This is a genomic window from Streptomyces sp. NPDC050448 (assembly GCF_040655295.1).
Lineage (GTDB): Bacteria > Actinomycetota > Actinomycetes > Streptomycetales > Streptomycetaceae > Streptomyces.
On record NZ_JBFAJR010000007.1, the window covers coordinates 1 to 56,880 of the forward strand.

The following is a 56,880-nucleotide window of genomic DNA, read 5'->3' on the forward strand; positions in this document are numbered from 1 at the left end:
ATCAGGGCCGGATAGCCCGGGTCGTCTGGTGCCGTGGATTGCAAGGCGGAGGAGGGAGCCAATGCGGAGTATTGGCGACCGACGACAACGCGGCATGGCGCGGTGCCAGGCGGCCCGGGCCCGGCCAGGATCCGCCGGACACCCCCTAGCGGCCGTGGCACGCGACCGGAGGCGTCTGGGGGCCTGGCTGCTGGCCGGGCTCGTACTGGCCGTCGTACTGGCCCTGTACCAGGCCGACCGGACCGGCGTGAGCGAGCCCTCGGCCGGGCCGTGCCCGGACAGCGCCCTCGAGTGCCCCGGCCCCGGAACCCGCCCCGCACCGGCGCCCGAGCCCTCCGCGGACCCGTCCGCCACGGGCAGCCCGAGTCCCTCCGCCAGCGCGGCCCCGTCCTCCGCCACCCCCTCGCCGGGGACCGGCGGGGCGCCCACCGCGGGCCCCTGCTCCTCGCCCGGCGCCTGCGGATTCCCCGACGCCCGCACCACGGGCCCGCGGATCGGGCTGGAGCGGCACGACACGGGGAACATGTCCGTCAAGACCGACGGCACGGTCATCAAGGGCTGGGACATCCGCGGCGCCCTGGACATCTACGCCAACGACGTCACCGTCATCGACAGCCGGATCACCTCCACGAACTGGTGGGGGATCAACCTCCGCCCCGGCTTCAGCGGCCTGCGGGTCCTGCACACCAGCATCACCGCCGTACCGGGCAAGGGCCCCGACAACGGCGGCGTCGACTACGCGGTCTCCAACATGGGCGGCAGCTCGATCGAGGTCGGCTGGTGCGACATCTCCGTGTTCGGCAACGCCCTCTCGATGGGCCAGGGCGAACTGCACGACAACTACGTTCACGACATCGTCGCCTTCCGCAACCAGGGCGGTGAGTGGCAGCACACCGACGCCGTCATCAGCGGCGGCGGCAACAAGGGCCGGCTGACCATCCGCCACAACACCCTGCTGAACCCCGTCTCCGTGGAGCAGGGCGCCAGCGCGGCCGTCGGGCTCTTCGCCGACACCGGCACCGTCTCCTCCGTGGTCGTGGACGGCAACTGGCTGGCCGGCGGGGCGTACGCCCTCTACGGCGGCGGCCCCGGGGCCACCGGCATCCAGGTCACGGACAACGTGTTCTCCAGCCAGTACCACGCCAACGGCGGTGCTTACGGGCTGGTCGCCGCCTGGAACACGGGCGGCACCGGGAACGTGTGGCGCGGCAACCGCACGACCGACGGCCGGCTTGTCGACCCCGGCCCCACCCCCTGAAGACCGAGCCCCCCGACGATCGAGAGGACATCATGCGCGGCATCGCCCGGGCCCCCTGGGAGCTGCTCAAGCGGGCCTTCGGATGGCTGGTGCTCTTCGAGGCCAGGAACAAGCTCCTGCTCGCCCCCACGGCCGTGCGGCTGCGCCGCTTCGAGGATGCCGAGACCCTCCGGCTTTCCGCGGTGCTCGGCAGCCCGCCGGCCGCCCTCGTGGCCACCGTGATCGCCACCCACCGGCGCCCCGAGGCGCTGCGCGCGGCGGTCCGCTCGGCTCTGGGGCAGACCGTGGCCGACCAGGTGGTCATCGTCGTCGACGACGGTGCGGGGCTCCCCGAACTGCCTCAGGATCCGCGGCTGTTCGCGGTGTCGCTGGCCCGCAACACGGCCACGGCCGGGGTCGTGCGCAATGTGGGGATACGGCTGTCCAGTTCGCGGTACGTTGCCTTCCTGGACGACGACAACCTGTGGGAGCCCGACCACCTGGAGCAGGCCCTCGCGGTGCTGGAGCCGCCCGGCGGGCCGGATGCCGTGTACACCGCCCTGCGCAGGGTGCTCCCCGACGGCTCGCAGCGGGACGTGCTGTCGGTGCCCTTCGACCGCCGCCGCGCCGCCCGCGAGGCTTTCCTCGACACCAACGCCTTCGTGGCGCGCCGTACCCGGTCCCTGTACTTCAGCCGGCTGCGGCGCACCCCCGAGGTGCTGCCCCGTGAGGACTGGGAGCTCGTACGCCGCTACGCGCGCCGCCACGAGGTCCGCCACGTGCCCCGTCCCACCGTCCGCTACCTGGTCAACCCGGAGAGCTTCTACACCGCCTGGGACGGGCAGGCCCCCTCCGGGTGACGGGTGACGGGTGACGGGTGACGGGTGACGGGTGACGGGTGACGGGTGACGGGTGACGGGTGACGGGTGCCCGGCCCCGGCCGCGACCGGTCAGGGTCCGGGCGCGGCGCGCAGCGCGGACGGGCTGGCCAGGGCCCGCGCCGCCGCCCGGTTCGCCGGCCGGCCGAGCGCCGCCCGCGAGGTCTCCCGGAGCAGGACGGCCCCGCGGAAGGCGGCGGTCGCCGCCGCCCCGTGCCGCCGGCGGTAGAGCCGTACGCGGTTGAGGGTCAGCAGTGTCCACAGGCGCGGTGACACCTGCGAGTCCCCGCCGAGGTGGACGGCCGAGGCCGCCGGCTCGAGCCGGGTGGCGAAGCCGTGGTCCCGGGCCCGCAGACAGTACTCGGTCTCCTCCGAGTACAGGAAGAACGACTCGTCCCAGGCCCCGCAGGCGTCCAGGCATGCACGGGAGAGGGCCATCAGCGCACCGGTCGCCCAGTCGGCGACGGTCGCCCGCCCGTACGCGGACGGATCGGTGACCAGCTCGCTCCACCGCGGGAACCGCCCGGCCCGGCGGTTGCCGATCACCGCCTCGCCCAGGGCGCGCGTCACACGCGACTCGCGGCGCAGCGAGTGCTGCAGCGTCCCCTCCTCCTCGTACAGCAGCGGGACGCTGATCCCGACGAGGCGGCCGCCGGCCAGGGGGGCGTCGAGCGCGTCGACGAGGAGCCCGGCGCAGCCCCGGCGCATCCGGATGTCCGGATTGCAGACCAGGGCGGCCCGGAAGCCGCCCTCCCACGCGGCGGCGGCCGCCAGGGCGGCGTTCACCCCGGCCGCGTACCCGGCGTTGCGGCCGGTCTGGACGACCGTCGCGTCCGGGGCCAGCGACCGGAGCAGGTCCACGGTGCCGTCGGCGGAGTCGTTGTCGGCGACGACCAGGCGCCAGTCGAGCCCGGCCATGCCCTCCGGCAGGGAGGCCAGGAACTCGGGCAGCACCCGGGCGCTGTTCCAGGTGACGACGAGGACGGCTACGGGACCGGCTGCGCGAGGTCGGGCCGGGGCCGGGTGGCTGCGGGAGGGCATGGGGACTCCACGGTTCGGGGCTTCGGCGCGCTGCGCCGGATGAAGCCGAGGTAGCTGCCTCCGGCGGCGATCGTCAGGAAGAACATCCCGGCGAACATCGGGAAGCTGAGGGCGTCGAAGGTGGCGCTGCTGACCAGGGCGACGAGGGCAGAGGCGAAGAACGCCTGGCCGAGCTCGCGGTCGGACTCGTCGGCGGCGAGGCGGCGGATGGCGCCGCCCTGGTGGATTCCGGTGAGGAACAGCGCCAGGAGGGCGAGCAGGCCCAGCAGGCCCATCTCCGCCAGGGTGAGCATGTACTGGTTGTCGGTGAAGAAGTAGAGGTCGGGGGTGAAGGTCCCCAGGCCCCGCCCGAACAGCGGGCGTTCCTCCAGGTAGGGGACGATCGCGCTGTACTTGACGGTACGGGCCTGGGTGCTGCTGTCGGAGTTCGACAGGAACGATCCGAACAGTGTGGTGATGGTGCCGATCAGCCCGGGTACGAGGACCTTGAAGCAGGCCACCGAGCCCAGCAGCAGGCCGATCGCGGTCCAGCGGCGCTGCGGCTTCCAGCGCGGCACCATCACCAGCACCACGATGAGCGCCCCGATGATGGAGGTCCGCGACACGGTCAGTGGCAGGGCGCCGCCCATCAGGGCCACCGGACCCCAGCGGCGCCAGCCGCTCAGGTGGCTGCGGACCGGGTCGAAGGCCTGGTGTACGGCGAAGGGCAGCAGCAGGGCGAGCATGCCGCCGAACTCCAGCGGTTGGGCCGTGGTCGAGCGGGGCCGGGTGAACGCGCCGCGGTCGAGCGTGGTGATCTGCGCGACGCTGGAGTGGAGGCCGGGGATGCTGATGTGTTCGGCGATGTTCGTCGCGGTGAAGAAGTCGTAGTAGCCGATGGCGGCCACCACCGACCCCATCACCACGGCCCGCCGCAGCAGGACGTCGAGGCGGGCCCGGTCCTGGATGCCGGCCGAGACCAGCACCACGATCGACACCCAGACGAGCAGCCCGATCAGGCCGCGGTCCGCCCCCAGCACCTCCTTGTGCGAGCTGCCCCGGGTGGCGTTCGCGAGGTAGGAGGCCAGCACCGAGACCGCCAGCAGCCACATCACGACCCGGGGCAGCCGGGTTCCCCCGGCCGGCCGGATCCGGCCGGTCAGCCAGGTCGCCAGGTACCAGAACAGGCCCAGGATCGCGAACACGTTGGCGGGGGTGCCCACACCGCCCATACCCGGCAGGGTCAGGTTCGAGGGGATGAAGAAGGCCAGCCCGAGATAGCCGCTGAGCAGTGCGACGGCGTCCGGCTGGCGGCCCCTCAGCCTCCTGCGGACACGCGCCCCGGATGCGCCGGCCGCGGCGGCGGCCTCGCGCCTGCGGCGCCGGGCCACCAGCAGGGTCTCCGCCACGAAGGAGAGCGTGAAGCCGGCGGTCACGCACGCGATGACGACGCCCAGCACCTGCTGGTAGCGGCTCTTGAGCTGGGGCACCGGGGTCTGCGGCAGGACCACCGGGGCCGTCTGCACGAAGTACGCGGGCTGCACCTTGGCCGCGGCCTGGAGCGCGTTGAGCTGCTCGCCGGCGAAGGTGGTGAGCGTACTGGTCTCCTTGAGCACCTTCGCCCGGTCGGTGCCCGTGACGGTCAGGGCGAGCATCGGGCCGGAGGTGTTCGCGGCGAAGCCGACCGTGTAGGGGTCGGTCACGCCGAGGCCGTGCAGGTCGCGCGCCGCATCGGCCCCCGACAGGGTCCTGATCAGCACGTCCGCGGTCACGACGAGTGAACCGCCCGCGTTCGAGATGGGGTTGCCGAAGGCGGGGGCCATTTCGGCCACCGCCGTGGAGTCGAGCAGCGCCACCGAGCTCTGCGACTGGTACGCCACGGGCACCGACCGGTACAGGTGCAGCCCGGCGAGGAGCCCGATCAGCGTCAGGGGCACCATCACGTACCAGCGGCGCCGCAGCACGGCGGCTATCTCACCGATGCTCACGAACGCCCCCTCGCGACTGCCGGAACCGATGGCGGGCCGACCCGCGTCCTGGAAAGATCGAACGCGACGGAAGGAATCCTGTGTCGCCTGGTGAGTTGTTCCGCACGCTTCGCCGCCGCTGGTACGTCCTGCTCCTGGTGGCGGCGCTGGCGGCGGCCGGGGCCGTGCAGGTGCTCCGCCCCGAACAGACCTATGTGAGCTCGGCGATCGTCGTGCTCAAGCCGCCGGTCACGGGCAGCCAGCCGAACCAGCTCGCCAATCTGCAGCCGCCGCTCGCCGCCGTGTCCTACGCGGCGGTCCAGCAGCTGGAATCGGCCGCCGGGGCCGCCGAGTTGCGCACCGCGGGGGTGGCGGGCGCGTACCGGCTGATCCCGCGCAACAGCGGCACCAGCGTCACGCCCCGCTATCTGATCCCCTCGCTCCAGGTGCAGGCGGAGCACGCGGACCCGGCCGCAGCGAACCTGGCCGTACTGAAGGTCGTCGAGGCCTACACGAAACACCTCGCGGACATGCAGGCCGAGCAGCGGATCCCGGAACCCGCGCGGATGAGCGTGACCCTCCTCGTACCGCCGACCGCGGTCGCGCAGACCGGGACCAAGAGCCGCGCTCTGGCCGGGACGGCGCTGCTGGCCGGGGTCTGCGCCGTGGCCGCCGCCCTGTGGACCGATCAGCTCGTGACACGCCGGAACCGGCGCCGGCGCGAGGGCGCCGGCACCGGTCCGGGGAACGCAGCCGAGAGCGGGGTGCCCGCGGCCGCGGCGGCCCGCTGAGGAAGCGGGCCGCCGGGCCGACGGTGCCCCGAGAACGGGGCGGTGGTGCTGATGGTGCTGTTGGTTCATCAAATCCCTCGGCGTTTCCAGGACTGCCACCAGAGCCACTCGCGCCCCCGGTCGGCGACGGCCGAGAGCACCAGCGGCTGGAGGTACGGCATCACGCGGGCCCCGATCCGCCGGCGCCTGCGCAGCGCCCGGTACTCGGCGAGCGAGGCGTACCCCGGCAGGCACTCGGCGGCGAACGCCTCCAGCTCCTCGACCGGAACCATCCCGGTGCGCCCCCGGTCGTACGCGCGGTAGGCGCGCCGCAGCGCGTACCGGGCGAGCCGGGTCCGCGCCAGGGCGGACAGCCGGCCGGCGTCCGGGAGCAGGCCGGCGCATTTCTCCAGCACCGAGTCGAAGGCGACGAGGCGCTGGCGCAGGTCGTCGAGCTGCCCGCCGAAGTCCGTGGTGGACATGTTGTTGCCGTGGACGCGGTAGAAGGCCTGGTCGGCCCCGCGGACGTAGCCCACGTCGGCGTGCGCCGCGAGCCGCATCCACATCTCGATGTCGCCGGCGTGCGGGAGCTGCGGGTCGTAGCCGCCGACCTTGCGCTGGAGGCTGGTGCGGACGACCACCTCGGGTGAGGTGATGCACCCGGTGCCCTCCCGGAAGCGCCGCTCCAGCCACCACTGTCCGGGGTAGACGACCGAGCCGGTGCTCCGGGTGCGGGCCGCGGGGAGCGGCCCGCCGTGCCGGAACCGCAGCGGCCTGCCGTAGGCGAAGCCGGCCTCGGGGTGGGCGTCGAGCAGGGCCGCGGCGCGCACCAGGGCCCCGGGAACCAGTCGGTCATCGGCCGAGAGCAGGGCGACGTAGTCCCCGTCGGCCCACTCCAGCAGGCCCTCGTTGTAGGTGGCGATGTGGCCCTGGTTGCGTTCGTGGACCCGGACCTCGATCCGGGGGTCGGCGGCCGCCAGGGCGCGCGCGACCTCCGCGGAGTCGTCGGGCGAGGCGTCGTCGATGATCAGTACCCGTACGTCGACGCCTTCCTGCTCGTCCAGGACGCTCTTGACGCAGTCGGCCAGGAAGTGGCCGTACTTGTAGCAGGGGATCACCACGCTGACGGTGCTCACTGGCCGGACACCTCCGTGGAGCCGTCCGCCGCGAGGCCGGCCGGCGCCGTGGTGGTGAACACCGGGCCGACCCAGTAGTTCACGGAGCCGAAGGTGTTCGACGGGAACACCGAGGCCGACCCGTACTGGTAGAGGCCGTTGGCGCCGCCGCTGCCGTCGGCCGGAGCGACCAGCGGGTAGGAGCGGTGCGCGGCCGTGAAGTAGCCGCCGTCCACGGAGTACTTGCCGTTCGGCGCGTGGTAGGAGGCCACGTAGCTGGCGCCCGCGGTGATGGGCACCGGGGTGGTGAAGTGGAGCTGCTGCCAGCCCGAAACGGTCTCGCTGCCGAAGGTGCCGGTGGCGAGGAGCGTGCCGGTGGCCGACCAGAGGCTGCCGGTGTGCGTGCCGGTGTTCCCGGGGCCCTTGTAGAAGGTGATGCCGGTGACGTAGCCGCTGACGGCGGACTGGAAGCGGGTGCCGAGTTCGACGGAGTTGGTGTCGTCGGTGACGCTCGGGGTGCTGGGTACGGCGGAGGACCCCCACAGGGTGCAGGGGCAGTTGACCGTGGGCGGGCTGGTGCTGGTGGTGAACGTCCAGGTGACGGGCGCCGCCATGGTGTTGCCCCACAGGTCGGCCGCCTGCACGGAGGCCGTGTACGTGGTGTTCAGCCCGAGTTCGGTGGACGGGGTGAAGGTGGCGCTGTTGGAGGCGCTGAGGACCTTGTTGCCGGGGACCGTGGCCCCGCCGGCGTCCTTGAGGGTGAAGGCGAGGGTGTCGGCGTCGATGCCCTCGTTGAAGGTGGCCCCCAGCTGCGTGGTGATCGCGGTGCCGACGGCCGCGGACTGCGGCGTGATCGAGGTGACGGTGGGCGGCGCCGTGCTCGCGGTCGAGGTGTCCAGGACCGCGTCGACCCAGTAGTTGCTGCCGGACGAGGTCGTGGAGGGGAACCCGCCCGTGGCGCTGTAGCGGTACACGCCGTTGCCCCCGTCGGTACCGCTGCGCAGCGCGGTCAGCGGGGCCAGCCCCGCATCGGCGGTGGCGAAGGTGTTGTCGAAGGAGTACCCGCCGCCCAGGGCGAAGTAGGAGGCGATGTAGGTGGTGTTGGCCTTGACCGGGACCGGTGAGGAGAAGTTCAGCTGCTGCCAGCCGGATGCCGTCTCGTTGGTGAAGGTGCCGGTGGCCAGGCGCTGGCCCGTGCTGCTCCACAGGCTGCCCGTGTGGGTGCCGGTGTTGGCCGGGGACTTGTAGAAGCGGACGCCCGTGATGGAGCCGGGTGCCGAGGATCGGATCTTCACGCCGAGCTCGACGGCGCTGCCGTCGCCGGCGTTCACAGTGCCCGGTACGGCCGCGGCCGGCCAGACGGTGCAGGGGCACTGCTGGGGCCCCACGGTCAGCGGCACGGTGGTGGTGGCGCCGATGTTGACGCTGTCGTCCACCGCGCGGACCTTGATCTGCGCGGCTCCGGGGGTGGTCGGGGTCCACTTGTAGCTCCAGGACCCGATGCCGGTGGTCGCCTTCCAGGTGGTCCCGCCGTCGGTGGAGACCTCGACGCGGGCCACCACGCCGCCGCCGCTGTCGGTCGCGGTGCCCGTGATGGTCACCGGCCGCAGTGCGGGCACCGTGGCGTTCGCCGCCGGGCCGGCCACCGTGATGGCCGGGCCCGTGGTGTCCGTGGAGGCGGTCGCCGCGATCAGGTCGCTCTGCAAGGACTTGGGCTGGACGCCCATGTCGGCGAAGACGTTCACCGTCGCCTGCTGCATCCGCTTGTCCTCGGTGACCACCGCGTTGTCGGGATTGCCCGTCGGCATGTTGGTCAGGCCCCAGGACCACTGCACGGTGCCCGCGCCGAAGACCAGGGCGTGCGAGGTCTGGTCCCGGAAGGCGACCAGGCTGTGCGTGGCGGTGCCGTTCCCGTACGTGTTGCCGTAGTCGAGGCGGAGCTTGCCGTCGTTGATGTCCACCGCGGTGGACGACAGCTGGATCTGCCCGGGAGGCCGCGCCGCGTCCTCCACATCGCTGTCCCACTCGTAGCCGAGCGTGCCGGTCGGGAACGTGGCGGTCTGGGAGGGGGTCAGGCTCGCGACGGTGGTGCCCCGCCACAGCCGCATCTTGGCGAACGAGCCCGGCACGGTGATCGCGTCGCTCCGGTAGCCGTTCACGCTGAACAGCGAGCCGGTCACCTGGTTCTCCGGCTGGAAGGGCCGCCCGTTGGTGGCGCTGGCCGGGTCCATGAAGGTGCCCGTCCAGATCCCGCTCGGGTCGGGGATGCCGTTCGGCTGGGGGAAGGAGAGCTTGGTCTCCTTGTAGCAGACCAGGGTCCGGTTGGCGGTCGAGGCCCCGTCGATACTGGGGGCGAGACGGGTCTTCCAGAAGACCTCGTTGCCGCTGAAGTAGGTCTGGCTGACGCCGGCGTGACGGGAGTTCAGCGCGTTCGTGAACTGGTCCTGGGTCCAGTACTCGTCGTGCCCCGAGGACATGAAGACCTTGTGGTTCTGCAGCTGCGCCGCGCCCCGGGTCGACATGTCGATTCCGGACATGTAGCTCACGTCGTACCCGTTGCGCTCGAGCCACGAGATCATCTGGTACTCGGACCCGTAGATCCCGTTCTCCCCGCCGATGTCCATCGGCCGGTTGTAGCTGACCTCGTACGCCCGGCCGTCCGGGGCCGGGCCGCCGCCGCCGTACAGGTCCTGACCGCCGTAGTCGTTGTACGCCTGCCAGGTCTGGTCGCTGGTCTGCACCACGATGTCGGAGTGGCTGGAGTCGTTGCGGACGACGAACGGATAGGGCATCACCCCGTTGCCGTCCGCCTGGTCGAGGTTGGCGATGTACAGGCCGGAGACGGCGTCGGCCGGCACGGTCCACGTCGCCGTGACCGGCCAGTTGCCGCAGTCGACCAGGCCGGTGGAGGACTTGGTGGTGCAGCTGCGCGGGTTCCCGCCCGGCAGGAAGTTCGCCGGGTAGGTCTGGGCCGTCTGCGCCGCCGTCGACATCAGGCGGGCCCCGTCACCCCCGTAGTGGCCCAGCCGGTAGACCGACACCCGGTACGGGGTCGGCGACTGGACCTTGAACTGCACCGTTTCGCCCGCCTGGACGCTCATCTGGGCGCTGAAGCCCTTGATGTCGCCGTAGGCACTGGGCGCGAACCAGTCGGACATCGGCGTGCCCGGCTTGGAGTTCTCGCACACGATCGGGTTCGTGCCGGGACCGCAGGGGTCCACCGCACCCGCCACCGAGGACGGAGGTAAGACCGTGGCCATCAGGGCCGCGACCACGGTGAAGAGGCCGTACCGGAGCAACCTTGTCCGTCTGTTCATCTGTACCTCATTTTTTACGTCAGCGCAGGGCGTCAGCGCAGCGCGTCGGTGAGGGCGTCCACGACCCGCTGCTGTTGAGCGGCGGTGATCTGCGGGAAGAGCGGGAGGGAGAGCATCCGGTCCGCGGCCTGCTCGGCGTGGGGGAAGTCCCCACGGCCGTGGCCGAGGTGGCCGAAGGCCGGGGTGAGGTGGACCGGTGCCGGATAGTGCACGCCGGCGCCGATGCCCTCCGCGTTGAGCTTGCCGACGACCGCGTCGCGGTCGCCGCCGCTGACCCGGACGACGTACAGGTGCCACACGTGGACGTTGCCCTCCTCCGTGGCCGGCAGGGTCAGGCGTCCGGCGGCCGCGAGGCCGCCCAGCAGCTCGTCGTAGCGGGCGGCGGCGGCGCGGCGGGCCGCGTTCCCGTCGGCGAGGCGGGCCAGCTTCGCCCGCAGCACCACGGCCTGCAGACCGTCCAGCCGGCTGTTGAACCCGGCCACGTCGTGGCGGTACTTGGCGATGCCGCCGTGGTTGGCCAGCGCCCGCACGAGGCCGGCCGTCTCCTCGTCGTCGGTCACCACCGCGCCCGCGTCGCCGTAGGCACCCAGGTTCTTGCCCGGGTAGAAGCTGGTCGCGGCGATCCCGCCGCTGCCGGGAGTGCGGCCGTCGCGGGTGGCACCCTGGCTCTGCGCGGCGTCCTCGACGACCTTGGCGTGCGCGGGCAGCCGGGCGGCCAGCTCCGCTGCGTCGGCGCACTGCCCGTACAGGTGGACCGGGACCACGGCGCGGGTGGCCTTCCCGACCGCGTCCAGTGCGGCCTGCGGGTCCATCAGCAGCGTGTCGGGGAGGCAGTCCACCAGGACCGGCCGGGCGCCGATGCGGGCGACGGCACCGGCCGTGGCGATGAACGTGTTGGCGGGCAGCACCACCTCGTCGCCGACGCCCACCCCACTGGCGCGCAGGGCCAGTTCCAGTGCGTCGGTGCCGTTGGCCACGCCGACGCAGTGGCCGACCCCGGCGAAGGCGGCGTACTCACGCTCGAAGGCGCGGACCTCCTCACCGCCGATGAAGGCGGTGTCGGCCAGCACGCGGTCGAATCCTGCGCGTAATTCCTGCGCGACCTCGGCGTGCGCCGCCTTCAGGTCCACGAGCGGTATCTGGTTCATCCGACTGTGCTCCCCATCCGTGTCTCCGGCCTCGGGCCGGTCTCCTCGCCTTCGGCCCGCAGCTCGTCGAGCGCCGGACCCCCCGCCTCGCGCAGTCGGCGGGCCGGGCTTCCGGCCCACACCTCGCCGGGCGGCACATCGGCCAGAACCGTGCTCCCCATACCGGTCAGCGACCAGGCGCCGACCGTGGTGTACTCCCGGACCAGGGCGCCCGCACCCACGTACGCGCCCCGCCCCAGCCGCACCCCGCCACCGAGGCGGACCCCGGAGGCGAGCGTCGCGAAGTCCCCGACCGTGTCGTCGTGGGTCAGGACCGCGTGCGGCATCACCGCCACGTGGGCGCCCACCCGTACGGCCGCGGTCAGCACGCAGTGCGCGAGCAGCACCGAGCCCGCGCCGAGCGCCGAGGACGCCGAGACCGCGGCCGTGGGGTGGACCACGGTCGCGTACCGGCTCTCGGGCAGGGCCAGGCGCCGCACCAGGCGGGCCCGTACCGCGTAGTCGCGCGGACTGCCCACGCACACCACCACCCGGGCGGCGGGCAGCCCGTGCACGAGGTCGCAGCCGCCCAGCACCGGCACGCCGTCGACGTCCCTGCCGTGCAGGGCCGGGTCGTCGTCCAGGTGCCCGGCGAGCCGCCACCGCGGGGTGCGGCCGCGCTCCCGGTCGGCGGCGCCCGCGTCCCGTACGGCCTGGGCCGTCTCCCGGGCGAATCCGCCCGCGCCGACGACCAGCAGGTCTTCGGTCGGCACGGCCCCGGTGGCCGGGCCGTTCGGGGCGGTCATCCTCCGGCCTGTCCGCGCAGCACCGCCACCACCCGGTCCTGCTGGTCCTCCGTCATGGTGTGGAACAGCGGCAGGATCAGCGAGTCGCGGCTGATCCGCTCCGTCACGGGCAGCGGCGCCGACCCGTGCCCGGCGTACGCCGGTTCCAGGTGCGAGGCCATGATCCCGCGCCGGGCCGAGATCCCGGCCTCGGCCAGCACCCCGAGCAGCTCGTCCCGGCCGATCGGGAAGTCCTGCGCCAGCAGCACCCAGTACGACTGGAAGTTGCCCTCGCCGTGACCGGGGTCCCGGACCGGGCGCAGCCCCGGGATGCCGTCGAGGAGGCGCGCGTACCGGGCCGCCAGTTCCCGGCGGCGGGCCACGATCGCTTCCAGCCTGCCGAGTTGCACCAGGCCGACCGCGGCCTGGATGTCGGTCATCCGGTAGTTGTAGCCGACCTCCAGGTAGCTCTCGGCGATCGGCTTGCTGCTGGCGTGCCGCTGCGCCGCGGACACGTTCATGCCGTGTTCGCGCAGCCGGCGCAGCCGCTCCGCCCACTGGGCGTCGTCCGTGGTCACCATGCCGCCCTCGCCGGTGGTGATCACCTTGCGGGGGTGGAAGGACCACGCGGCGAGGAGTGCGCCGTGGCCGACCGACTTGCCGCCCACGGTCGCGCCGATCCCGCAGGCGGCGTCCTCCACCAGCGGAATGCCCCAGTCGGCGCAGGCCGCGCGCAGGGCGTGGACGTCGGCCGGCACCCCGCCCTGGTGGACGGCGAGCACCGCCCTGGTCCGCGGGGTGCGTACGGCGTCCACGGTGTCGGGGGTCAGGTTCCCGGTGGCCTCCTCGACGTCCGCGAACACCGGGTGGGCGCCTACGTAGCGCACGGCGTTGGCGGTGGCGATGAAGGACAGCGAGGGCACGACCACCTCGTCGCCCGGCCCGAGCTCCAGCGCGATCAGCGCCAGGTGCAGGGCGGTGGTGCACGAACTCACGGCGATGCCGTGCTCGGCGCCCACCCGTTCGGCGAAGGCCCGCTCGAACTCGGCGACCCGGGGGCCCTGGGCGACCCACCCGGACAGCACCGCGTCGGCGGCCGCCCGCGCCTCCTCCTCGCCGAGCCACGGGACCATGACGGGGATGCGGCCGCGCGCGGGGTCCTGGGCGGGCACCGCCCCGGCGCTCATCGGCCGGCCTCCCCGGCCGCGGCGGCGCTGCCGGTGGCGGCGGTGCCGGAGGGCGATCCGGCGGCTGCGTCGGCGGCGCGTTCGGCCCGCCACCAGTCCACCAGGTCCCGCAGACCACGGTGCAGGTCGATCTCGGCGGTGAAGCCGAGGCGCCCCGAGGCGTGCGAGGTGTCCGCGAGGCGCCGGGTGACCCCGTTCACGGCGCGGGCCGGTCCGTGCTCCGGTACCAGCCCGTCCGCGCCCATGGCCTCCAGCAGTCCGAGCGCCAGGTCGCGCAGGCTGGTCTCGGATCCGCTCGCGACGTTGAACACCTCGTCGGTCAGGTCCGACTCGGCGGCCAGCAGGTTGGCCCGCGCGATGTCCCTGACGTCGGCGAAGTCCATGGTCTGGGTGCCGTCGCCGAGGATCAGCGGCGGCTCTCCCGCGGTGATCCGCTCCATCCACCGGATCAGTACCTCGGTGTACAGCCCGTGGATGTCCATCCGGGGCCCGTACACGTTGAAGTAGCGCAGCGCGACGTAGTCCAGCCCGTACATGGCGTGGAAGCTGCGCAGCACTCCCTCGTTGAAGGCCTTCGCCGCCCCGTAGAAGGTGTCGTTGTTGTACGGGTGGTGGCGCTCGGTGGTCGGGAAGGTCTCCGCCAGCCCGTAGACCGAGGCCGAGGACGAGGCGATCACCTTGCCCACCCCGGCGGCGACCGCGGCCTCCAGCACGTTGAACGTGCCGTCGACCAGCACCTCGTTCGCCAGCCGCGGCTCCTCGGCGCACTGGGTGATCCGGATGGCGGCGAGGTGGAACACCAGGTCGGCGCCCTCGGTCGCCTTGCGTACGGCGCTCGTGTCGCGGATGTCGCCGTCGACGACGTCCACCACGCCGCTCTGCAGGGCGCGCGCCAGGTTGGCGGTGCGCCCCCGCACGAAGTTGTCGAGCACCACGATCTCGCGCGCCCCGTTGTCCACCAGCAGGTCGACCACGTGCGAGCCGATCGTGCCCGCCCCGCCGGTGACCAGAATCCTCTTGCCTCGTACGCTGCTCAACGCCCTGCCCCTACTGAGTCGGTCATGGTGTTTCCTGCTGCGCCCGGCGCGGTGTGCGCGGCTCCGGGCGCGACGGTTCCGGGGGTGGTCCCGCGAACGGTCCCGCCAACGGTCAACGCCCGGTGCGCAGTCCGACGACCGCGCCGCGGAACTCCAGGCTCCGGGAGGCCGCTTCCAGGATGTCGAGCACTTGCAGGCCCGCCCAGCCGTCGGTCAGCGCCGGCCGCCGCGTCCTGATCGCGGCGCCGAACTCCTCGACCATGCTGCGCAGGGCTTCCTTCTCCCCGATCGCGGGCGCCACCATGTCGCCGCTGCGGTAGGAGACGAGCATGTCGCGGCGCTCGTCCACGCCGATCTCCTGCGGGGCCGTCAGGTCCACCCCGCGGTCGTACACCGCCACGCGCTGCGTGGGGTTGAGGTCGTCCCACACCAGGGTTCGCTTGGAGCCGCCGACCATCGTCGTGCGGACCTTCACCGGGGACAGCCAGTTGACGTGCACGTGGGCGATGGCGCCGGTGTTGAGCGTGAGCGTCAGATAGGCCACGCAGGACTGGCCGGCGCCGATCGGGTCCGCCCCGTGCGCGGCGACGGCGACGGGCCGGATGTTCTCCGGGAGGATGAAGTCGAGGACCGAGAGGTCGTGGGGGGCCAGGTCCCACAGGACGTCGATGTCCTTCTGGACGAGCCCCAGGTTGATCCTGACCGAGTCGACGAACTGGATCTCGCCGAGTTCGCCGGAACGGACCATGTCCCGGATGCGGGCCACCGCCGGGGTGTAGCAGTACGTGTGGTCGCACATGAGGGTGAGGCCGCGTTCCTCGGCCTCGGTCACCAGCCGCAGGCCGTCCTCGTACGTGGCGGCGAGGGGCTTCTCCACGAGGACGTGCTTGCCGGCGCGCAGGGCGGCCAGTGCGACGTCGAGGTGGGTGCCGGCCGGGGTGGCCACGGCGACCGCGTCGACGGCCGGGTCGGCCAGGACCGCCTCGAAGTCCGCCGTCGCCTGAACCGTGGAGTAGCCGCCGAGCACCTTCCGGGCCCGGTCGACGTTCAGATCACAGAGCCAGCGGAGCCGGAACCCCGGACTGGACTGGAAGTTGCGCACGAGATTGGGGCCCCAGTAGCCCGCTCCGATGACGGCGACGCCTAATGGCTTGGCCGGCCACGCAGCTGCGGCTGCGGCTTCGCGCCCCGCACCCTTCACGGCGTCCTTCTCGGCGTCCTTCTCGGTGTCCTTTTGGGATTCCTTCTCGGTTTCCTTCACGGCGTTCCCTTTCCTTCCACGCACGCCCGCGGGCGTGTCGACAACCCATGGCGGGGACGCGTGCGAAGGAAGGAGGTGCCGCCGACGGCCGGCGCCGGGCGCCTGCGCGGCCCGTGCGTGACCTGCCCAACGGTGATGGCCCCCCACGACCGATGCCCTACGTGTTTCGACGTACTTTCCGCCCCCCGGCCGCCCGGCGCCCCTCGCGCCGGTCCGGCCACGGGCAGGCGGCCTGTTCCCCCAAGCCGCCGCACCCGAATCTGCTCCAACTACCTTGCTCCGACTGGATTTCAGCGTCGCCGAAGCACGCCCAATCCGGTCGGCTGGGTTCAATCTAGACCACCGGACCTACCCCCGTGGAGAGTTGGAGGAAACGGTCGGCTCGGGTGTTCGAGCATGCATACTTCCGGGGTGACCAGCATCGTGATCCCGGCCCACAACGAGGGCCGGGTCATCGGCCGGCTCCTCGACGCGCTCCTGGCCGACGCCCCGGTGTCCGCCCCCGACATCGTCGTGGTGTGCAACGGCTGTACGGACGACACCGCCGCGGTGGCGGGCGCGCGGGGGCCCCGCGTGCGGGTGGTGGAGATACCGACTCCCTCCAAACACACGGCGCTTCGGGTCGGGGACGAGCACGCGCGCGGCTTCCCCCGCCTGTACGTGGACGCCGACGTCGTGTTCGGGGCCGCCGACGTACGGGCCCTGGCCGGGACCCTCGCCACCAGTCCGGACCTCCTCGCCGCGGCCCCCGGACGCGACATCCCGCTGGCCGGGTGCGCCTGGCCGGTCCGCGCGTACTACCGGGTCTGGCAACGGCTGCCGGCCGTCCGCGAGGGGCTGTTCGGGCGGGGGGTCATCGCGGTGTCCGAGCCGGGGCACGCGCGGATCGCCGCCCTGCCCCCGCTGATGGCCGACGACCTGGCGGCGTCCCTCGCGTTCGCGCCGGACGAGCGGCGGGTGGTCGAGGCGGCCCGGGTCGTGGTGCATCCGCCGCGGACCTGGGCGGACCTGGTCAGGCGACGCGTCCGGGCGGCGACTTCGTCCGCCGAGCTGGAACGCTTCCAGGCGTCGGGGCCGTCCGGGGCCGCGGAGGGAGCGCAGGCGCCGTCCGCGCGCACCGGCACGGGCGATCTGCGTGCCCTGCTCCGGGCCCAGCCGAGCCTGCTCCCCGGGGTCGTGGTGTTCGTCGTGGCGGCGCTCGCGGCCCGCCGGGGAGCCCGCAAGGCCATCCGGACCGGGGACTTCTCCACCTGGCTGAGGGACGAGAGCAGCCGGCGGGGCTGAGCCCCCGCACCGCCCCGAATCAGGCCGTATACCGCCCAGTTGGCCCGTACCACCACTAGGGTTTCACTCACACGTACGAGTGACTCAGACCGTCGGCACCGGGAGCTCGAGAGCATGTACCTCGCGGACCGCTCCGCGCCCGCCGGCGCGCACACCGCACCGGACGGCGGGCCCGTCCGGGCCCCCGCAGTCGCCTCGGCCGTCCTCGCGCTCGGCAGCGTCAGCCTGATCACCGACGTCTCCTCCGAGATGGTCACCGCGGTGCTGCCCCTCTACCTGGTCGCCGGACTGGGGCTGAGCCCGCTCGGCTTCGGCGCACTCGACGGCGTCTACAACGGGGTCAGCGCGCTGGTGCAGCTGACCGGCGGCCACCTCGCCGACCGGGTCCGGGGCCACAAGCTGATCGCCGGTATCGGCTACGGCCTGTCCGCCCTGTGCAAGCCGCTGCTGCTGCTCGCCCACAGCCTCGGCCCGGTGGGGCTGGTTCTCGCCCTGGAACGCACCGGCAAGGGCCTGCGCACCGCCCCGCGCGACGCGCTGATCTCCCTTTCCACACCTGCCGAGTTACAGGGCCGCGCCTTCGGCGTGCACCGCGCCATGGACACCACCGGGGCCCTGCTCGGCCCCCTCGCCGCCTTCTTCATCCTGAACGTGGCGGTGGGCGGGTACGACGCCGTCTTCGGCGTCAGCGCGTGCATCGCCGTGCTCGGCGTCGTGGTGCTCATGCTGTTCGTCCCGTCGGGTGCGGGCCTCGGCCCGGCCGGCCCGGAGTCCGGCACCTCCCCGAAGCCCGCGGCCCCGAAGCCGGGTGCCGTGAAGCCGGACACGGTGAAGCCGGACGCCGGGAGGCCGGACGCGGTGAAGCCGGACGCCGGGAGGCCGGACGCCGGGAAGTCCGGCGCCCCGAAGCCGGGCGCGGTGAACCTGCGGGAGGCACTGGCCCTGCTGCGCCTGCCCCGGCTGCGCGGCCTGGCGCTCTGCGCCGCCCTGCTGGGTCTCACCACCGTCAGCGACGCCTTCCTCTACCTGCTGCTCCAGGACCGCGCCGGCATCCGCGAGCAGTGGTTCCCGCTGCTCCCCCTGGGCACCGCCGCCGTGTTCCTGCTGCTGGCAGTGCCGGCCGGGGCCCTGGCCGACCGGATCGGGCGCCGCACCGTATTCCTCGCCGGGCACGCCCTCCTGCTGGCCGGGTACGGGCTGCTGCTGTGGGCTCCGCACCGGCCCGCCCTGCCCTGGCTGGTCCTCGTACTGCACGGCCTGTTCTACGCCGCGACCGACGGGGTCCTGCCCGCCGCCGTCGCCGCGACCGTCCCGGCGCAACTGCGGGCCACCGGCATCGCCCTCGTCGGCACCGGCCAGGCGCTGGCCCGCTTCGGCTGCTCGCTCGCCTTCGGCGGTGCCTGGACGCTCTGGGGCGCCGGTCCGGCGCTCGCCGCCGCCGCGGCCGGTCTGTGCTGCTGCGCGGCCGTCGCCGGCTTCGTACTCCGCCCGGCGGCCCCGGACGCCGTTCCCGCCCCCTCCCGAGACCCCCGAGGAACCCGATGACCCGCTCACGCCGGCTGCTCGCACTCGCCGTGGCCGTGCTGCTCCTCGGAGGCCTCGCCGTCGCGCTGGTACTGCGCGCCGCCGCCCGGGCCGAGCAGACGCGGGAGGGCGACCCGACGGTCGCACAGGGCCGGGTCACGCTCGGGCGGCAGGACCGGCTGGCCTTCCTCAACGGCGCGCAGGGCCCGCACCGCGGGGCCCTCGTCTCGGTCCCGGGGCAGTCGCCCCAGGCCGAGCGCACCTCGTCGGGCCTCACCTGCCAACGCTTCCACGCGGCCGCCGGCACCGGCGTGTGCCTGAACTCCACGCCGGGCGCGCTCGCCCAGGACAACCGGGCCCTCATCGTGGACTCCGGCCTGCGCACGCTGCGCAGCTTCCCGCTCGCGGGCACCCCGTCCCGGGCCCGGGTCTCGCCGAGCGGCCACTTCGCCGCCTGGACGGTGTTCGTCTCCGGCGAGTCCTACGGGGCCGCGTTCTTCTCGACGCGCACTTCGATCGTGGACACCCGTACCGGCACGATCGAACCGGACCTGGAGAAGTTCTCCGTCCGGATGGACGGCCGGCCCTACACCTCGGGCGACGTGAACTTCTGGGGCGTCACCTTCTCCAAGGACGACGACACCTTCTACGCCACCCTCGGCACCGCCGGCCAGACGTACCTGGTGAAGGGCTCGCTCTCGCAGCGCACCGTCACCGCCCTCGCCCAGAACGTCGAGTGCCCTTCCCTGTCCCCGGACGAGACCCGGGTCGCGTACAAGAAGCGCGTCATGCGCGGCGCGGCGCTGTGGCGCGAGCACGTACTGGACCTGCGGACGCTGCGCGAGCAGCCGCTCGCGGAGAAGCGCAGCGTGGACGACCAGGCCGTCTGGCTCGACGACCACACCGTGGCCTACGCCCTGCCCGCCGAGGGCAAGGCGGACACGACCGACCTCTGGACGGTGCCGGCGGACGGCACGGGCGCCCCCCGCATCCTGACGCCGGCGGCCTCCTCCCCGACCCGCCTGGACTGACGCGCACCTCGTGGAAGGCGCCGGGCTCCGGCGACAGGGCGAGGCCTCGTTTGTACGAACGCGCCCCCGGTACCTGCCCGTTCACCGGTCGGCCGCTCGTTCCCGCGGTCGCCACGGACGGGCGCGCGGAGACGGCCCTGCGGTTCGGGGAAGGCGATGCCCATGTGCGCCTCCCGGAGCTCGCGGAACTGGCCGGCAGCGACTTCACCGTGGAGTTCTGGGCCCGGCGTACGGCCACCGGCCGCGAGGAGTTCCTCCTCGGGGGCACGGCGACCGGAACGGCAGCGCCCGCGCATAGCCACGGTGAACTGCACGGCGGCCCCCGCAGTACCTCCCGGCCGTCCAGCCCAACGCGGCCTGGGCGGCGCCGGGTTCCGGCCGTCACACGGGGCTGCCGGGCGATGGGTCAGTTCCGCTTGTCGGCGAGGATGCGGTCCGCCGCGTAGTGCGGGCACGACGCGGTGTGCCAGGTGACCGTCAGCAATCCGGCCTCTGCCGACAGGGTCCGCCCGGCTCCGTCCTTCGGCCCGGCATGGCAGTACGAACACACCAGGGGTCGCGGTTTGGGAAACTCCAGCATGATCGTGCCCTTCCCACTCAGACGCACTGGCGCACCGGATAAGCCAACTCCTATCAAACCTGGGTGGAACACGGCCCGATACCTGCCGGTAGGGCCTGAATTCCTGCAACCCGGGCGGGGCGGGGATGCGTTTGGCGCGCTCCGGGCAGCGAACGGGAAGGAGTCGTTGGGCACTTCGCCGCGGTGTGCGGGGCCGGGGCCTGACCGGCGCCTCCTGGCCCACAGGAATCCGACGACCTGGAACCGAGGCCACCCCAGCGCCTCCGGGGGAGCCTGCGGTCAGGTCAGCAGCTTCACCTTGGCCTGCTGGAACTCTTCCTCGGTGATCGCGCCCTTGGCCCTCAGATCGGCGAGCTTGGCCAGCTCGTCCGCGCCCGATGCGCCGGCCGGAGCGGTCCCTGCCGTCTGGCGGATGTAGTCCTGGAACGCGGCCTCGTTCTGCTTGGCGCTCTTGAGGTCCCGCTGGGTCATGCTCTTGCCGCGGGCGATGACGTAGACCAGTACGCCGAGGAAGGGCAGCAGGATGACGAAGATCAGCCAGCCCGCCTTGCCCCAGCCGCTCATTTCATGGTCACGGAAGATGTCCGTGATGATCTTGAACAGCAGGAACAGCCACATGATCCACACGAAGAACCAGAGCATGGACCAGAAGACACTGAGCGCGGGGTAGTCGTCCATGGATGCCTCCTTTGGGCGGGCCCGATGCCCGCGATCAGCAGTATTGGCGCGCGCACCGCGTTCCGCATGTCGAGCGGCCCCCGGACGCCTTCCACCTGTCTCGCCGAGCGGCGGCGCCGCCGTGTTCGTCGGGCCGCACCGCGGGCCACGGGCCGCGCCGACGGCCCTCACCCGGCCGGGTCATCCCCGCTCGCCGGATCGGGTGGGCCGGGATTGTCTGGCGATACGACCCGTAGGAGGGCTGTCATGCCGGACGACGAAAAAGAGGGCGAGCTCGCTGCGCTGCGGGCTCGGGTCGCCACGCTGGAGTCGGAGGCCGCGAAACGGCCACCGCACTGGCATCGGCTGCGCGCGTTCCTGTCCGCAGTGCTGATCGTCATCGGCTGCGTCCTCGCCCCGCTGGGCATCGTCGCTGCCTGGACGGCCGACATCGTGGGCGACACCGACCGCTACGTGGCCACCGTGGCCCCGCTCGCCTCCAACCCCGACGTACAGGCGGCCGTCGCGAACCGGGTCACGGGCGCGGTCATGGAGCACATCGACCTGGCCTCCCTGCTCGAGGGCGTCGCCCCGGACCAACGGCCGCTGCTGGAGAAGGCGCTGGGGAAGCTGGGCAATTCGCTCGAGGGAGCGGTCCGGAGCTTCGTACACGAAAAGGCCCAGGACGTCGTGGCGTCGCATGCCTTCGAGACCGTCTGGACCGACGCGAACCGCGCGATCCACACGGCGCTCGTTCGCGCCCTGACCGGCAGCGACAACGGAGCCGTACAGATCAAGAACGACTCGGTGACCCTCGATCTCGCCCCCGTGATCGACCAGGTCAAGACCCGGCTCGTGGACTCCGGGCTGAGCATCGCCGCCAAGATCCCCGAGATCCACACCGACTTCACCATTCTCCGGTCGGACAACATCGGCCGGGTCAAGACCGGCTTCCGGCTGCTCGAACTCGTCGGCCTGTGGCTGCCGGTCCTCGCCGTCGTCCTCGCGGCCGTCGGCATCCTGCTCTCCGTCCACCGGCGCCGCACCCTGATCGCCTCGGCCCTGGGCTTCGCCGTTGCGGCGCTCATCCTGGGCATCGCCCTGACGGTCTTCCGTACCGTCTATCTCAACGCGCTCCCCGACACCGTTTCCCAGCCGGCCGCCGGCGCCGTCTACGACGCGATGATCCGGCTCCTGCGCACCACGGTCCGCATGGTCGTGGTCCTCGGCGCCGTGCTCGCGCTCGCCGCCTGGCTCTCGGGGCCGGGGCGGCACGCCACGGTGGTCCGCCAGGTGTGGCACTCCGGTATCGCGGCCACCCGGGCCTCGGCCGACCGGGCGGGTCTGCGTACGGGCCCGGTCGGCGCCTTCGTGGGCCGCCACCGCAAGTGGATCACCTTGATCCTGGTGGCCGCCGCCGTCATCGCCTACGTGCTGTGGCCGTACCCGACCGGCTGGGTCGTCGTGGGTCTCGCCCTCGCGCTCCTCTTCGCCTTCGCCGTGACGGAGTTCATCGCCGAGGACGCCGACCACGCCGACCACGCCGACCACGCCGACCACACGACGACGACCGGGGGAAGCCCGCGGAGTTCCCCGTAGGCGACCCGGCTCAGGGGCGCGCCGCCGCCCCGGGCTGGGTCGCAGGGATGCGCTGGGTGAAGAAGAGCGCCGTCAGCGCGGCCAGGGCGAGGATCGCGAGGGCGGCCCGCAGCCCGTCGATCCGCGCGGTGGCGTTCGCGTCGAGGGCGGCCTGGGTCACCGACGATTCCGCGCCGGCCTCGTCGAGGGCGGCGGTGAGCTGGGCATCCGACAGGAAGGGCGCCCCTCCCTCGAGCTGGACGCTCGCCCGGCTCTTGACCTCGGCCGGGATCGCCGGGTTGTCCTCGATGGTCGTGAGGAACGACGAGGTCAGTACGGTGATGAGGATCGACCCGGCGACCGCGGTGCCGATCGAGGCGCCGAGGTTGGTGACGGTGTTCTGGATTCCGCCGACCTCGGCGCTCTGTTCGTCCGGGACGGCCGAGACGGTGACCGCCCCGAGCTGGGAGGCCAGCGCCCCCATCCCCAGTCCGATCAGCAGCAGCGGGACGGTGACGACTGCCGCACCGGAATCCTCGTCCAGGGCGGCCAGCAGGACGACGGCGCCGGCGAGCATCAGCAAGATCCCGAGCTTCACCACGCGCCGTGGTGAGGCCTGCGGACGGAACCGGGGGATCCCGATCGCGGCGGCCAGCAGGGAGACGGAGAGCGGCAGGATCAGCACGCCCGTCTTGACGGCGGACAGGCCCAGCGCGACGGACAGGTAGAGCGGGACGACGAAGAACACGCCCATCTGTACGAGGTACTGGAAGAAGAACATCGTCAGGCCGCCGGTGAGCTGCCGGTTGTGCACGAGCTCCGGATCCACGAGCGGTTCGGTACGGCGTGCGACGAGGCGTTCCTCCCAGCGGAAGAAGAGCCAGAGGAGGAAGAGACCGGCCAGCATCAGCCAGACGACCGGTGAGAGGGCGAACCAGGACGGCGCGCCGGCCTTGGGCAGGAACCATCCCCATTCGCTCGTGCGCAGCACGCCGAAGACGAACAGCCCGATGCCCACGCCGGACAGGACCGCGCCCACGACGTCGATGCGCGGTCTGTGGTCGGGGGGCGCGTCGGCGACCCGGCGGCCGAGCATCAGGATGGCCAGCACGACCACGACTTCTCCGGCGAACACCCAGCGCCAGGAGAAGAACGTGGTCGCCACACCGCCGATGAGCGGCCCGACCGCGATCGCCACCGCCCCTGCCGCGGCGACCAGCCCGTACGCGGCCGGCCGGCGCTCCACCGCGAAGTTCGAGGCGACCAGCGCCACGATCGCCGGCAGGATCAGCGCCGCTCCCACTCCCTCCAGGAACGACCAGCCCAGCATCAGGACGGTGAGGTTCTGGGCGAGCGACGTGGTGAGGGATCCACAGCCGTAGATGACGCAGCCGATCATGAATGCCCGTTTGCGGCCGACGATCGCTCCGACCTTGCCACCACTGATCATCAGCATCGCCATGACCAGCGTGTAGGCCGTGATCGCGCCTTGCAGACCGCTCACCGTGGTGCCGATGTCCTCCGCCACCGTGGCGATCGAGACGTTCATGACCGAGCTGTCCAGGGCCATCAGGAACTGACCGGCCGCCAGCGTCAGCAGGACGAGCTGCGCGTCTTTCGCCTTCCCGGCCGAGGGTGGCGTGGGTGCCTTGGCTGTCATGAACGGAGCGTCCCACGGCTACGGACGGCAACGTGCCGCCTCGCCGACGAGGTCAGCCGACTGGCAGAGAGGCGGCGCGACTGCTAAGGGCGGGTCCGGGAGCACCGCGCTCAGCCGCTGCCGAGCGGCAGCCCCGCGGCGCAACACCCCGGCCGAGGTCCCGCGCCCCGGCCGGCATCCGCCCGCGCGCCGGCGCTCGCGCCCGCGCTCACGCCGATTCCGCGACCACGCGTCCCGAGGTCACCGCGTCCACCAGCGCCTGGTGGTCGCGCTCGTTCCGGTCGGCATAGCTTTCCGCGAAGCGCACCAGCGCCTGGTCGAAGATGTCGCCGCTGCCCAGATAGGCGGCGATGGCGATCCGGTCCCCGGACCGGGCGTGTGCCCGGGCCAGCGTGGTGGCGCACACGTCCCCGTACGTCCGCATGCCGCGCGGCTCCATGAGCTCCGGCTCGATGCTCCCCTTCCAGTCCCGCAACTGCCGTACGTAGAAGTCCCGCTCGCGGCCGTCGATCCCCTTCGCCCGGTACCAGCCCAGGAAGATGTCACTGGCTGCCTGCATCAGGCGCTGACCGGCCACCACCCGCTCGCCCTGCATGGAGTATTCACCGGCGCCGGCGTACGGGGCGAGGACCGATGCGCCGGCCTCCTTGGCCTGGAGGATCAACGGGTCTTCGGCGTCCCGGCCCAGGAGCAGAATGATCCAGCACCGGGTTCCCACACTGCCGACGCCCACCACTTTGCGCGCCATGTCGACGAGGGTGAACTGCCGCAGCAGGTGCCGCCGGTCCGACGGAAGCGTCTGCCCGTACTGGTCGACCATGTCGCGGATCTGCTCCTCCAGCGTGCTGCGCTCCTCGTCCGGCAGCAGCTCCGAGAGCGGCGTGACGAGGGGTGGCATCGACCTGAACCGGCGTTCCCCGGCGACCACCTCGGTGAGTTTCCCGGCGGCCTGAAGGCTGTCGCGTCCGCGTGCCTTCGCCAGTGTCTCGGCCACCTGCTTGCGGCCGCGCGCGCGCAGTTCGGTCGCTGCCAGCGCGCGGAGCTGCTCCGCGTCGATCCGCGCGTACCAGACGTCGAGGTTGCTCATGGCCGCGTAGCGGCGCATCTGCTCGCGGTAGGACCTGCCTGCGGACTGGACGATCACGGCGCGCTCGGCATCGGTGAAGCCGTTCTCCCTCCCGGCGATGGCCAGGCTCACGGCCAGCCGCTTGACGTCCCATTCCCACGGTCCGGGCAGTGTCTCGTCGAAATCGTTGACGTCGAACAGCAGGTTCCGCTCCGGGGAGCCGAGCAGCCCGTAGTTCAACATGTGTGCATCGCCGCACAGTTGGACCCGCAAGCCCGAGTCCGGCGTGTGGTCCAAGTCGCCCGCCATGACGGCGGCGGCGCCCCGGTAGAAGCGGAACGGCGACTGCGCCATCCGCCCGTAGCGGATCGGCACCAGCTCCGGCACCCGGCCGGCCGACTGCCCTTCGAGCACGTCCACCGGATCCTGCCGGTGCACGGACGGCTCGAATTCCCCGTGTACGGAGCGGGGCGTCCTGCGCCGGGCGGCGCGGCCGCGTCCGGCCCGCTCCTCGGCGGACAGCCAGCGTGCGCCTTTCTCCGCCTTCGCGGCATGCATTGCCATCGCTGCGCACCTCCAGGCCACTCAGGCCCCCGCTGCCCAGCATGGCACCCCCGGCACAGCGCTGCCGTACGGTGCGCCGCGGCGCCGGGCGCCGGAGCACCGGCACTTCAGCCCTGCTCCGGCCTCCCCCGGTTCGGGAGCGGACTGCCCAGCCGCCCGGCGAGGAACGGCTCCTGCGCCAGGACGGCGCCCGTGGTGACACCGACGGCGACGGCCACGCACACCACGATCAGCCACGACAGCAGGACGAAGACCGAGCCGGCCGAACCGTAGTCGCTCAGCGCCCGGTCGAGGGCGCGCGGCATGTAGAAGCGCGCGCCGACCGACAGGGCGGTGGCGGCCCCGGCGGTGAGCACCGCTCCCGGCAGCAGGGGGAGCCAGCCGACCAGACCGCCCAGCAGCAGGTGCTGGGTCCACCACCACACCAGCATCTGGAGGACGAACGTAAGGGGGATGCCCAGCCAGAGTCCGACTCCGAACCCGTCGCGCACCGGCCCCTGCACGAACAACGCACAGATCCAGAGGGCGATCCACGCGAGCCAGCGCCAGACCGCGATCCGCACCCCCGTCCGCGGGATCTCCCACGCGCGCTTGCACAGGCGTTGCATGGCGCGGCTGACCGCGGTCGCGGACAGCAACACCATCAGGGCGCCCACCAGGCCCACCGCATTCTGAAATTCCCCGTGGGAGCCGCTGAAGATGTCGTTCAGCTGCTCGCTCGCCGCGCCGCTGAGCCCGAACACCGCGCGCACGGATGCGGCCATTTGCTCCGGAATGGGCGGCGGGGCGACCGACGCGACGACGAAGACCAGCGGCACGGCCGTCAGGAAGCACTGCGCGGCGAGCCGTGTCGCGGAGTCGAAGATGTCCACCGACACCATGCGCTCCGCGATGTGAGTGAGCACCGGGAAGCGGGTCTCCGCCCGACGCTGGAGGCGCCGGGCCGCCACCTTCGCGTTACGCGACCGGGTCCGCCACCGCGAGGGGTGCGAGGCGCTGGGCGCGCGCTTGCCGGAGGCCATCAGCACACCGGGGAGGGGGGCGGCGGAGAGAGGGGCGGAGAGGGGGGCGGACGGCTCGACGCCCACGACGGCACCAGCGGAGCAGTCGTCGCCATGGGGGTCTCCTTCGTGTGCGTCCAGACTGGAGGATGCGGCCGGGGACGGCATCTCGGCCTGCGCCGTTGAACTGCGCCCGGATGCGTCACCCTCCCCGCTCGGCCGTCTCCAGTGGGCGAAAGGGAAAAGGTGTCGGGGACGGGTTCCGTGCGTAGGGTCGTCGTCGTACGCCGTCACACGAGGGGGGCGCCATGGTTCTCGACCTCATGCTGATCGCGCTGGCCATCACTCTCGACCCGCTTCCCCTCATGGCGTTCGCACTCGTGGTGTCGTCCTCCAGGGGCGTGTGGAAGGGCCTCGCCTTCATTCTGGCCTGGCTGGCCTGCTTCGTCGCGGTGATCGCCGCCGTCCTCGCGCTGACCGACGGCGAGCCCCTGCCGCCGCGCTCACCGCCCGGCGTGGTGGGGCTGGCGGCCAAGCTGGCCATCGGGCTCGGGCTCGTGTTCTACGGGCTCCACCGCCGCCGCCTCATGCGGGCGGGCGAGGCCCCGGCGGGTGCCGACGCACCGCGTGGCCCGGACGTGCAGGAGGATCCGGCCGACGAGGTGGCCGCCGGCCTGGACGAGAGCTCGGTCTGGGCGTCGGCAGGCCTGGCCGTACTCGTCCAGCCGTGGGGGATGGTGGCGGCGGGCGCGACGACCGTGCTCGAAGCGAACACCTCGAACCCGGCCACCTACATGGCCCTGTTCGGCTTCTGCTTGCTCGCGACCGCGAGCCTGCTGGCCGCCGAGCTGTACCTCGTGTTCGCACCCGAGGTCGCCCAGGCCCGGCTGCTGCGCCTGCGCGGATGGCTGAAGGGCCACGCGCAGCAGGCGATCGTCGTGCTCTGTCTGGCGCTCGGCCTGTGGCTGACCGGCAAGAGCATCTACCAGCTGACCGGCTGACCGGCCTGCCGGACCAGCCGATCGGCTTGTCCGGCAGGCGGCGTTCCGGATGTGCGGAGGTGCCTGCGCGGTGCTGAAATGGGCTTAGGTGACGTCGGCTCCGGCCCACCGTGTGCCGGAGCCCACCGCCCGCGGATCAGCGGCCGACTCGACGTCCCCCTCCCATCCCCCCAGCCCGACAGGAGCAGCCATGAGCAGCGAGGCCGAGGAATCCACGGGGATCGGCGACATCGACGACATGGGCCCCGTGGACTACGTCGTGATCGAGTTTCCGGGCAACCGGATGACGGGCAAGGGGCTCCCCCTGCTCGTCGATCTCGTCGATCGCGGCGTCATCCGGATCTTCGACCTGGTCTTCGTCCGCAAGGATCTGGACGGCACGGTGACGGCGGTGGAGCTGAAGGACTTCGACTCCGAGGTCGACCTGTCGGTCTTCGAAGGAGCCTCGTCCGGTCTGCTGGACCAGAGCGACATCGACGAAGCCAGCGTTGCGCTGGAACCCGGGAACTCGGCGGGGATCATCGTGTACGAGAACACGTGGGCGGCGCCGTTCGCCCGTGAGCTGCGGCGCGGAGGCGCCCAGCTCGTGGCGGCCGGCCGGATTCCCGTCCAGGCGCTGCTCGCATCGCTGGACGCCATGGAGGCCCCGCCCGCCGAAGGGTGAGGACGGCCGCAGCCCTGCTCCACCGCACCCCTGGAGATGAGCATCATGCCCGGACTTCTTCGCGGAGTCGCCCGTACCGCCGTCGTCGCCGGCACCGCCACCGCCGTGTCCAACCGGGTGTCCCGGCGGCAGGCCGGCCGGTGGTCCCAGCAGGAGGCCGCGCAACAGGCCCCGGCCGAACCCCCGCCCCCGCCGCCGGCCCCCGCCCCGGCTCAGGCCGCGGCCCCGGCCGCCGACGACATGAGCACCAAGATCGACCAGCTCAAGCAGCTCAGCACCCTCAAAGAACAGGGAGTGCTGACCGAGGAGGAATTCGCCGAGCAGAAGCGTCGGCTCCTCGGCTGACCGAACACCCGGCACCGGACGTACCGGTGAGGGACGGGGGACGGGAAGGAACGGCCCCATGACGCAGCCGAGCCCGCAGCCGCAACCCGGGCAGCCGGGTACGCCGTCGGGATCCCCGCCGACCGCTCACGCCGATGCACCACAGCCGTCGGAGGCCGACAAGCTCCGCGAGCTGCTCCGCACTCCCGGGTACCTGAAGATGCTGATGTTCTGCGGGCTCATCGGCATCCCGGTCTCGCTGGCCGCGTTCTGGTTCCTCGCCGGGCTCCACGAACTGGAGCGCCTGGTGTGGGCGGACCTCCCGCAGGCCCTCGGCCACGCCTCTCCGCCGTGGTGGTGGCCGCTTCCGCTGCTGCTCGTCTCCGGCATCTGCGTCGGGCAGATCGTCACCCGTCTGCCCGGGGCGGGCGGGCACATTCCCGCCTCCGGCCTGCACGCGAGCAGTCCCGGCGCCGCAGCCCTGCCCGGAGTGATCCTCGCGGCCGTGTTCAGCCTCCCGCTCGGCGCCACCCTCGGCCCCGAGGCCCCGCTCATCGCGCTGGGCGGCGGGCTCGCGATCGCTTTCCGGCACCTCACCGGAACACCGGAGACACCGATGAGCACCGTGCTGCTGGGCGCGGCCGGATCTGCTGCGGCTGTCGCCGCCATCTTCGGGAATCCGCTGATCGCCGCCGTGCTGCTCATGGAGCTCGCGGGCGTGGGCGGGCCCCAGCTGTTCGCCGTCATGCTGCCCGCGCTGCTGTCGAGCGGCATCGGATCACTCGTCTTCACCGGTTTCGGCCGCTGGACCGGTCTGGAGACCGGCAGCCTGACGGTGAAGCTGGGTGTGAACTCCCCCCGGTTGGACGCCGGTGCCGTGGTCTGGTCGATCCTCGTCGCCGTGGCCATCGCCGCCGCCGTGCACCTGATCCAGTACGGCGGCCGGCTGACCGCCGTCCGCGTCGCCCGACGGCCCCTGACCGTGACGGCGCTCTGCGGGCTCGCCGCCGGCGCCTGCGCCGCCGCCTACGCCCTGGGCACCGGCCGTTCACCCGCGGACGTGGCCTCCTCGGGCCAGGCCACGCTGGCCGAGCTGGCCGGCGATCCGCACGCCTGGGGGGTGGGCGCGCTGATCGCCGTCCTCCTGTGCAAGGGCGCCGCGTTCTCCCTGTGCCTGGGCAGCCTGCGCGGTGGCCCCACCTTCCCGGCGCTGTTCCTCGGCGCCGCGGCGGGCGTCCTCCTCTCGCCGCTGCCCGGCCTGGGCGTAACCGCCGGGCTGGCCGCCGGGCTGGCCGCCGCCACCACGAGCGCGCTGCGGCTGCCGGTCAGCAGCGTGGTGCTCGTGGTCCTGATACTCGGCAGCGCCGAGATGATGCCGGTGGTGATCCTGTCCGCCGTCGTCGCCTTCGTGACCACCGGACTCCTGCCGGCCGGCCCGCCGATCCCACCCGTAGGCCGCACGGCCCGGCCCGCCGCTCCGACCCCGTAGCCTGCCCGGCCTGCCCAGCCTGCCGGCCGTCCACGGACGGTGCGAGCACGCCGTGCCGGTGGACCTGGCGGTCGGCCGTCAAGGCGAACACGTGCGGCATCCGGGGCGGCGTACGAGCCTGGTGGCCGCGGCCGCCACCGTCGGGGAACGCCGCGATCACCTGCCGGTACGAGGCCACCAGCACCGCCGGCAGCACCGCGATCGCCACGGTGACCGGGGGGAACCCCATCCCGTGGGCGCCCGCCGCCACGAGCACCAGCACGATCGACTCGGGCCCATAGGCCACGGACGCCATGGCATCCGGCGAGAGCGCGGCCAGCCCCTGGAGCGCAGTGATCCCTCCGATCGAGCAACAACGAGGGACGGCGTCGGGTCGGGCGTACGGCATCGCCGGCCGTCTTGGCGACATCCATACGCCCGGCACCCGACTCTTCACGCAGTTCTGTCGCAGCCGGGCGATGACCGGTTCACGCCGTGCAGACTTCGGGTATGGCAACCCTGAACGGCTCCCCCGCCTCCCTCGCGGCACTGCAGGCCCTGGCACTGACCAATTACGGTCATTTCACCACCATGAGGGTGGAGGACGGCGGGGTACGGGGGCTGGCTCTGCACCTCGCCCGGCTGGTCGGGGACTGCCGTGCGGTGTTCGGGGCGGAGCTGGATCCCGAGTGGGTGCGGGAGTGCGTACGGCGGGAAGTCGGCGGGCGCGCCGGGGCGTTCATGGTGCGGGTCACGGTCTTCGACCCGGAGCTGGACCTGACGGCCCCCGACCGCGCGGGGCATCCGTGCGTGCTCGTGACGACCCGGCCCGCCCCGGGCGCCGGCCGGCCGCTGCCCGCGCTGCGCGTGCAGCGGCTCGTGTTCCACCGCGACACACCGTCGGTGAAGCACGTGGCGCTGTTCGGGCAGCTGCGGCTGCGGCGCGCGGCACGGCTCGCCGGGTACGACGACGTGCTGTTCGTCGGTTCGGACGGGCTGGTCTCGGAGGGCTGTACGTGGAACGTCGGCTTCGTCGACGAGGCCGGGACCGTGGTCTGGCCGGAGGCCGATGTCCTTCCGGGGACCACCATGCGGCTGCTCCGGACCGGCCGGACCGGACGGGACGGGCAGGTCACGGCCCCGGTGACGGACGGCCGACTGCGTTCCATGCGGGCGGCGTTCGCGACGAGCACCGGCATCGGCGTACGGTCGGTGGCAGCGGTCGACGATGTCCTGCTCCGCAAGGACGATCCGGTGGTCGACGCGCTGCGGGAGGCGTATGCCGCCGTACCGCTGGACCGCCTGTAGCCGTGGAGCAGGAAGGTGGCAGCGCACGGCGAGACCGTAGGCGGTGTCGGGGATCCACTGCGATCAGCGGCGGTCCATGTCAGACACCTTGAAGACCGTCCTCGCGGTACCGCCGCGGCCCGGGCGTCTCCCGCCCAGTCGCCCTCCTGCACGAGCTTCGGTCCGGGCACGAGGGTCACCTCGCCAGGTCGGCGCTGTCGAGCGGCCTGCGCCACACGATGCGCCGGCGTACGGCATCCAGGTCGGCCTGCAGCGGGCTGGGCGGCACGGCCAGGACCGGGCAAGGGGCGTGCGCCAGGCAGTACCGGGCCACCGAAGGCCGTAGTGCGCGGAGCAGCGGCCCGCGCGAGCCCGTACCGACGACGAGCAGGTCATCGGCGTCGCGGACCGTGTCCAGCAAGGCGGCGCCCGGCGTGCCCCGGACGGCCAGTCCGGCCAGTGCCACGCCCGGCGTGCCCTCGCCGAAGGCGGTGGCCAGTACCTCCCGCAGCCGCGACACCGCCGCGGCCCGTGATGCGGCGAGCAGCGGCGTGCCGCCTCCGCGGCCTCGGCCGCCCGGTTCGCCCAAAGGCGGCTGCCAGGCCAGCACGACCCACAGCTCCGCGTCTCGCGCGCGGGCCTCGGCGCGGGCCCGGTGCAATGCCGTCAGGCTCCCGAGTGATCCGCACGTACCCGCCACGACTCGTCCTCGCACCGTTCTGCCCTCCTGCTCGATGCCTCGCGCCTCGCGCACTCCATGGAACGGCGGCAGGCGGGCATCGGGCGGCTTTGCTGACGCCCTGCTGACGCCGGAACCGCAAACCCTGACGGGTCTCTGATGCAGCGGCCCGTCGGCCGTCGGCGACATGCACGAAGAGGGTGCACGCCGCGGGTCGGGCCCGGGGCGGATCTCGTACTCCTGCGGCGAGTCGCTCACGACGGCCCGTCCCGGCGCCTGAGCCCACCAGCGGCCCGGCGCGGCCGGATCCCGGGCGTCCCCGGCGGTCTGCTCCCGCTCCAGCGGCATGCCACGGCCTTACGGTCTGCGGCGGCGGATGCGGGCCGCGAGTACGGCGACGTCGTCCTCGGCGTGGCGGGCGTCCAGGCCCGCCACCACGGCGTCCACCAGATCCTCCACCGCCGCACCCACCGGCAGCCGCAGTCCGGCCAGCCGGGACAGCGAGACGTCGATGTCCTCGCCGCGGCGCTCCACCAGCCCGTCGGTGAACATCAGCAGGGTCTCCTCGGTGGTGATCGCCCGGGTGACGCCTTCGTAGCCGCCCACCCCGGTGCCCAGCGGCGGACCCACGGGAACGTCGACCAGGGCGGCCGAGCTGTCCGCTCCGAAGATCGCCGGCGGCAGATGGCCGGCGCTGGCGAAGTCCGCGACGCCGCGCGTGGGGTCGACCCGCACCAGCAGGCAGGTGGCCGGCCGGCGGGCGGGGTCCTCGGCCACCAGGGCGTCCAGCTGACGCAGCACGCGGTGCGGGGCCAGGTCCGTGGAGGCCACGTCCCGCAGGGTGGAACGGTAGGCGTTCATGTCCACCGCGGCGTCCAGCCCGTGGCCCATCACGTCCCCGACCACCAGCAGGGTGCGGCCGAAGTGGAGCCGGACCGTCTCGAACCAGTCCCCGCCCACCAGGGCCCTGGAGCCGACCGGCAGATAGCGGCTGGCCATCTCCAGATTGGGGTGCGGCCGGCCCGGCTCCGACACCAGCGCCCGTTGCAGATTCAGTGCGGTGTCCTCGGTGGCGGCCAGCTCCCGGGCATGGCCGATGTGCACCGCCGCCAGGCGGGCCGCGAAGTGGATCGTCGCCGCCTCGTGGTCGCTGAAGCCGCCCCGGGCGCGTACGGCGAGCACCGCGCCGTAGACCCGGTCCCGGGCCGGCAGCGGAACCGACACGAGGTGCACCGGGGTGCCGCCGGAGACCATGACCCACTCGGAGAGGGGATGTCCGCCGTCCACGGCCCGTACGGTGGGCGACCCGTCGGCCCGTGCCGTCAGCAGTCCGGCGGCCCCGGCCACCGCCACCCGGTTCAGCCCGCCGTCCTCGGCCCGCAGATCCACCGCGACCGCGTCGCACAGGTTCCGGAACAGAAAGCCGGCCAGTTCCTCGCACGTGGCGGTCTCGTCGAGCCGCGTGCCGATCTGCTCGGCCGCGGCTTCCGTCCTCCGGATCCGCGCGAGCAGCGCCTCGTACTCCTCCGGGGGCCCGGCGGACCTCCCGTCACGCTCCGACAAGACACCTCCCCGGCCCGGCAGCCGAAGAAGCCATTCCACCAGCACCACCCGCCGCCCGCACGTGCGCCGCGCGCCTGTGTGTGGTGCGGCTGTCGACCCCGGCCGGGAGGCATTCCGCTACGGACGCGGAGCCGACGGGTCACCGGGAACCCAGTTGCCGTGCAGCCCGAGCGGCACCCGAACGGGCAGATGGATACGGGCGACCGGCTCGCCGGCGAAGTCCTGGGCGGCCAGGATCACCAGGTCCGCCGCGCCGCGCTCGGGGTTGTGCACGTACGCCATCACGTATCCGTCGTCTTCGGCGACGGGCGACTCCGCGGGGACGAAGACACCCTCTCCGACGGCTCCGAACCGGCCGAACTCGTGCGCCTCGGTCGTGCCGCGCACCAAGTCGTGCTTGAGCAGCGCGCTGCTGAACCCGGTGCCCGGCCGCGGATCCGCGGGGGCGGCGGGCGGCGCGTAGAGCTCGACGGCGGCCGAGTACCCGTAGCGGTGAGGGCGTGCGACGCAGTAGGGGTGGACCCGGGGGAATTCCTGGGTGCGGTCGTCGAGCCGGTCCTCCCCCACTTTTCCGGCGGCAAGGTCAACCCGCCAGCGGTCCAGGGTGGGGCGGCTGCTGCCGAAGTCCCTGATGTTGAAGCCCTCGGGGTGCCGGACGATGTCGACGACGATGTCCGTGCCGTCCTCGTAGGCGTTCAGGGTGTGGCCCACCAGGCTCGGCGCAACCTCGAACCAACGCACCTCGCCGCCCGTGCGGGGCATGACGCCCACGCGCGCCTGGTGTGAGTCGTCCCAGACGAAGGGAACCCCGGTCGGCAGATGCGCGGCGCTGAACACCACAGGGGCGTCGAAGAGGATCACATGGTGCTCGGTCAGCGCGAAGTCGTGCATGTAGGGATTGCCGGGCGCGTGGATCAGCGTGGTCCGCACCACCGTGCCGGTCTCGTCCATCACGATGTGCTGGACGTGCTCCGAGCCGTAGAGGAAGGCGAGCGAGTGCAGTTCGCGGGTGTGCGGGTCGAAGACGGAGTGGGCGTTGGCGCTGTAGCCCTCGGGGGTCACTCCGAGGTCGCAAGGGCCAACCGTGTCGAGGTCGTAGGTGAGCTCGTAGGGGCGTATCCCGCCTTCCAACAGGGCGAAGGTGCGGCCCGCGAGCCCGGCGACCTGGACGTTCGGCGCCATGTCCAGGTGCTCGTCGAAGGGGGTCCCGCGTCGCGGTTCCCCGAGCCGGTCGGCGACCGGGCCGGAACGCACCCAGCGGTTGCGGTACCACTCGGCACGGCCGTCGCGGATGCGGACCCCGTGCACCATGCCGGCGCCGAGCGTCCAGATGTGGGCGGCGGGGTCCTCGATGCCGAGGGGGTTGGGGCCGATGCGCAGGTAGCGGCCGTTGAGGTGGGTCGGGATCCGGCCGGTGAAGGGCAGGTCTAACGCGGTGACCTCCTCGGTGACCGGAGCGAAGCTCCCCGACAGGTAGCGGTTGACCGTCATGTCAGTCCTTGTCCGTGCTCGGCGAGGAACGTATGTCCCACCGCCGTCATCAATGTGTCGAAGCGGCGACCTGCGGACTCCGGCGGGAAATGGCCTGCGAGCTCCAGGCTCACCGCCCCGTGTGCAGCCGCCCAGAACAGCTTGGAGATCTCGTATGCGTCTCCGGGCCGGAACACCCTGGAGTCGATGCACGCCTGGACGGCGGCCACGGAGGCGTCGAAGGCGGTCTCGGCCGCGTTCAGGGCTTCGATGCCCGGCCGGTAGCCGGGTATGGCCTGCTCGAACATCACGCGGTAGTAGGCCGGTTCGGCCAGGGCGTGCGCGCGGTAGGCGGCTCCGAGATCGTTGAGGTGGGCCAGCGGGGCCTCAGAACCGGCGACTTGCTGTTGCGCGCGCCGCAGCCGGGCGAACCCCTCCCGGTAGAGGGCGTCGGCCAGACCTTCCTTGCCGCCGAACATGGTGTACAGGACCTTGGTCGAGGCGCCGATCTCGGTGGCGATCCGACGCATCGTCAGGGCGGCCACTCCCTCCGCGGCCAGGAGGTCTATGGCGTGGTCGAGGATCGCGGTGCGCACGGCGGCTTGGCCGGCGTACTGGGCTTCCTGGTAGGGCGTGTTCACAGCAACACCGTATCTGATGGGTAACGCTGTTACCAGCCTTGTCGACTCGACTTCGGCACCAACCCCACTGGCTCGCCACCCCTCCGTCACTCGCGCCGGATGCGAGTGCGTGGACGTCCCGCAGGTCGTCCAGCCGCACGAGTGACGACAGCCGGTGGCGACGGTCCGCCGTCCGCTGACGTCACCGTCGTCTCCAAGCCGAGGCCCCTGGTCAGCAGCGACGGGGCGGTGCGGTGCGGTGCGCATCGTGCGCGCCGCCCCTTCGGCGTGAGCGCCGCCAACAGGTCGCGGGGACCGCCGGCCGCTAGAATGGTGCCATCAGGCCCGCACTTTTCAGTCGCAGGAGTGCACCGCCCAGCCGGGCATCCGCGAGAGTGCGAGCACCTCTCCCGCAGACGGCACACGCCGAGCCGCATACCGTCTCCCCCGGATCCCGTCACGCGGATCCTGCTACGCCGAATGCGGACAACCTCCTTCGCTGGCACAGGAGTCGGCATTATGATCAACGTCCTGACCCGGGCGGCGACCATCGCTTCCGCAGCCCTCCTCGCAACCACCGGCGCCGCGGTCGGCGCCGCCCAGGCATCCGCCCTGCCGAGGACCCCTACCTGCCATGTGGCCGACCTGGACCTGTCCATCGGCGAGCCGGACGGCGCCGCGGGGTCGCTCTACTACCCGATCCAGTTCACCAACACCTCGACCCATACCTGCGCGTTGCGCGGATACCCGGGCGTCAGTGTCGTGGACGTCCGGCATCGCCAGATCGGCACCTCCGCGGCGCGCACCGGCGAGCCGGTGGACACCGTCTCCGTCCAGCCCGACGAGACTGTGACCGCCATCTTGCGCACCAACAGCCGGGGTGTGGCGGCGGGCTGTCGGCAGACCTCGACGTACGTCAAGGTCTACCCGCCGAACAGCTTCGCGGCCGTGCAGATCCCCTACAACCTGCGGGTGTGCGGAGCCTTCGAGATCAGCCCGGTGCAAGCCGGCGACTGAGGTCCGTACGGGGCGGCTCCGCACCGCGCCCTCGGTGCACCGCGGACTCGCGCGTCAACACCCTCACAGGGCACGGCGGAGGCCGTCGCGGTCGGGCCGAGAACAGGTGGCCGACCGCGTCGGCCACCACCGTCGCCACCGGACCGGGGAGCCCGATCACCTGGCCGCCCAGCGGCGATCCGGTGATCGTGGCCGTCCGGGCCGTGGACTCGGATCGGGCGTTGGCTCGAGCAGGTCCTCGGCCGGAAGCAGCGTCTTCGGGTACGCGCCGGAGGCGGCGCGGAAGCTGGAGCGCAACGTCGCGGTGCGGCTGTTCACCCGCACCGCGCGCGGCGCCCCAGGACCCCCAGGGTGCGTGTCCCCGGCGGGGCGGCGGCCGGGCGGGTACAGCGTGGCGTCCCCGACGGCCTGGAGAACCGCCGCCGTGGTCGCCTGCGCCGGACAGCCCAAAGCGGCGGGCCGAGCCGCCCGGAGGGTTCCGGCCCGCCGCTCAGCCGTCTGCCAGCTGGGCCACCCAGCCGTACGGGAGCTCCGCGCCGTCGACCGTCACCGCTTCGACGGTTCGGGTCCTCGGGTCGATGTCGGCCTGCACACCCTCGCCCTCGTACCGCGGATAGCCGGAGGCCCCGAAGTCGCCGGTGGCCTGGACCAGTGCCGTGCGCAGCACACCACGGCGGGGGGAGCCGCCCCCGGGCTCGGTGAGCCCCGGGCGCAGGATGACGGTGTACTGGTCGGGAGCGGAGGCGGGTCCGGGCGCAGCGGAGGAGTTCATGCAGCCCAGGCTAGCCACCGACCGGGCGGCCGGCCGGGATCCCGCTGTCGTGGCCCGTCCGCGTCCGCGCCCTGAGGCCGGCCCGGGGCGTTCACCGTACGGCCGCCGGTGAAGAGCCGCCCGGGATGGTGATGCGGGGCGCGCCGCTGCCGTCCGCGGGGACGGTCCAGATGTCGCTCGCCCGGCCCTGCGCACCCGGCAGCGCGTAGGCGAGCGTGCCGTCGTCCGGCCAGGCCGCCTGTTCGTCGACGCTGCACGTCTCGGCGAGCGGGTCTCGCGCATGCCCCTCCCCCCGACCCCGTTATTGTGCGCGCCTCGCCACAGCCACACGGGTCGCGGGTCGCGCGGGCCACGGGCCGCCGTGCTGCATGACCCGGCCGGGTCAACCGTCCCCGGCCTTCCGGATCGGCGAGCGGCACCGGCCGCGGGGCGGCGGCCTTCCACGGGGGAGGGCGGTGGCGGCGCGTACGGGGCCGGCCGAAGTTGCGCGCTTTGGCGCCAGCGCCGAGGGTGATTGCCGTGTGGGTGTTGCCGAATCGGGCCGGCGCCGAACACCGGCCTCCGGGGCAGCGCCTCGTCCAAGAGGAGCGAACATGGCTGAACCGGCCAACGGAACCGCGTGCGAGTACAAGACGGAGCACTTCAAGGCCACGGAATACCGGACGGGCGACGGCAGACGCATGGTCAGGGTGAAGGGCGTGGCCGCCTGCCCCACTCCGGGCTTCCGGCTCGCGCTGGAGCTCGCCAGCCCGCCGGTCGTTCCGACACCGGAAGTGCTCCACCTCAACCTGCGGGAGCAGGACCCGACGGGCACGGTCGCCCAGGTCGTCACCGACACCGGCGTCGAGGGCGAGTTCGACGCGGGGGACGAGGTCGAGTGGGTGCTGATCCGGAACCTGGGCATCAATATCCGGGTCACCAGCGGATAGGCGTCGCAATCGGGTGGCGGCTCGGCCCCGGGGTGGCGGCTCGGCCCCGGCGTGGCGGCGCGACCCGCCCCGTTCCCACCGCGCCGCACCCCGTCCGGGAAGGATCTCCGCACCGGACCCGAGCGCGAGCTCCTCGACGGGCTCGGCCGACCGGCCGGAGCAGGAGCTCAGCGGCCGGAGCTCGGACCCGTTCGACCGGCATGGGGTTCCACCTGTCGCAGTTCGGCGAGGAGTTCGCTCTGGCCCGCCAGGAGTTCGGTCAGGATGCGGCGCGCCGCGCGCAGGAGATCGGCGACATCGCCCCCGGCGAGTGCGTAGTTGACGGTCGCTCCGTCGCGCGTGGAAATGACGATGCCGGAGCGGCGCAGGACCGCCAGTTGCTGGGACAGGTTGGACGGCTCGATGTCGATCTCGGCGAGGAGTTCGCGTACGGGCATCGGACCGCTCTGCAGGAGCTCCAGAACGCGGATCCGGACGGGGTGTCCGAGCATACGGAAGAACTCGGCTTTCGCCTGGTACAGGGGTACCTGCATGCCCACGAACGCTCCCGCCATTGCTTGGATCCGTACTTGCGGCTCCGGGGTCGGTGATCCGCCCCGCCGCCCGCCCCCATCATTCCGCCCGATGGGCCCACGCGCGCCCGTGCTTGACCAATTTCGGATGTGCCGGATTGAAAACTTCTTCAATTCGTGGGCATGCGTGGGCCCGAGAGAACCGCGGCTAGAGCTCCAGAGCGGATTCGATGCGCTTGAGCTGGTGCCGGGCCATGGCCAGATTGGAGTTGGCCTTGTTCAGCACGACGTACAGGAACAGTCCGCTGCTCCCCCGGCCCTTGAGGAGCCGGATCAGGTGGTACTGATTCCCGAGCGTGATCAGAAGGTCCTCGATCTCGTCGTCCAGGCCCAGCATTTCCATGGCGCGGACCTTGGCCCGGATCACGTCGGTGTTGCCTGCCGCGGCGACCGCCAGGTCGAGATCCTTGCTCCCACCGAGCGTTCCCAGGGCCATTCCGCTGGTGTAGTCGACCAGCGCGACTCCCAGGGTGCCCTCGATCGAGGTCATCGTCTCCTTCAACGAGACTTCCACATTTGCCATCGGCGCCCGCTCCTTCATCTCTCCGTCCACGGCCGGCGCCCGCTTCCGCTGCACACCGGACCTCTTGTGAGGCTGACGCTACTGAGCGTGCGCGGCAGCGTGAGGAGAATGAGAGATTTGACGGAAAACACCCCCTCACCCGTCTAAGATCCGCCCGGCACGCCCGGCCGTGCCCCCGTGCTCGCTCCGCAGCTCCCGGACCGGCGGACGTCGTGGCGGGCGATCGCGCCGTGCTCCGGAGCCACGCACAGGGCGCCGTCCGGGCCCGCGGTGATGCCCCTGCCCCCTCCCGAGGGGCCGCCGGCGGAGCCGGTCGCGGGGGTCACCGCGACGGCCCCGCCGTACCGCGAGCTCCTGCTGCTGCCGACCTCGCCGGACCGCACGCTGCCGTGCCGGACCGCCCGCGCCCCGGCTGCGGCGGCGCGGGCGGGGGCCTTCGGCTCCGCCTCTCCCGCTCCTGCGGACCGGTGGGGGCTACCGCCTCCGGTCCACCACGGCCAGCAGCTTCCCGCTCGTCGCCGTACGGGTCAGGGCGGCTCCGTCCACCGCCTCGACCGTGAAGTCGAGCAGCTTCTCCGCCACGGCCGACCGCACCTCGGGGTAGGCGGCCAGGAAGGCATCGCGCGCCCTGTCCGGATCCGGTGCGTGGGCGCTCTCCATCCGGAGGGTGAGGGCCTCGCGGGCGGCCCCGGCGGTCAGGACGGCCTGGAGCTCACCGGCGTACCGCAGGTGCTCCTCCGCGATGGCCACGAATCGGCGGTAGTTGAGGAAGTACGTCGCCACCCGCATCACCTCGCCCAGCCGGCCCAGCAGTTCGAAGCGCGGAGCGTGGCTGCCGCAGGGGCAGCGTCCGGGCAGGGCGCGTCCGAGGTCGCCGATGACGTACCGGTCGAGGTGCTGGCCCCGGCGGGCGCGGGTGGTGAAGACGAGCCGGCCGGTCTCCCCCGGCTCCACGGGGCGGTCCTCGTCGACGTCGACGATCTCCAGGGTGTGCAGGTCGGCGTGCAGGTGGTGGACGCTGCCGCCGCTCCGCGTGCACTGGTAGCCGAGGGGGCCGAGGTCGGTGCTGCCGTAGGTGATGGAGTGGATGACCTCGATGCCGTACGTCTCGGTGAGGGTGCGGCGCTGTTCCTCGGTGAAGTGCTCGCCGCCGTAGTAGATCTTGCGCAGGCCACCGTAGGAGCGCAGGAGGTCGGCTTCCTCGTGCAGGAGCTGCCAGAGGTAGGAGGGCATGCCGAAGAGGGTGTCGACCTCGTACGCGGCGATCATCTCGGCGGTGGCCCGGTGGTCGGAGCCCGCGGCCATCGGCATCTGGACGCCGCCCAGGCGCTCGAGGATCGAGAAGAAGCTGATGAACCCGCCGTACATGCCGCCGCAGTAGAAGAGGTTCGCCGTACGGTCGCGGGCCGGGTCGTAGCCGGCGGCGAGCAGGCCGCGGGCGGCGGCGTGCATCTGCGTGTCGTAGTCCTCGTACGTGAACAGCGACAGGGCGGGCGTACCGGTGCTGCCCCCGCTGCGGAAGTACAGCTCGGCGTCGCTCCGGTCGACGCCGCGGTTGAGGTCCTGGACGCCGGCCTTGTCCAGCAGCGGCCCGGTGACCTGCGGGAAGACCGCCGGGCGGGCGAGGTCGTCGAGGCAGGCGGTGGCGGCGAAGCGCTCGTCGGCCTGCACGGCGACGCGGCGGCTGTAGCGCTGGAGGGCGTAGACGCCGTCGTGCGGTTCACCGGCGTAGCCCGCCGTCATGGCGCCGACGGGGGTGACCCGGGTGGCGCCGGCGGCCAGGACCAGCGTGGAGAGCTCGGCGATGTCGGTGCGGCTGCCGGCGAGGCCCGCCGTCTGGAGGTAGCGGCGCATGGGGCGCAGCGTCGCGATGAGGTCCTTGCGGGGCAGCGGCTTGACCCAGACGCTGCGGTGCAGCGGGGAGGCGGTGAGGGCCGGTCGGGTGTCGGCCATGACGCGCCACGTGCCGTCGGGGGCGGCGAGGACGCGGGTGAGGCCCAGGTGCTCCTCGAGCCGGGCGAGGTGCTCGGTGGTGGTCAGCTCGGCGTACTCGGCCGGGTCGAGGTCGGCCTCCGCGGGCGCCGGCTGCGCGGCCAGGGCCGCGGCGAGGCGCTCGGCGAACGCGTGCAGTGCGTCGGTGTTCCCGGGCTCGGTGTCGAGGTAGACGACCTGGGGGCTGGAGCAGGCCTGCTGCTCGAAGAGGCAGATGTCCCGGGCCAGGCCGGTCAGCGTCGCCTCGTCGGTCCAGGCGTCCTGCGTGAGGTAGGCGAAGGAGATCTTGTGTCCCCACTCCACCAGGCGGCAGCCGGCCGGGACATGGGCGGCGACGCCCTCGACGGCGGCCTCGCCGCCCCAGACGGCGACGGCGTCGGCGGGGGCGCACATCAGGCGCAGCCACTCCTGGCGGGAGGAGGGGAAGCGCAGCACGATGATCCGCTCGGCGATGGCGCCGGTCGGGTCCTGCGCGGCGAGTTCGGCGAGGAGGTGCTGGGCCAGGAAGGTGTCGGCGCTGCTGGTCTTGAGGACGTTGACGTTCCCGGCGAGCAGTCCCTCGATCAGGCTGAGCGGGGCGACGGTGGCGGCGTTGCCGGGGGCTATGTGGGCGACCAGGCCGACGGGCGCCCAGGCCTCGTAGACCGTCTCCTTGGCGTCGGGGCGGTTCAGCCGCTGCGGGGCGGCGGCGCCCAGCTCGCGCCGGAGCTTGCGGGTGAGGCAGCTGCGGCCGAGGAAGTCGGCGAGTTCGGTGAGGAGTTCCTCTGCGTCCGCGTCGCCGGCCGCGCCGCTGCCCGCGGGCAGGTGCGGGGCCAGCCGCTCCCGTACGCGGTGGCCGGGGTCGCGCAGGGCGCGGGAGAGCGCGTCGCAGGCGGCCAGGACGGTCTCGGTGTCCAGCGGTGCGGCGAGAGCGGCCTCGACGGTGGCCGGCAGGGTGGCCAGGCGGCGGGCGGCCTCGTCGTCCCCGATGAAGGTGCCCTGCCAGTAGTGGTGGTTGATGGTGTCGGTCATGACATTCCCTTCATCAGTTCGGCGGCGGCCACGGCACAGCTGCGGTTGCGGCTGACGCCGGCGCGGCCGTGGATCGTGAACCACGGGGTGGTCAGCTCGCAGCCGCACTCCTCGCCCGGGTGGAGCGAGGCGAGGTCGCCCATGACGACGCTCTGCGCCGGTACGGAGGTGATGTACGGGGACACCAGGTGCAGGTAGCCGCGCTCGCCGTACGGGAGGGGTTCGAGGGTGCGGGTGGAGCGGATGAAGACGCGGGACCAGACGGGCGCGTGGAGGTTGTGGTGAGAACACTCGATGTACGGGATGCAGTGCTCGACCGAGCCGAAGGTGTCGCGGATCCGCTCGGAGGGGACGCCCAGCTGCTCGGTGACGCGGGCGTACAGCTCGTGCTTGCCGATCTGACGGTCGGTGTGGCCCTTCCAGCCGCCGCCGAGGATGATCAGGGAGCCTTCCGGCAGCCGGAGCGGCGCCACGCCCATCGCGCGCATCCGCTCCAGGGTGAACCAGAGGAAGGCCGGGAAGCCGAGGATGCGGACGGGGACGTCGTCCTCGGCGAAGCGGCGCAGGGCCGCGACGCAGCCGAAGGGGTCGAACTCGTGCCCGTTGCCGGTGTTGCGCAGGGCGTACTCGACCTGCCGGGCCGGGGCGAAGTCGCACAGGTAGTTGTCGGTGAACGAGGTGCCCAGGTTGAGATCGCGGGCGGGCTCGTAGCTGTAGAGCAGGTAGTTGACCGGCTCGTCCGGGGTGATCCAGCCGTTGTGGTCGAAGATGCGGGCGACCATGCGCTGGGCGGACCGGATGGTCCACTCGTCGAAGAACATCTGCGACTTCTGTCCGGTGGTGCCGGAGGAGGTGAGGTGGAGGTGGACCTCGTCCTCCGGTATGGACAGGACTTCGTGGCGCTTGAAGAAGTTCGCGTGCACCAGGGGCGCCTGGTACGGGGTGTCCGGGCGCTCCCCTTCGTACAGGCTGCGGAAGAACGGGGACCGTTCGCGGTGCCAGGCGTTGATCTCCGCCATGGCGGAGGTGAACAGCTCTTCCTCGGCGGGGCCGCAGGTGTAGGGCCCGGTCAGGTCGCAGAGCTGCTGCACCCGGCCGAGGGCCGCGGCGTCGGGGACGTCGACGGGGGCGAGATGGGGTTTCGAGGGGGTCATGAAGCAACCTCACGTACGGGCAGATGCGTCGACGCCCAGGCCGACACATAGGAATCGAGGAAGGGCTGGAGCGGCGGGTCGACGACCACGCCGCGGAAGTCGATGTGCTCGGTGGTCCGCGACATCACCACGTAGTCGTGGAAGCCGTCCCCGTCCCGGCGCATGGCCGGGTACAGGGCCCCGGCGATGAAGCCCTGGGCGGCGAAGGCGCAGAGGGCGGCGTGGTGTTCCAGGGGGACGAGCGCCTCCACGTAGCCGGCGCCGGCGCGGGTGAGGGTCCGGGTGACCGGCTCGAGCCAGCCGGCGGCGGCCGCCGGGTCCGGGTGGGCGGTGACCAGGGCGCAGTAGCCGCCGGTGCGGTTGAGGTAGGCGTACACCTCGAAACCGCCGTCGTCGGGGGTGAGGAGGATGTTGGGGGTGTGCAGCGGGTAGAACCAGCGGCCGGTGTCGGGGAAGTGCTCGTGGAACCGGCGGCGGACGAAGGCCGGCGCCTCGATCATCTCCAGCGGCCGCGCGGCGGGCCCGGCGGGCGCCGGCAGCGGCGGCGCGGGCCGGGCGTCCGCGTAGCTGATGCCGAGACTCGCCTCGGCGGTCCGCAGGAGCGGCACCAGGGAGGCGGGCACCTCGGCGACGGGCACCCGGCGGTCCAGCACCCCGGGTGAGTGACGCGCGTAGAGTGCGAGGCTCTCGCGGCTGCTGAGATCCACCGCGTTGGGCAGGATGCCCATGGGGCGGAAGCCGTTGCGGGCCACGACGCGTTGGGGTCCCGCGCTGACCGTACGGACGGTGGCGTACACCGAGTCGAGCTTCCCGGCATCGAGGGTTCCGGCGCACACGGCCTCGGTCAGCTGCCCGGCGAGCCCGGATCCGCGCTGGTCGGGGTGGACGGCGAGCCCTTCGAGGCGGCCGACGCGGCTGCCGGGTTCGCTGTGCACCGCGGCCGATCCGGCGAGGGCGCCGGTACGGGGGCAGCGGGCGACGAGCCAGAGCGTGTGCGGGTCCTGGATGAGCCGGGACATCTCGGCGGGGTCGGTGCCGAGGGCCGTGGGGTAGTGCGGCCCGTAGACGGCGTAGTAGAGCTGGCGGAGATCGGCTATGTCGGCCGGGGTGGCCTGCTCGATCGCGGCGGTCATCGCGCACCTCCGGCGGGGGTCTGGGCCGGCGCGGGCCCGGAAGGGTCCCCGGCGACGGCGCCGATGCCGTCCTCGGCCTCGTCCCGGGCCGCGGGACCGTTCTCGGCGGAGGGTCCGCCCGCCGGGCGGGAGTGTCCGGGCAGCAGGGCCAGGGCGAGGGCGGCGGGCACGAGTCCGGCGGCCTGGATCAGGCACAGCGTCTGGGCGGAGAGGTGGTCGCCCAGGAACCCGAAGAGCAGCGAGGCGACGGGGAAGGTCGCGCCGAGGACGGCCTGCATGACGGCGAAGAAGGCGGGCTTGTCGGCGGCCGGAACCAGCCGCTGGAACAGGGCCACGAAGCGGACCCCGATCACCCCGACGCACCAGCCGGTCACCAGCAGGGCCCCGGCGATGACGGGCCGTGCGGCGATCAGGCCGGGGACGGCGAGGGCGGCGGCCATCGCGCCCAGGCACGCGGTGCCGACCACGGCCGGCCGGCCGGGCACCCGTGCACCGGTGAAGGAGCCGATGAGCGTGCCCACGCCGAGCGACGCCTCCAGGAGGGCGACGGTGCCGCCGTCGCCGTGCAGCACCGAGGCGGTGTACAGCGGCATGACGACGAAGACGGCCGTGGTGAAGAGGTTGGCCGCGGTGAAGCAGAGCAGGATGCCGCGGACGTACGGCATGGCGCCCAGGATCTGACGCAGTGTCCGACGGGGCGCCTCCTCCTCGGCGGCGTCGGGGTGGGGGGCCGTATCGCCACCGGCACCGGCACCGGCGGTGCGGAAACGTACGGTCGTGATGAGCAGGGCGGCCGCGGCGTAGGCGCCGGCGCAGCCCACGGCGAGGCCGGCCACCCCGGCCGCGTCCACGACGAGGGCGCCGAGGAGGGCCCCGCCGAGGCTCGCCAGTGACTGGGTGGACAGCTCGAAGCCGGTCGCGGCCTCGATGTCCTCGTCGTCCACGAGCTCGGGCACGGAGGTGGTCAGGCACGGGTCGAAGAAGGCCTGGCACGTCGCCAGGGCCAGGGCCGCCGCGTAGGCCGCGGCGACCGGCAGGTCGCTCGCGCCGGCCCAGACGGCCAGCGCCGCAGCGGCCGCTCCCGCGCCGCCGGCGGCGGTGCGGAGCAGCGAGCGGTGGGCGAAGCGGGCGATGGCGCGGGCGACGAGCGGGGCGAGGACCACGGCGGGCAGTGTGCTGACGGCCATGAACAGCCCGGCCGCGGACCCGCCGTCGCCGGAGGTGGCGTAGCTGATGAGCCACCAGGAGATGCCCACCTGGAACATGCGGACGCCGGCCTGGGTGAGCACCTGGCCCAGCCAGACGGTCCCGAAGGCGCGGTTGCGCAGGACGAGGGGGAGCCGCCGGCCGGCGGCCTCTGCTGGGGAGGTCATGCGGTCGGCCTCTCGTCGATGACGCGAACGAGCTTGCCGGAGCGGGAGTTGACGACGAGGTCGCGGTGGCGGGCCCACTCGACGCGGAGCGGGTGCACGAATCCCGCGGCGACGCTGTCGGGGTAGAGCGGCCGGGCGGTGTTCAGCCCGGTGACGACCTCCTTGGCGAAGACCTCCAGGCCGGCGGGGTCCTGGCCGGGGGTGGTGGCCAGGCGCAGTACGAGGCCGTCGCGGCCCTCCCAGCGGCGGACGACGAGCTGCATGCCCGTGACGCGGCCCTCGGTGTCGGCCTCGGCGACGGCGTCCGTGACGTCCTGCCAGTACAGCGAGACGGGGCCGACGCGTACGCCTTCTTCGGCGCGGCCCAGGATGCGGAACGCGCCGCCTTCGGTGTCGGTCCACTCCGCGCGGTCGCCGGCGGGGTAGCGGATGACAGGCATGAGGCGGCGGAAGAGCTGGGTGACGACGACCCGCCCGGGCCGGCCCGCCTCGCGGATCGGTTCGCCGGTCGTCTCGTCGAGGATCTCGACCACGGTGTGCGGGGTGAACGCGCGGTGCGTGCGCGGGTCGGGGCCGGGTACCGGCCGGCCGAGGAGGCCGCCGTCGACGCTGGCGTAGCCGAGCGAACGGGGCGTGGCGTTGGGGAAGGCGGCCGAGAGGAGGCGGCGCTGGTCGGCGAAGAGGGCTTCGCCGCCGAAGAACAGGAGCTCGACGCCGGGCAGTTGGCGGCCCGCGGAGGTCAGGTGCTCGGCGAGGCGGCACAGCGTGGTGGGCGTGCCGGCGACGACGTGGGCGGCGAAGTCCTCGAGCGTGGCAACCGTCGACTCCAGCGGGGCGCCCCCGCCGACGGGCAGCCGGACGTTGGCGACGGGGGCATGCGCGAGCGAGTCCAGGATGAACAGGAAGCTGGCGTAGAGCTCACCGGCGTAGAAGAGGTCGGCCACTCTGTGCCCGGGCCGCAGGCCGGCGTCGACCATCCCGGCGCCGAAGGCGGTGACGAACTCCTGCCATTCCTCGCGGGTGTAGCAGGAGAACCGCGGCGTCCCCGTGGTGCCGCCCGTCTTGAACACGACGGCTTCACCGAGAGGGGCGGTCAGGACGCGGTTGCCGTGCAGGGTGTTGGCGGCCCAGAACGCGTCCTGATCCACGACGGGCAGGTCCGTGATCCGGCTCACGTGCGGCGGCAGGTCCGCGTAGAGGTCGGCATAGAAAGGGGAACAGTCGCGGGCGAAACGCACGAGGTCTGAAAACTGCTGGACGGGCATGCTGCCTTTACCTCGAAAGATGAAAGTTGAAATAGCGGGAGACAGGTGATGCGCCGGGGCGTGGCGGAACTCACACCACTCTCACCCGTTGATCAGTCAACAATGCGTATGTTGCGCACAGTTGACGAGCGGGGCCTCAACCTGATGTCTGTTCACATGATGAGACAAGAGGAACGCACCGCCAAATCGATCGAGGCCTGCCTCGGCCAAAAACGGCAGACTTCTGGCCTGCGGGGCCGAAACCGCGCCGGGGCGGGGAAAGAGGGAGGCGACCACAGGGCCGCCCATCAGCGCGTACGCCTCACCGGTCCGGCAACCACAAATGTCCGGAAACCCCGGGGTTTCTTCCGAAGGAAAACATCGGCATTCCCGATGAGGTCGTCCGACCGAATTGAATGGCGGGCCAGTCCAGCCGAACTCCCGGGCACAGCAAGGTAATTGACTGGCTCCGCCGCTCCGGCCGCCGGCAGTTCCACTCGAGGTGAAAACCCACCTGCCCGGTCGAGTTCCGCCGTATGCCGACGCGCGAACGCCGCCGGCCGGGCCGTGACACTCGGGATTGCCGCCGTGCACCGGCCCGCTCACCCCCGCCCCCGGCCCGGCGGTGAGGGCGGGCCCCAGACCCCGCTGGTCAGCGGCCGGGGCCCGCACCGCGCCCTCAAGGGCTCGTGGATGGTGTTCACACAGGGCGGTGAGGGCCATGGTGCGCACCTCTCCTTCGACGGTTCCTGCGCCAACGCACCGGTCAACGACGACCTGGCCGTCGGCAGGCTGCCGGCGCAGGACGTGACCTGCCGGGCGACGCCGGGCGGCGCCGAGCGCCGGGCGGAGATCGCCCCCGCAGTCGCCGCAGCGCTTCCCGGCCCTCACCGACGGGAAGCGCTGCCCCGGGACCCCCGGGACCGAGGAGGTGTTCGCCTTCCCCTCCCGGGCAGGTGAACGGCTCCTTCGGGGGTGAGGCAGCCGGCCGTGCGTGTCCGGCCGCCCCGGGATTCGTTGCGCAGGCATGACGACGACGCGCTCCACGCTCGGCACCACGGCGCGGCACCGGGCTGCGGATGACGGCGCCCGCCCCCTGTACGTCCCCCGGCAGCCGACCCACGCGGCCGCGGCCGCCCCGCTGTTCGAGCAACTCGCCCGGGAATGGGCGGCGCGCGGTGCCACCGTGCCGGGCCGGCCGGATCCGGCCTGGCGACGGCTGGTCTCCTGGGAGCACTTCGAACGCGAGACGGCGGCAACGGTCCGCGATCTGCACCTGCGCGGCCCGGAACCCACCCCGGAGCCCACCGCGCCGAGCAGCCAACCCCGCTGGAGGCGGGCATGAGCCCGGACCCGCCGGACCGGCCCTGCCGGTACTGCGGCGGTGGACCGTGATCTCGACGACCGGAAGGTCTGCTGACGGCTTGCGGCTGGTCGCGAACCAGCTGTCAGCGGGGCCGGGGCCGACGACGGTTCGGGCACGAGGTCATGCCCTCAACCGGCGCTCGGTCCGTGTCGGATCCGGCATGCCACGCGAGGCGGAGCTGCTCCGCGGTATCGGCGGCTTGGCGAACACCCTCCCGGTAGGCCGGTTCCCAGACCGTCCGGTCATTCAGGTCCGAGCCGAATGCGCGGATTGATGCCGGATCGGGATCGGTGGTCACCACTGCGTGCGCCCCGGCGACCGCCAGCTCCTGGTGGAGCAGCCCACGGGAAAACAGGTGCGCCTGCGGGTCGGTCACGACAAGTGTTCGGGCTCCGGCCGCGAGTCCGGCGACGGCCGCCGCACCTACCGCGCCCTGGACCGCTTCTGCGAACTCCTCCGGCAGTGAAGAAGACAGCGGAACCCGTTGCGGCCGAGGACGGCCATGGACGCCGGATTGTCCAGACCGCGAAGTACTCCCGGTTCTCGTGCGCGCACGCCGGCAGCGCAGGCGCATGGTCGGCCCGGAGCCGCTCCGGCGATCCCGATCAGGCCTTCTTCGTACGGCCGCCCAGGCCCAGGCCCACCAGGACCGCCGCCGCGAGCACGATCGCCGTGTCGATCGCCAGGACCGTGCGTACCCCGTCGAAGAGCGAGGCCTGCGTGGTGGCCAGGACTCCGAGCAGGGGGATCCCGATGGTGATGCCGACCTGCTGCGTCGTGGTGACCAGGCCGGTCGCCAGACCCTGCTCCTCGTCGGGCACGCCGCTCGTCACGGTCAGCCCGTACGAGATGATCGCGCCGAGGTGGAACATGCTGGCCACCGAGACGGCGACGGTCGCCACCAGCGCGCCGGACTCGGCGCCCACGGCGAGCAGCGCCGCAGTGAAAACACCCTGTCCGAGCAGCGAGCCGACCAGTGTGCGGCAGGCGCCGAAACGGCCGATGACCTTCGGAGCGTACGAGCCGGCGAAGGCCGATGCGATGCCCTGGACGCCGAAGACCAGACCGGTCCGGAAGGACGACAGCTTCAGCGTCTCCTGGAGGTACAGGGTCAGGACGAAGACGACCGTCGACATCATCGCGAAGGTCACCAGGCCGCCGGCGTTGCCCCAGGCGACCGTGCGCCGCTTCAGCATCGGCAGCGAGACCAGCGGGGCCGGGCTCTTCGACTCCACCACGGCGAAGGCGACGAGCAGGGCCAGGCCGACGGCCAGGGTGCCCCAGACGTCCGTACCGCCGAAGCCGCGCTGGGCCGCCGTGGACAGGGAGTAGATCAGGGCGAGCAGTCCGCCGGTGACGGTGACGGCGCCCGGTACGTCCAGGCGCGGCCGGTCCGGGGTCCGCGACTCGGGCAGCAGTCCGGGGGCGAGGGCGAGCACGATCACCGCGGTGACAGCGAGCAGCCCCATCGTGGAGCGCCAGCCGAGGGTGTCGGTCATGACGCCGCCGAGGACCATGCCGATGGTGAAGCCGAGGGACAGCAGGGTTCCGGAGATGCCGATCGCCTTGGCGCGCAGCGGGCCCTCGGGAAACGTGGTGGTCAGCAGGGACATGCCGGTCGGCACGATGACCGCCGCGCCGAGGCCCTGCAGGGCGCGCCCGGCGAGGAAGGACGCCGGGTCCCAGGCCAGGGTGGCCAGCAGTGAGGCGGTACCGAAGAGCGTGAGGCCGATCAGGAACAGCTTCTTGCGTCCGTACAGGTCGGCGATCCGGCCGAAGAGGAGGAGGAAGCCGCCGGAGGGCAGCGTGAACGCGGTGACCGCCCATTGGAGGGCCGACCGGCTCAGGCCCAGGTCCTTGCCGAGGACGGGCAGGGCCACGTTCAGTACGGAGAAGTCGAGGGCCACCATGAACTGGGCGGCGCAGAGCACGAAGAGGACCAGCCTGGCCCGGCCGGTGAGCCGGTCGTTCCCGGGGGCGGCGGCCCGAGGGCCGAGGGTGGTTGTCGTCTGGGTATCGATCGCCATGGCCACTACCCTCGCGGCCCGGGAACGCCCGTGGAGAGTGGGAACTTATCCTGTTGGTGGCACCACCAGGCAGCCGACAGGGGGAGTTAGTGGCTACACCGATCGACAAGCACCGCCGTTCCGAACTGCGCGAGTTCCTGATGAGCAGGCGGGCGAGGATCACCCCCACGGAGGCCGGCCTGCCGGACGGCGGCGCCCGCCGCCGCACCCCGGGGCTGCGCCGGGAGGAGGTCGCCGTACTCGCCGGGGTCGGGGTGTCCTGGTACCAGTGGCTGGAGCAGGGCCGCGACATCACGGTGTCGCCGCAGGTCCTCGACTCGGTCGGCCGGGTCCTCAAGCTGACCAGCGCCGAGCGCCGGCACCTGTACGTGCTGGCGGGGCTCAACCCGCCCGCCCTCGAGGTGGCGCCGGCCGACCGGGACATGTGCCAGGGCCTGAAGCGGCTGATCGACGCGTGGATGCCGTTCCCCGCGCACATCATGGACGTGTACTGGAACACCGTGCTGTACAACGACGCGGCCGCGCTGGTGCTCGGCATGCGTCCGGAGATCGTGCAGAACTGTCTGATCGCGTTCTTCACCGACCCCATCTACAAGGCCCGTTCGACGCGCTGGGAGGAGATCGCCTGCTCGGTGGTCGCCCAGTACCGGGCAGCGTGCTCGGAGTGGCCCGAGGACGAGGGGTTCCGGGCCGTCGTCGAGGAGGCCAGGGAGGTCAGCCCGGAGTTCGCCGTGCTCTGGGACCAGCGGGACGTCCAGCCCGGCGGTCAGATGCAGAAGGAGATCGAGCACCCGGTCGTCGGCACGCTGTTCGTCGAATCGACCCAGCTGCGGGTGCCGGCCCGGCCCGACCTGTCGATCGTGCTGCACACCCCGGTGCCGTCCACCGACACGGCGGAGAAGCTGGAGTGGCTGACCTCGGCGGAGGGACGGCGGGGGAGCATGTACCCGATCGCCGGCTGAGCCGGGCGGGCCGCCCGGGCGTCCCGACCGGAGCCGCCGAAGCGGCTCTGGTGCGGGCCCGCCCGCAGCGGGCGGCTACCGCCCGCCGGACTCCATGCCGGCTATCTCTTCCTCCACCGCGCGGAGTTCTGCCTGACGGTCCATGAGGATCAGCTGCTCCCGGTAGTGGGTCAATGAGGTGACGAGAAGATCGGCTCGTCCGGGTTCCATCGCGCACATGCGCCGCGCGGCGGCGACGGATTCGGCGCGGAGGGCGAGCGCCGTCTCCGGCTGGTGCGCGAACTCCTGACGGCTGTAATCGCCCAGGGCGAGCGACAGTCGGGGCAGATAGGCCAGCGGGTTCACCTGGACCAGCACACGGTAGGCCGCGACCTGCTCCCGGACCGGCAGCTCTGCCGACCCGAGGAGGGCCACTCGTGCTCGAAGGACTGCGTCGTGACCGATGTTCGCCGAGTGAGTCATGACGGTGATTCTCAAAGCCGCACAGGTGCCCAAACAAGGGCATTCGGCTGTGCCGTTCGTCCTACGAAAACACCGTCTGACCTGTCATGATGGGTACGTCTTCACCCCTGCGCCCCCGGACGGCCCGTCGGCCGTCGCGATGCTCGTCGAACGCTCGCGGGCGCATCCCCCACAGCGGTCCCCCGGGATGCCGTGATGCCGTGATGCCCGCCGAGGGGCCGCCGAGGCGGATGTGCGGATGAGTCCGAGTCGTGTTCCTCCAGATCGACCTCCCGGTGGGGTTCGCCGCACGCGCGCAGGGCAAACCGTACAAAATACCCACAAAAGCCTGCTCGGGCCGTACCGCTTGAGTGGTCAAAGTGGTGGGGGGTTACCATGTGAGCGCCGCCTAGCTCGAAAGATAAACCTGTGACTGTCAATGACGACTCGTTCACCAACTGGAAGAACCGCGAGGAGATCGCGGAGTCGATGATCCCGATCATCGGGAAGCTGCACCGGGAGCAGGACGTCACGGTCCTGCTTCACAGCCGCTCCTTGGTGAACAAGTCGGTGGTCAGCATCCTGAAGACCCACCGATTCGCCCGGCAGATCGACGGTGAGGAGCTCTCGGTCACCGAGACGCTGCCGTTCCTGCAGGCGCTCACCACCCTCGATCTCGGCCCGTCGCAGATCGACATCGGCATGCTCGCCGCGACGTACAAGAGCGACGACCGCGGTCTGTCGGTCGAGCAGTTCACCGCCGAGGCCGTCGCCGGTGCCACCGGTGCGAACAAGATCGAGCGCGGCGACGGCCGCGACGTCGTCCTGTACGGCTTCGGCCGCATCGGCCGCCTCGTCGCCCGCCTGCTCATCGAGAAGGCCGGCTCCGGCAACGGCCTGCGCCTGCGCGCCATCGTCGTCCGCCAGGGCGGTGACCAGGACATCGTCAAGCGCGCCTCCCTGCTGCGCCGCGACTCCATCCACGGCCAGTTCCAGGGCACCATCACCGTGGACGAGGCGACGAACACGATCATCGCCAACGGCAACGCGATCAAGGTGATCTACGCGAACGACCCGTCCGAGGTCGACTACACCGCGTACGGCATCAAGGACGCCATCCTCATCGACAACACGGGCAAGTGGCGTGACCGCGAGGGTCTGTCCAAGCACCTGCGCCCGGGCATCGACAAGGTCGTCCTGACCGCCCCGGGCAAGGGCGACGTCCCGAACATCGTCCACGGCGTCAACCACGACACGATCAAGCCGGACGAGCAGATCCTGTCCTGCGCCTCCTGCACCACCAACGCGATCGTCCCGCCGCTGAAGGCCATGGACGACGAGTACGGCGTGCTGCGCGGCCACGTGGAGACCGTCCACTCGTTCACGAACGACCAGAACCTGCTGGACAACTACCACAAGGCCGACCGTCGCGGCCGCAGCGCGCCGCTCAACATGGTCATCACCGAGACCGGTGCCGCGTCCGCCGTCGCCAAGGCGCTGCCCGACCTCAAGGCGCCGATCACCGGCAGCTCGATCCGCGTCCCCGTCCCGGACGTCTCGATCGCCATCCTGAGCCTGCGCCTGGGCCGTGAGACCACCCGCGAGGAAGTCCTCGACTACCTCCGCGACGTCTCGCTGCACTCGCCGCTCAAGCGCCAGATCGACTTCACCACCGCCCCCGACGCCGTCTCCATGGACTTCGTCGGCTCGCGCCACGCCTCGATCATCGACGCCGGCGCCACCAAGGTCGACGGCGACAACGCGATCCTCTACCTCTGGTACGACAACGAGTTCGGCTACTCGTGCCAGGTCATCCGGGTCGTCCAGCACGTCTCCGGCGTCGAGTACCCGACGTACCCCGCCCCGGCGGTCTGATCTCGTCGCACTCACGGCCCGTTCCACCGCCCACCACGGGCGGCGGAACGGGCCGCGCGCGTTTGCGGGGAGAGGCCGGCGCGGAAACTCGGGTGTGCGCTGGACTGATGTGCTGTTAAGTTCCCCGTGTGCCGAAGTTGAATCAGATCATCGCAGTGGAGAAGGGCGTCAAGTCCAAGTCTCTCCAGGAGCTGACCCAAGCCCATCAGGACGTCCAGAAGCCGGCGTTGCTCGCCGGTATCTCACGGACGTACCAGCCCAAGGACGAGGAGGGCGAGCAACTGCCGCCCGAGTCCACGCGGGTGCAGGTCAAGGCGGAGGACGTGCTGCGCGCGACGGCGGGGACGCTGACGCGGCTGTTCGACGTGACGGCGACGAAGGACTGGGCGAACCGCACGGCGGCCGCGGACGTCGTCGTCGACGGAACGGTCCTGCTGCCCCAGGTCCCGGTCCCGTACCTGCTGTTCCTCGAGAAGCAGCTCACCGACCTGCACACGTTCGTACGCAAGCTCCCCGTCCTGGACGCGTCGGAGGCGTGGAACGTCGACCCCTCGACGGACTCGTGGAAGACCGACCCGGTCCGCACGATCCGCACCAAGAAGGTGCCGCGCAACCACGTGAAGGCCGAGGCCACGGAGAAGCACCCGGCCCAGGTCGAGGTCTACTACGAGGACGTCCCGGTCGGTTACTGGACGACGGTGAAGTTCTCCGGCGCGCTGCCGGCCCGCCGGGTCAACGAGCTCCTCGACCGGGTCGAAAAGCTCCAGCAGGCCGTCAAGTTCGCCCGTGAGGAAGCCAACGGCACCGAGGTCACCGACCAGCGCGTCGGGGATGCGGTGTTCGGCTACCTGTTCCGGTAGCCTCAAGATCGCCCCCTGTGCGAGCGGGGGGGTGCGCGCGAAGCGCAAAGCTGAAACTGATGTTGAAGCTGACCAAGGGGTGTCAGTTGGGGGTTCAAATCCCTCCCCCGGCACACGAGCCGGGGTGGCCCAAGCCTGGCAGAGGCGGCCCCGTGAAACTCAGATTCTCGCTCCAGTCTCAGCATTCGCCGCCGAACGCCGGATCGACCGAGCGCGGACGATCATCGATGGATGGGGGTTCAAGTCCCCTCTGCGCCTCTCTCGTGGCGCGGTAGTTCAAAGGCAGAACACATCGATCTCAGAATGATCCGCGACTCTTAAACGCCGCCGGTGTGCGCAATTGGGTGGCAAACTGGAGCCCGGGAGCTGGATATGCTCCCGGGCTCCGTCACGTTCCGTGCCCCGCGCAGACGCCGGTCCCTCGATGGACGGCATCGCGACGCCTCCGCGCGCGACGTCCCCTGCGCGGACACGCCCTTCTCCACCGCGCCCTGGCTCCACGCGGCCCGCCACTGCCTCACGTACGGCTGCCCGGTGGTCTACGGCTGAGCTCCGGAGTGGCTCTGGGAGCGCAGGAGGAGGAGGGCGATGTCGTCGGTGCGCGGAGCGCCGCTTCGGGCGTGGTCGATGAGATCGTCCGCCAGATCGCCCAGGAGGCGGTCTTCAGGGGTCCCGGTGATGCGCGCGGCGACCGCGGCGATGGCTTCCTCGAGGTCTTCGCCGGGGACCTCGACCAGGCCGTCGGTGTAGAGGGCGAGGAGGGTGGCGGGGGTGAAGGTGATCTCGACGGCCGTGTACGAGGCGTCGGGGTCGATGCCCAGCAGCAGGCCGGGGGGCAGGTGGAGCATCTCCGTCGGGCCGTCGGCGTGGCGCAGCAGGGGTGGCGGGTGGCCGGCGGTGGCCAGGTGGGCGGTCCGGGCTGCGAGGTCGATGTGGGCGTAAAGGCAGCTGGTGAACAGTCCGGGTTCGAGGTCGGTCAGGAGCCGGTTGGTGCGGGCGAGGACTTCTGCGGGGGGTGCGCCGGCGGTGGCGTGGACGGCCGCGCGGACCTGGCCCATGAGGGCGGCGGCGTTCACGTTGTGGCCTTGGACGTCGCCGATGGCGGCCGCGACGGTGGTGTCGTCGATCCGGATGAGGTCGTAGAAGTCACCGCCGATCTCGAGGCCGTACGCCGCTGCGAGGTAGCGGGCGGCCACTTCGAGGTGCGGGATGCGCGGCAGGGCGTGGGGCAGCAGGCCGGTCTGCAGGCTGCGGGCGAGCTGGTGGGTGGAGTCGTAGATGCGGGCGCGGTCCAGGGCCTGGGCGATGAGCCCGGCGATGGAGGTCAGGACCGCCCGCTCGCCGGGGGCGAAGGTGCGGGGGCGGGCGTAGGCGAGGACGAGGGTGCCGATGGGGCGGCTGGACGCGATCAGGGGCAGGAAGGCCCACGCACTCATGCCGTCGAGGATCTGGACGGCCGGGAAGTCGGCCAGGAGCTCGTTCGCGTCGCCGAAGAACAGGGGTTTGCCCGTACTCAGGCCGTGGGTGGTGGCGGTATCGGTGCTGAGGGGGATTCCGTCGAAGTGGGCCATGAGTTCGGCCGTGTAGCCGCGGTAACCGACGATGCGCAGGCGCTGCTCCTCCGCGATCAGGAGGGCCATGGCCTGGGCTCCGAGCGCGGGGACGAGCTGGTCGGCGGCCTGATCGACCACGTCCTGGGCGTGGGCGGCCTCGGTGAGGGTGGCTGCCAGGTGCATGAGCTGGTAGAGGGCGGTGGCCCGGCTGGGCGACGGCTCCTCGGGGGCGGCGGTGGCGGGCGGCGGGACGGGCTCGTCGGTGACCGCGGTGATGCGGACGCTGATCCCGGTGTCGTCCGGGAAGAGGTCGAAGCGCACGTACCGGCCGGTCGGGGCCGCCGCGGTGAAGCT

The 56,880-nt window shown here is 72.2% G+C and carries 49 protein-coding genes and 2 pseudogenes (1 of these 51 only partly in view); 20 read left to right on the top strand and 31 right to left on the bottom strand.

Translation table 11 applies throughout. The features are described from left to right. Positions 1-154: 154 nt before the first annotated feature. Together AB0I68_RS11160 and AB0I68_RS11165 are read left to right on the top strand one after the other, a co-directional pair. Positions 155-1,258 (top strand): hypothetical protein, encoded by a 1,104-nt coding sequence (locus AB0I68_RS11160; RefSeq protein WP_363176962.1) that lies wholly within the window; start codon positions 155-157, stop codon positions 1,256-1,258. A 32-nt stretch (positions 1,259-1,290) separates the two neighbouring features. Next, a complete protein-coding gene (locus tag AB0I68_RS11165; protein WP_363176963.1) occupies positions 1,291-2,097 on the top strand; it encodes a glycosyltransferase family A protein in 807 nt (268 codons plus the stop codon). 90 nt (positions 2,098-2,187) lie between these two features. Here the strand turns inward: AB0I68_RS11165 and AB0I68_RS11170 are convergent, their stop codons facing one another. Both AB0I68_RS11170 and AB0I68_RS11175 read right to left on the bottom strand, forming a co-directional pair. Further along, the gene (locus tag AB0I68_RS11170) at positions 2,188-3,156 is read right to left on the bottom strand and encodes a glycosyltransferase family 2 protein (RefSeq protein WP_363176964.1); all 969 of its coding nucleotides are present in this window, start codon (positions 3,154-3,156) and stop codon (positions 2,188-2,190) included. Next, positions 3,102-5,123: an O-antigen ligase family protein gene (locus tag AB0I68_RS11175; RefSeq protein ID WP_363176965.1), complete on the bottom strand. Its 2,022-nt coding sequence runs from the start codon at positions 5,121-5,123 to the stop codon at positions 3,102-3,104. Before AB0I68_RS11175 ends, AB0I68_RS11170 begins: the two co-directional genes overlap by 55 nt. Positions 5,124-5,218: 95 nt before the next feature. Between AB0I68_RS11175 and AB0I68_RS11180 the strand changes: the two genes are divergently transcribed. Further along, positions 5,219-5,893 (top strand): hypothetical protein, encoded by a 675-nt coding sequence (locus AB0I68_RS11180; protein WP_363176966.1) that lies wholly within the window; start codon positions 5,219-5,221, stop codon positions 5,891-5,893. A gap of 68 nt (positions 5,894-5,961) precedes the next feature. Here AB0I68_RS11180 and AB0I68_RS11185 read toward each other — a convergent pair whose 3' ends face one another. From AB0I68_RS11185 to AB0I68_RS11215, 7 genes are all read right to left on the bottom strand, one after another. After that, positions 5,962-7,008 carry a glycosyltransferase gene (locus AB0I68_RS11185; protein WP_363176967.1) on the bottom strand — a complete coding sequence of 349 codons (1,047 nt, stop codon included), beginning with the start codon at positions 7,006-7,008 and terminating at the stop codon, positions 5,962-5,964. After that, on the bottom strand, positions 7,005-10,304 hold the full coding sequence (locus tag AB0I68_RS11190) for a DUF4082 domain-containing protein (RefSeq protein ID WP_363176968.1): 3,300 nt from the start codon (positions 10,302-10,304) through the stop codon (positions 7,005-7,007). Before AB0I68_RS11190 ends, AB0I68_RS11185 begins: the two co-directional genes overlap by 4 nt. Before the next feature lie 32 nt (positions 10,305-10,336). Then, positions 10,337-11,452: a DegT/DnrJ/EryC1/StrS family aminotransferase gene (locus tag AB0I68_RS11195; RefSeq protein ID WP_363176969.1), complete on the bottom strand. Its 1,116-nt coding sequence runs from the start codon at positions 11,450-11,452 to the stop codon at positions 10,337-10,339. Continuing rightward, positions 11,449-12,237 (bottom strand): NeuD/PglB/VioB family sugar acetyltransferase, encoded by a 789-nt coding sequence (locus AB0I68_RS11200; RefSeq protein ID WP_363176970.1) that lies wholly within the window; start codon positions 12,235-12,237, stop codon positions 11,449-11,451. Before AB0I68_RS11200 ends, AB0I68_RS11195 begins: the two co-directional genes overlap by 4 nt. Further along, positions 12,234-13,403 (bottom strand): DegT/DnrJ/EryC1/StrS family aminotransferase, encoded by a 1,170-nt coding sequence (locus AB0I68_RS11205; protein WP_363176971.1) that lies wholly within the window; start codon positions 13,401-13,403, stop codon positions 12,234-12,236. The genes AB0I68_RS11200 and AB0I68_RS11205 overlap by 4 nt, the downstream gene beginning before the upstream one ends. Then, complete coding sequence (locus AB0I68_RS11210) at positions 13,400-14,440, bottom strand: NAD-dependent epimerase/dehydratase family protein (RefSeq protein ID WP_363176972.1); 1,041 nt, start codon at positions 14,438-14,440, stop codon at positions 13,400-13,402. The genes AB0I68_RS11205 and AB0I68_RS11210 overlap by 4 nt, the downstream gene beginning before the upstream one ends. A gap of 112 nt (positions 14,441-14,552) precedes the next feature. Continuing rightward, a complete protein-coding gene (locus tag AB0I68_RS11215; RefSeq protein WP_363176973.1) occupies positions 14,553-15,701 on the bottom strand; it encodes a Gfo/Idh/MocA family oxidoreductase in 1,149 nt (382 codons plus the stop codon). 411 nt (positions 15,702-16,112) lie between these two features. On the opposite strand from AB0I68_RS11215, the gene AB0I68_RS11220 reads away from it, so the two are divergent. The 3 genes from AB0I68_RS11220 (at position 16,113) to AB0I68_RS11230 (ending at position 19,540) form a co-directional block, all read left to right on the top strand. Beyond that, positions 16,113-16,985 (top strand): glycosyltransferase, encoded by an 873-nt coding sequence (locus AB0I68_RS11220; RefSeq protein WP_363176974.1) that lies wholly within the window; start codon positions 16,113-16,115, stop codon positions 16,983-16,985. Between the two features lie 114 nt (positions 16,986-17,099). After that, entirely contained in the window at positions 17,100-18,530 is a 1,431-nt protein-coding gene (locus tag AB0I68_RS11225) for an MFS transporter (RefSeq protein ID WP_363176975.1), read from the top strand. Beyond that, on the top strand, positions 18,527-19,540 hold the full coding sequence (locus AB0I68_RS11230) for a TolB-like translocation protein (RefSeq protein ID WP_363176976.1): 1,014 nt from the start codon (positions 18,527-18,529) through the stop codon (positions 19,538-19,540). Before AB0I68_RS11225 ends, AB0I68_RS11230 begins: the two co-directional genes overlap by 4 nt. Positions 19,541-19,946: 406 nt before the next feature. On the opposite strand, the gene AB0I68_RS11235 is transcribed toward AB0I68_RS11230, so the two are convergent. Together AB0I68_RS11235 and AB0I68_RS11240 are read right to left on the bottom strand one after the other, a co-directional pair. Further along, positions 19,947-20,120, bottom strand: coding sequence for a hypothetical protein (locus tag AB0I68_RS11235; RefSeq protein ID WP_363176977.1), 174 nt, complete (start codon positions 20,118-20,120; stop codon positions 19,947-19,949). 279 nt (positions 20,121-20,399) lie between these two features. Then, complete coding sequence (locus AB0I68_RS11240; RefSeq protein WP_363176978.1) at positions 20,400-20,798, bottom strand: SHOCT domain-containing protein; 399 nt, start codon at positions 20,796-20,798, stop codon at positions 20,400-20,402. Between the two features lie 246 nt (positions 20,799-21,044). Here AB0I68_RS11240 and AB0I68_RS11245 point away from each other — a divergent pair, with 246 nt between their 5' ends. Continuing rightward, positions 21,045-22,376, top strand: coding sequence for a hypothetical protein (locus tag AB0I68_RS11245; protein ID WP_363176979.1), 1,332 nt, complete (start codon positions 21,045-21,047; stop codon positions 22,374-22,376). Between the two features lie 10 nt (positions 22,377-22,386). Here AB0I68_RS11245 and AB0I68_RS11250 read toward each other — a convergent pair whose 3' ends face one another. The 3 genes from AB0I68_RS11250 to AB0I68_RS11260 form a co-directional block, all read right to left on the bottom strand. Then, positions 22,387-24,015: an MFS transporter gene (locus AB0I68_RS11250; RefSeq protein WP_363176980.1), complete on the bottom strand. Its 1,629-nt coding sequence runs from the start codon at positions 24,013-24,015 to the stop codon at positions 22,387-22,389. A gap of 208 nt (positions 24,016-24,223) precedes the next feature. Continuing rightward, entirely contained in the window at positions 24,224-25,645 is a 1,422-nt protein-coding gene (locus AB0I68_RS11255) for a DUF2252 domain-containing protein (RefSeq protein ID WP_363176981.1), read from the bottom strand. Between the two features lie 107 nt (positions 25,646-25,752). Continuing rightward, positions 25,753-26,733 (bottom strand): YhjD/YihY/BrkB family envelope integrity protein, encoded by a 981-nt coding sequence (locus AB0I68_RS11260; protein WP_363176982.1) that lies wholly within the window; start codon positions 26,731-26,733, stop codon positions 25,753-25,755. Positions 26,734-26,954: 221 nt separating this feature from the next. On the opposite strand from AB0I68_RS11260, the gene AB0I68_RS11265 reads away from it, so the two are divergent. From AB0I68_RS11265 to AB0I68_RS11280, 4 genes are all read left to right on the top strand, one after another. Further along, positions 26,955-27,647 carry a GAP family protein gene (locus AB0I68_RS11265; protein ID WP_363176983.1) on the top strand — a complete coding sequence of 231 codons (693 nt, stop codon included), beginning with the start codon at positions 26,955-26,957 and terminating at the stop codon, positions 27,645-27,647. 190 nt (positions 27,648-27,837) lie between these two features. Continuing rightward, positions 27,838-28,311, top strand: coding sequence for a DUF6325 family protein (locus AB0I68_RS11270; RefSeq protein WP_363176984.1), 474 nt, complete (start codon positions 27,838-27,840; stop codon positions 28,309-28,311). Positions 28,312-28,356: 45 nt separating this feature from the next. Next, entirely contained in the window at positions 28,357-28,656 is a 300-nt protein-coding gene (locus AB0I68_RS11275; RefSeq protein ID WP_363176985.1) for an SHOCT domain-containing protein, read from the top strand. Between the two features lie 58 nt (positions 28,657-28,714). Beyond that, the gene (locus AB0I68_RS11280) at positions 28,715-30,124 is read left to right on the top strand and encodes a chloride channel protein (protein WP_363176986.1); all 1,410 of its coding nucleotides are present in this window, start codon (positions 28,715-28,717) and stop codon (positions 30,122-30,124) included. A gap of 130 nt (positions 30,125-30,254) precedes the next feature. Here AB0I68_RS11280 and AB0I68_RS11285 read toward each other — a convergent pair. Continuing rightward, positions 30,255-30,512, bottom strand: a pseudogene (locus tag AB0I68_RS11285) (amino acid permease); the annotation flags it as partial. A 101-nt stretch (positions 30,513-30,613) separates the two neighbouring features. Between AB0I68_RS11285 and AB0I68_RS11290 the strand changes: the two are divergent. Beyond that, entirely contained in the window at positions 30,614-31,411 is a 798-nt protein-coding gene (locus tag AB0I68_RS11290) for an aminotransferase class IV (RefSeq protein ID WP_363176987.1), read from the top strand. A 175-nt stretch (positions 31,412-31,586) separates the two neighbouring features. Here the strand turns inward: AB0I68_RS11290 and AB0I68_RS11295 are convergent, their stop codons facing one another. From AB0I68_RS11295 to AB0I68_RS11310, 4 genes are all read right to left on the bottom strand, one after another. Beyond that, on the bottom strand, positions 31,587-32,144 hold the full coding sequence (locus AB0I68_RS11295; protein ID WP_363176988.1) for a universal stress protein: 558 nt from the start codon (positions 32,142-32,144) through the stop codon (positions 31,587-31,589). Between the two features lie 282 nt (positions 32,145-32,426). Continuing rightward, a complete protein-coding gene (locus tag AB0I68_RS11300) occupies positions 32,427-33,632 on the bottom strand; it encodes a PP2C family protein-serine/threonine phosphatase (protein WP_363176989.1) in 1,206 nt (401 codons plus the stop codon). 117 nt (positions 33,633-33,749) lie between these two features. Beyond that, positions 33,750-35,123: a carotenoid oxygenase family protein gene (locus AB0I68_RS11305; protein WP_363176990.1), complete on the bottom strand. Its 1,374-nt coding sequence runs from the start codon at positions 35,121-35,123 to the stop codon at positions 33,750-33,752. Beyond that, entirely contained in the window at positions 35,120-35,743 is a 624-nt protein-coding gene (locus AB0I68_RS11310) for a TetR/AcrR family transcriptional regulator (RefSeq protein WP_363176991.1), read from the bottom strand. Before AB0I68_RS11310 ends, AB0I68_RS11305 begins: the two co-directional genes overlap by 4 nt. Positions 35,744-36,241: 498 nt before the next feature. On the opposite strand from AB0I68_RS11310, the gene AB0I68_RS11315 reads away from it, so the two are divergent. Continuing rightward, entirely contained in the window at positions 36,242-36,739 is a 498-nt protein-coding gene (locus tag AB0I68_RS11315) for a DUF4232 domain-containing protein (protein WP_363176992.1), read from the top strand. Between the two features lie 94 nt (positions 36,740-36,833). Here AB0I68_RS11315 and AB0I68_RS11320 read toward each other — a convergent pair. Together AB0I68_RS11320 and AB0I68_RS11325 are read right to left on the bottom strand one after the other, a co-directional pair. After that, positions 36,834-37,027: pseudogene (locus AB0I68_RS11320) on the bottom strand (MFS transporter); the annotation flags it as partial. 202 nt (positions 37,028-37,229) lie between these two features. Beyond that, complete coding sequence (locus AB0I68_RS11325) at positions 37,230-37,457, bottom strand: hypothetical protein (protein ID WP_363177169.1); 228 nt, start codon at positions 37,455-37,457, stop codon at positions 37,230-37,232. 647 nt (positions 37,458-38,104) lie between these two features. Here AB0I68_RS11325 and AB0I68_RS11330 point away from each other — a divergent pair. Next, entirely contained in the window at positions 38,105-38,440 is a 336-nt protein-coding gene (locus AB0I68_RS11330; protein ID WP_363176993.1) for a hypothetical protein, read from the top strand. Between the two features lie 167 nt (positions 38,441-38,607). On the opposite strand, the gene AB0I68_RS11335 is transcribed toward AB0I68_RS11330, so the two are convergent. The 7 genes from AB0I68_RS11335 to AB0I68_RS11365 form a co-directional block, all read right to left on the bottom strand. Further along, positions 38,608-38,973: a metalloregulator ArsR/SmtB family transcription factor gene (locus tag AB0I68_RS11335; protein WP_363176994.1), complete on the bottom strand. Its 366-nt coding sequence runs from the start codon at positions 38,971-38,973 to the stop codon at positions 38,608-38,610. A gap of 187 nt (positions 38,974-39,160) precedes the next feature. Beyond that, complete coding sequence (locus AB0I68_RS11340; RefSeq protein ID WP_363176995.1) at positions 39,161-39,535, bottom strand: hypothetical protein; 375 nt, start codon at positions 39,533-39,535, stop codon at positions 39,161-39,163. Positions 39,536-40,009: 474 nt separating this feature from the next. Then, positions 40,010-42,538 carry an aldehyde dehydrogenase family protein gene (locus AB0I68_RS11345; protein WP_363176996.1) on the bottom strand — a complete coding sequence of 843 codons (2,529 nt, stop codon included), beginning with the start codon at positions 42,536-42,538 and terminating at the stop codon, positions 40,010-40,012. Beyond that, positions 42,535-43,692: an acyl-protein synthase gene (locus tag AB0I68_RS11350; RefSeq protein ID WP_363176997.1), complete on the bottom strand. Its 1,158-nt coding sequence runs from the start codon at positions 43,690-43,692 to the stop codon at positions 42,535-42,537. The genes AB0I68_RS11345 and AB0I68_RS11350 overlap by 4 nt, the downstream gene beginning before the upstream one ends. After that, positions 43,689-44,825 carry a GNAT family N-acetyltransferase gene (locus AB0I68_RS11355; RefSeq protein ID WP_363176998.1) on the bottom strand — a complete coding sequence of 379 codons (1,137 nt, stop codon included), beginning with the start codon at positions 44,823-44,825 and terminating at the stop codon, positions 43,689-43,691. Before AB0I68_RS11355 ends, AB0I68_RS11350 begins: the two co-directional genes overlap by 4 nt. Then, a complete protein-coding gene (locus tag AB0I68_RS11360; protein WP_363176999.1) occupies positions 44,822-46,198 on the bottom strand; it encodes an MFS transporter in 1,377 nt (458 codons plus the stop codon). Before AB0I68_RS11360 ends, AB0I68_RS11355 begins: the two co-directional genes overlap by 4 nt. Continuing rightward, positions 46,195-47,463 carry an AMP-binding protein gene (locus tag AB0I68_RS11365; RefSeq protein ID WP_363177000.1) on the bottom strand — a complete coding sequence of 423 codons (1,269 nt, stop codon included), beginning with the start codon at positions 47,461-47,463 and terminating at the stop codon, positions 46,195-46,197. Before AB0I68_RS11365 ends, AB0I68_RS11360 begins: the two co-directional genes overlap by 4 nt. 567 nt (positions 47,464-48,030) lie before the next feature. Between AB0I68_RS11365 and AB0I68_RS11370 the strand changes: the two genes are divergently transcribed. The 3 genes from AB0I68_RS11370 to AB0I68_RS11380 all read left to right on the top strand — a co-directional run bounded on the left by AB0I68_RS11370 (position 48,031) and on the right by AB0I68_RS11380 (position 49,274). Beyond that, positions 48,031-48,402 (top strand): alpha/beta hydrolase, encoded by a 372-nt coding sequence (locus AB0I68_RS11370; RefSeq protein WP_363177001.1) that lies wholly within the window; start codon positions 48,031-48,033, stop codon positions 48,400-48,402. Between the two features lie 67 nt (positions 48,403-48,469). Next, a complete protein-coding gene (locus AB0I68_RS11375; RefSeq protein WP_363177002.1) occupies positions 48,470-48,787 on the top strand; it encodes a hypothetical protein in 318 nt (105 codons plus the stop codon). Positions 48,788-49,112: 325 nt separating this feature from the next. Beyond that, positions 49,113-49,274 carry a hypothetical protein gene (locus tag AB0I68_RS11380; protein ID WP_363177003.1) on the top strand — a complete coding sequence of 54 codons (162 nt, stop codon included), beginning with the start codon at positions 49,113-49,115 and terminating at the stop codon, positions 49,272-49,274. A 139-nt stretch (positions 49,275-49,413) separates the two neighbouring features. On the opposite strand, the gene AB0I68_RS11385 is transcribed toward AB0I68_RS11380, so the two are convergent. Continuing rightward, positions 49,414-50,835 carry an MFS transporter gene (locus tag AB0I68_RS11385; protein WP_363177004.1) on the bottom strand — a complete coding sequence of 474 codons (1,422 nt, stop codon included), beginning with the start codon at positions 50,833-50,835 and terminating at the stop codon, positions 49,414-49,416. 140 nt (positions 50,836-50,975) lie between these two features. Between AB0I68_RS11385 and AB0I68_RS11390 the strand changes: the two genes are divergently transcribed. Beyond that, entirely contained in the window at positions 50,976-51,797 is an 822-nt protein-coding gene (locus AB0I68_RS11390; RefSeq protein WP_363177170.1) for a helix-turn-helix transcriptional regulator, read from the top strand. A gap of 75 nt (positions 51,798-51,872) precedes the next feature. Here AB0I68_RS11390 and AB0I68_RS11395 read toward each other — a convergent pair whose 3' ends face one another. Further along, a complete protein-coding gene (locus AB0I68_RS11395; protein ID WP_363177005.1) occupies positions 51,873-52,259 on the bottom strand; it encodes a hypothetical protein in 387 nt (128 codons plus the stop codon). A 408-nt stretch (positions 52,260-52,667) separates the two neighbouring features. On the opposite strand from AB0I68_RS11395, the gene AB0I68_RS11400 reads away from it, so the two are divergent. Together AB0I68_RS11400 and AB0I68_RS11405 are read left to right on the top strand one after the other, a co-directional pair. Beyond that, complete coding sequence (locus AB0I68_RS11400) at positions 52,668-54,113, top strand: glyceraldehyde-3-phosphate dehydrogenase (RefSeq protein ID WP_363177006.1); 1,446 nt, start codon at positions 52,668-52,670, stop codon at positions 54,111-54,113. A gap of 128 nt (positions 54,114-54,241) precedes the next feature. Further along, positions 54,242-54,973, top strand: coding sequence for a hypothetical protein (locus AB0I68_RS11405; protein ID WP_363177007.1), 732 nt, complete (start codon positions 54,242-54,244; stop codon positions 54,971-54,973). Positions 54,974-55,512: 539 nt separating this feature from the next. On the opposite strand, the gene AB0I68_RS11410 is transcribed toward AB0I68_RS11405, so the two are convergent. Further along, a protein-coding gene (locus AB0I68_RS11410) for a SpoIIE family protein phosphatase (RefSeq protein ID WP_363177008.1) crosses the window boundary here: on the bottom strand, positions 55,513-56,880 show its 3' portion. 819 nt of this gene lie beyond the right edge of the window; the window shows 1,368 of its 2,187 coding nt (coding positions 820-2,187); its start codon lies beyond the right edge, outside the window; the stop codon is at positions 55,513-55,515.

Bases quoted from the DNA above. Each gene is read 5' to 3' on its own strand.
- AB0I68_RS11165 (WP_363176963.1), top strand. From the start codon at position 1,291: ATGCGCGGCATCGCCCGGGCCCCCTGGGAGCTGCTCAAGCGGGCCTTC.
- AB0I68_RS11170 (WP_363176964.1), bottom strand. From the start codon at position 3,156: ATGCCCTCCCGCAGCCACCCGGCCCCGGCCCGACCTCGCGCAGCCGGT.
- AB0I68_RS11190 (WP_363176968.1), bottom strand. From the start codon at position 10,304: ATGAACAGACGGACAAGGTTGCTCCGGTACGGCCTCTTCACCGTGGTC.
- AB0I68_RS11195 (WP_363176969.1), bottom strand. From the start codon at position 11,452: ATGAACCAGATACCGCTCGTGGACCTGAAGGCGGCGCACGCCGAGGTC.
- AB0I68_RS11200 (WP_363176970.1), bottom strand. From the start codon at position 12,237: ATGACCGCCCCGAACGGCCCGGCCACCGGGGCCGTGCCGACCGAAGAC.
- AB0I68_RS11205 (WP_363176971.1), bottom strand. From the start codon at position 13,403: ATGAGCGCCGGGGCGGTGCCCGCCCAGGACCCCGCGCGCGGCCGCATC.
- AB0I68_RS11225 (WP_363176975.1), top strand. From the start codon at position 17,100: ATGTACCTCGCGGACCGCTCCGCGCCCGCCGGCGCGCACACCGCACCG.
- AB0I68_RS11230 (WP_363176976.1), top strand. From the start codon at position 18,527: ATGACCCGCTCACGCCGGCTGCTCGCACTCGCCGTGGCCGTGCTGCTC.
- AB0I68_RS11235 (WP_363176977.1), bottom strand. From the start codon at position 20,120: ATGCTGGAGTTTCCCAAACCGCGACCCCTGGTGTGTTCGTACTGCCAT.
- AB0I68_RS11240 (WP_363176978.1), bottom strand. From the start codon at position 20,798: ATGGACGACTACCCCGCGCTCAGTGTCTTCTGGTCCATGCTCTGGTTC.
- AB0I68_RS11245 (WP_363176979.1), top strand. From the start codon at position 21,045: ATGCCGGACGACGAAAAAGAGGGCGAGCTCGCTGCGCTGCGGGCTCGG.
- AB0I68_RS11250 (WP_363176980.1), bottom strand. From the start codon at position 24,015: ATGACAGCCAAGGCACCCACGCCACCCTCGGCCGGGAAGGCGAAAGAC.
- AB0I68_RS11255 (WP_363176981.1), bottom strand. From the start codon at position 25,645: ATGGCAATGCATGCCGCGAAGGCGGAGAAAGGCGCACGCTGGCTGTCC.
- AB0I68_RS11265 (WP_363176983.1), top strand. From the start codon at position 26,955: ATGGTTCTCGACCTCATGCTGATCGCGCTGGCCATCACTCTCGACCCG.
- AB0I68_RS11270 (WP_363176984.1), top strand. From the start codon at position 27,838: ATGAGCAGCGAGGCCGAGGAATCCACGGGGATCGGCGACATCGACGAC.
- AB0I68_RS11275 (WP_363176985.1), top strand. From the start codon at position 28,357: ATGCCCGGACTTCTTCGCGGAGTCGCCCGTACCGCCGTCGTCGCCGGC.
- AB0I68_RS11280 (WP_363176986.1), top strand. From the start codon at position 28,715: ATGACGCAGCCGAGCCCGCAGCCGCAACCCGGGCAGCCGGGTACGCCG.
- AB0I68_RS11290 (WP_363176987.1), top strand. From the start codon at position 30,614: ATGGCAACCCTGAACGGCTCCCCCGCCTCCCTCGCGGCACTGCAGGCC.
- AB0I68_RS11305 (WP_363176990.1), bottom strand. From the start codon at position 35,123: ATGACGGTCAACCGCTACCTGTCGGGGAGCTTCGCTCCGGTCACCGAG.
- AB0I68_RS11315 (WP_363176992.1), top strand. From the start codon at position 36,242: ATGATCAACGTCCTGACCCGGGCGGCGACCATCGCTTCCGCAGCCCTC.
- AB0I68_RS11330 (WP_363176993.1), top strand. From the start codon at position 38,105: ATGGCTGAACCGGCCAACGGAACCGCGTGCGAGTACAAGACGGAGCAC.
- AB0I68_RS11335 (WP_363176994.1), bottom strand. From the start codon at position 38,973: ATGCAGGTACCCCTGTACCAGGCGAAAGCCGAGTTCTTCCGTATGCTC.
- AB0I68_RS11340 (WP_363176995.1), bottom strand. From the start codon at position 39,535: ATGGCAAATGTGGAAGTCTCGTTGAAGGAGACGATGACCTCGATCGAG.
- AB0I68_RS11345 (WP_363176996.1), bottom strand. From the start codon at position 42,538: ATGACCGACACCATCAACCACCACTACTGGCAGGGCACCTTCATCGGG.
- AB0I68_RS11350 (WP_363176997.1), bottom strand. From the start codon at position 43,692: ATGACCCCCTCGAAACCCCATCTCGCCCCCGTCGACGTCCCCGACGCC.
- AB0I68_RS11355 (WP_363176998.1), bottom strand. From the start codon at position 44,825: ATGACCGCCGCGATCGAGCAGGCCACCCCGGCCGACATAGCCGATCTC.
- AB0I68_RS11360 (WP_363176999.1), bottom strand. From the start codon at position 46,198: ATGACCTCCCCAGCAGAGGCCGCCGGCCGGCGGCTCCCCCTCGTCCTG.
- AB0I68_RS11365 (WP_363177000.1), bottom strand. From the start codon at position 47,463: ATGCCCGTCCAGCAGTTTTCAGACCTCGTGCGTTTCGCCCGCGACTGT.
- AB0I68_RS11375 (WP_363177002.1), top strand. From the start codon at position 48,470: ATGACGACGACGCGCTCCACGCTCGGCACCACGGCGCGGCACCGGGCT.
- AB0I68_RS11385 (WP_363177004.1), bottom strand. From the start codon at position 50,835: ATGGCGATCGATACCCAGACGACAACCACCCTCGGCCCTCGGGCCGCC.
- AB0I68_RS11390 (WP_363177170.1), top strand. From the start codon at position 50,976: ATGAGCAGGCGGGCGAGGATCACCCCCACGGAGGCCGGCCTGCCGGAC.
- AB0I68_RS11395 (WP_363177005.1), bottom strand. From the start codon at position 52,259: ATGACTCACTCGGCGAACATCGGTCACGACGCAGTCCTTCGAGCACGA.